Origin of the sequence: Pseudomonas sp. WS 5411, from assembly GCF_012985595.1 — a bacterium.
Taxonomy (GTDB): domain Bacteria; phylum Pseudomonadota; class Gammaproteobacteria; order Pseudomonadales; family Pseudomonadaceae; genus Aquipseudomonas; species Aquipseudomonas shahriarae.
Genome location: NZ_JAARMC010000008.1, coordinates 1 through 55,575, shown reverse-complemented (window position 1 = coordinate 55,575; position 55,575 = coordinate 1). Strand labels below are relative to the sequence as shown.

56 protein-coding genes (1 of these 56 only partly in view) are annotated in these 55,575 nt (G+C 59.5%); 23 read left to right on the top strand and 33 right to left on the bottom strand.

The genetic code is table 11. From position 1 onward, the window contains the following. The 6 genes from fadB to HBR93_RS13870 all read left to right on the top strand — a co-directional run. Nucleotides 1–1,240, top strand: the 3' portion of a protein-coding gene (gene fadB, locus HBR93_RS13895; protein WP_057438519.1) for a fatty acid oxidation complex subunit alpha FadB. Its footprint begins 908 nt before the window's first position; 1,240 of the gene's 2,148 nt are visible here — the last part of the coding sequence; its start codon lies off the left edge, out of view; the stop codon is at nt 1,238–1,240. 29 nt (nt 1,241–1,269) lie between these two features. After that, nucleotides 1,270–2,445: an acetyl-CoA C-acyltransferase FadA gene (gene fadA / locus HBR93_RS13890; RefSeq protein ID WP_169960505.1), complete on the top strand. Its 1,176-nt coding sequence runs from the start codon at nt 1,270–1,272 to the stop codon at nt 2,443–2,445. A gap of 95 nt (nt 2,446–2,540) precedes the next feature. After that, nucleotides 2,541–2,777: a DUF1653 domain-containing protein gene (locus HBR93_RS13885; protein ID WP_029300088.1), complete on the top strand. Its 237-nt coding sequence runs from the start codon at nt 2,541–2,543 to the stop codon at nt 2,775–2,777. 114 nt (nt 2,778–2,891) lie between these two features. Next, nucleotides 2,892–5,513, top strand: coding sequence for a type I DNA topoisomerase (gene topA / locus HBR93_RS13880; RefSeq protein ID WP_057438521.1), 2,622 nt, complete (start codon nt 2,892–2,894; stop codon nt 5,511–5,513). 129 nt (nt 5,514–5,642) lie between these two features. Further along, nucleotides 5,643–6,164, top strand: a complete 522-nt coding sequence (locus HBR93_RS13875; RefSeq protein ID WP_057438522.1) for a DUF6586 family protein — start codon at nt 5,643–5,645, stop codon at nt 6,162–6,164. Between the two features lie 122 nt (nt 6,165–6,286). Next, on the top strand, nt 6,287–6,520 hold the full coding sequence (locus HBR93_RS13870) for a hypothetical protein (protein WP_026136850.1): 234 nt from the start codon (nt 6,287–6,289) through the stop codon (nt 6,518–6,520). A 150-nt stretch (nt 6,521–6,670) separates the two neighbouring features. Here the strand turns inward: HBR93_RS13870 and sulA are convergent, their stop codons facing one another. Together sulA and lexA are read right to left on the bottom strand one after the other, a co-directional pair. Then, nucleotides 6,671–7,150 (bottom strand): SOS-induced cell division inhibitor SulA, encoded by a 480-nt coding sequence (sulA, locus tag HBR93_RS13865; RefSeq protein WP_057438523.1) that lies wholly within the window; start codon nt 7,148–7,150, stop codon nt 6,671–6,673. A 10-nt stretch (nt 7,151–7,160) separates the two neighbouring features. Continuing rightward, nucleotides 7,161–7,769: a transcriptional repressor LexA gene (lexA, locus tag HBR93_RS13860; protein WP_029300096.1), complete on the bottom strand. Its 609-nt coding sequence runs from the start codon at nt 7,767–7,769 to the stop codon at nt 7,161–7,163. Between the two features lie 263 nt (nt 7,770–8,032). Here lexA and HBR93_RS13855 point away from each other — a divergent pair, with 263 nt between their 5' ends. Continuing rightward, nucleotides 8,033–8,740, top strand: coding sequence for a TetR/AcrR family transcriptional regulator (locus HBR93_RS13855; RefSeq protein WP_057438524.1), 708 nt, complete (start codon nt 8,033–8,035; stop codon nt 8,738–8,740). 140 nt (nt 8,741–8,880) lie between these two features. Continuing rightward, complete coding sequence (gene nagZ, locus HBR93_RS13850) at nt 8,881–9,891, top strand: beta-N-acetylhexosaminidase (protein ID WP_057438525.1); 1,011 nt, start codon at nt 8,881–8,883, stop codon at nt 9,889–9,891. Between the two features lie 261 nt (nt 9,892–10,152). On the opposite strand, the gene HBR93_RS13845 is transcribed toward nagZ, so the two are convergent. Genes HBR93_RS13845 through mfd form a run of 3 tightly spaced genes read right to left on the bottom strand, consistent with a single transcriptional unit; the run spans nt 10,153 to nt 16,885 of the window. Then, nucleotides 10,153–12,846 carry a DEAD/DEAH box helicase gene (locus HBR93_RS13845; RefSeq protein WP_169960504.1) on the bottom strand — a complete coding sequence of 898 codons (2,694 nt, stop codon included), beginning with the start codon at nt 12,844–12,846 and terminating at the stop codon, nt 10,153–10,155. A 9-nt stretch (nt 12,847–12,855) separates the two neighbouring features. Next, entirely contained in the window at nt 12,856–13,425 is a 570-nt protein-coding gene (locus HBR93_RS13840) for a CsiV family protein (protein WP_169960503.1), read from the bottom strand. A 10-nt stretch (nt 13,426–13,435) separates the two neighbouring features. Next, a complete protein-coding gene (mfd, locus tag HBR93_RS13835; protein ID WP_169960502.1) occupies nt 13,436–16,885 on the bottom strand; it encodes a transcription-repair coupling factor in 3,450 nt (1,149 codons plus the stop codon). Nucleotides 16,886–17,223: 338 nt separating this feature from the next. On the opposite strand from mfd, the gene HBR93_RS13830 reads away from it, so the two are divergent. Beyond that, nucleotides 17,224–18,687 carry a glyceraldehyde-3-phosphate dehydrogenase gene (locus HBR93_RS13830; RefSeq protein WP_115128680.1) on the top strand — a complete coding sequence of 488 codons (1,464 nt, stop codon included), beginning with the start codon at nt 17,224–17,226 and terminating at the stop codon, nt 18,685–18,687. Nucleotides 18,688–18,863: 176 nt separating this feature from the next. Here HBR93_RS13830 and HBR93_RS13825 read toward each other — a convergent pair whose 3' ends face one another. Beyond that, a complete protein-coding gene (locus HBR93_RS13825) occupies nt 18,864–20,162 on the bottom strand; it encodes an MFS transporter (RefSeq protein WP_169960501.1) in 1,299 nt (432 codons plus the stop codon). 263 nt (nt 20,163–20,425) lie between these two features. On the opposite strand from HBR93_RS13825, the gene HBR93_RS13820 reads away from it, so the two are divergent. Together HBR93_RS13820 and sthA are read left to right on the top strand one after the other, a co-directional pair. Continuing rightward, nucleotides 20,426–21,439 (top strand): FAD:protein FMN transferase, encoded by a 1,014-nt coding sequence (locus HBR93_RS13820; protein ID WP_169960500.1) that lies wholly within the window; start codon nt 20,426–20,428, stop codon nt 21,437–21,439. Nucleotides 21,440–21,629: 190 nt separating this feature from the next. Continuing rightward, nucleotides 21,630–23,024, top strand: coding sequence for a Si-specific NAD(P)(+) transhydrogenase (gene sthA, locus HBR93_RS13815; RefSeq protein ID WP_057438530.1), 1,395 nt, complete (start codon nt 21,630–21,632; stop codon nt 23,022–23,024). 42 nt (nt 23,025–23,066) lie between these two features. Here sthA and HBR93_RS13810 read toward each other — a convergent pair whose 3' ends face one another. After that, complete coding sequence (locus HBR93_RS13810; RefSeq protein WP_057438531.1) at nt 23,067–23,789, bottom strand: glycerophosphodiester phosphodiesterase; 723 nt, start codon at nt 23,787–23,789, stop codon at nt 23,067–23,069. Between the two features lie 43 nt (nt 23,790–23,832). Then, a complete protein-coding gene (locus HBR93_RS13805; RefSeq protein ID WP_169960499.1) occupies nt 23,833–24,417 on the bottom strand; it encodes a PilZ domain-containing protein in 585 nt (194 codons plus the stop codon). 94 nt (nt 24,418–24,511) lie between these two features. Between HBR93_RS13805 and HBR93_RS13800 the strand changes: the two genes are divergently transcribed. Genes HBR93_RS13800 through HBR93_RS13790 form a run of 3 tightly spaced genes read left to right on the top strand, consistent with a single transcriptional unit; the run spans nt 24,512 to nt 27,756 of the window. Next, nucleotides 24,512–25,762 carry a lipoprotein-releasing ABC transporter permease subunit gene (locus HBR93_RS13800; protein WP_057438533.1) on the top strand — a complete coding sequence of 417 codons (1,251 nt, stop codon included), beginning with the start codon at nt 24,512–24,514 and terminating at the stop codon, nt 25,760–25,762. A gap of 7 nt (nt 25,763–25,769) precedes the next feature. Continuing rightward, nucleotides 25,770–26,453, top strand: coding sequence for a lipoprotein-releasing ABC transporter ATP-binding protein LolD (lolD, locus tag HBR93_RS13795; protein ID WP_019818240.1), 684 nt, complete (start codon nt 25,770–25,772; stop codon nt 26,451–26,453). Nucleotides 26,454–26,511: 58 nt separating this feature from the next. Beyond that, complete coding sequence (locus tag HBR93_RS13790) at nt 26,512–27,756, top strand: lipoprotein-releasing ABC transporter permease subunit (protein WP_057438534.1); 1,245 nt, start codon at nt 26,512–26,514, stop codon at nt 27,754–27,756. Between the two features lie 105 nt (nt 27,757–27,861). Here HBR93_RS13790 and HBR93_RS13785 read toward each other — a convergent pair whose 3' ends face one another. Beyond that, nucleotides 27,862–29,226 (bottom strand): heavy metal sensor histidine kinase, encoded by a 1,365-nt coding sequence (locus HBR93_RS13785; protein WP_169960498.1) that lies wholly within the window; start codon nt 29,224–29,226, stop codon nt 27,862–27,864. Further along, on the bottom strand, nt 29,223–29,903 hold the full coding sequence (locus HBR93_RS13780; RefSeq protein WP_169960497.1) for a heavy metal response regulator transcription factor: 681 nt from the start codon (nt 29,901–29,903) through the stop codon (nt 29,223–29,225). The genes HBR93_RS13785 and HBR93_RS13780 overlap by 4 nt, the downstream gene beginning before the upstream one ends. A gap of 156 nt (nt 29,904–30,059) precedes the next feature. Between HBR93_RS13780 and HBR93_RS13775 the strand changes: the two genes are divergently transcribed. Continuing rightward, nucleotides 30,060–30,584: a cupredoxin family protein gene (locus tag HBR93_RS13775; RefSeq protein ID WP_115128675.1), complete on the top strand. Its 525-nt coding sequence runs from the start codon at nt 30,060–30,062 to the stop codon at nt 30,582–30,584. Nucleotides 30,585–30,651: 67 nt separating this feature from the next. Next, the gene (gene queF, locus HBR93_RS13770; RefSeq protein WP_057438537.1) at nt 30,652–31,482 is read left to right on the top strand and encodes an NADPH-dependent 7-cyano-7-deazaguanine reductase QueF; all 831 of its coding nucleotides are present in this window, start codon (nt 30,652–30,654) and stop codon (nt 31,480–31,482) included. A 136-nt stretch (nt 31,483–31,618) separates the two neighbouring features. Here the strand turns inward: queF and HBR93_RS13765 are convergent, their stop codons facing one another. Both HBR93_RS13765 and HBR93_RS13760 read right to left on the bottom strand, forming a co-directional pair. Next, on the bottom strand, nt 31,619–31,885 hold the full coding sequence (locus HBR93_RS13765; RefSeq protein ID WP_057438538.1) for a DUF4404 family protein: 267 nt from the start codon (nt 31,883–31,885) through the stop codon (nt 31,619–31,621). A 110-nt stretch (nt 31,886–31,995) separates the two neighbouring features. Then, nucleotides 31,996–32,607 carry an HAD family phosphatase gene (locus HBR93_RS13760; protein WP_169960496.1) on the bottom strand — a complete coding sequence of 204 codons (612 nt, stop codon included), beginning with the start codon at nt 32,605–32,607 and terminating at the stop codon, nt 31,996–31,998. Nucleotides 32,608–32,803: 196 nt separating this feature from the next. Between HBR93_RS13760 and HBR93_RS13755 the strand changes: the two genes are divergently transcribed. Further along, entirely contained in the window at nt 32,804–33,490 is a 687-nt protein-coding gene (locus tag HBR93_RS13755; RefSeq protein ID WP_057438540.1) for a VacJ family lipoprotein, read from the top strand. A gap of 59 nt (nt 33,491–33,549) precedes the next feature. Here HBR93_RS13755 and HBR93_RS13750 read toward each other — a convergent pair whose 3' ends face one another. Further along, on the bottom strand, nt 33,550–33,846 hold the full coding sequence (locus HBR93_RS13750; RefSeq protein ID WP_032863288.1) for a PilZ domain-containing protein: 297 nt from the start codon (nt 33,844–33,846) through the stop codon (nt 33,550–33,552). Between the two features lie 277 nt (nt 33,847–34,123). On the opposite strand from HBR93_RS13750, the gene rssB reads away from it, so the two are divergent. Beyond that, nucleotides 34,124–35,305, top strand: a complete 1,182-nt coding sequence (rssB, locus tag HBR93_RS13745) for a two-component system response regulator RssB (protein ID WP_032863287.1) — start codon at nt 34,124–34,126, stop codon at nt 35,303–35,305. Then, nucleotides 35,305–35,787, top strand: a complete 483-nt coding sequence (gene rssC / locus HBR93_RS13740) for an anti-sigma factor antagonist RssC (RefSeq protein ID WP_029293846.1) — start codon at nt 35,305–35,307, stop codon at nt 35,785–35,787. Before rssB ends, rssC begins: the two co-directional genes overlap by 1 nt. Before the next feature lie 130 nt (nt 35,788–35,917). Here the strand turns inward: rssC and tal are convergent, their stop codons facing one another. Together tal and dusA are read right to left on the bottom strand one after the other, a co-directional pair. Then, nucleotides 35,918–36,844: a transaldolase gene (tal, locus tag HBR93_RS13735; RefSeq protein WP_057438541.1), complete on the bottom strand. Its 927-nt coding sequence runs from the start codon at nt 36,842–36,844 to the stop codon at nt 35,918–35,920. Nucleotides 36,845–37,073: 229 nt separating this feature from the next. Beyond that, nucleotides 37,074–38,084 (bottom strand): tRNA dihydrouridine(20/20a) synthase DusA, encoded by a 1,011-nt coding sequence (gene dusA / locus HBR93_RS13730; protein WP_169960495.1) that lies wholly within the window; start codon nt 38,082–38,084, stop codon nt 37,074–37,076. Nucleotides 38,085–38,187: 103 nt separating this feature from the next. Between dusA and HBR93_RS13725 the strand changes: the two genes are divergently transcribed. Continuing rightward, nucleotides 38,188–39,339 carry a site-specific integrase gene (locus tag HBR93_RS13725; protein WP_169960494.1) on the top strand — a complete coding sequence of 384 codons (1,152 nt, stop codon included), beginning with the start codon at nt 38,188–38,190 and terminating at the stop codon, nt 39,337–39,339. On the opposite strand, the gene HBR93_RS13720 is transcribed toward HBR93_RS13725, so the two are convergent. From HBR93_RS13720 to HBR93_RS13680, 10 genes are all read right to left on the bottom strand, one after another. Further along, nucleotides 39,314–39,589 carry a pyocin activator PrtN family protein gene (locus HBR93_RS13720; protein WP_169960493.1) on the bottom strand — a complete coding sequence of 92 codons (276 nt, stop codon included), beginning with the start codon at nt 39,587–39,589 and terminating at the stop codon, nt 39,314–39,316. The genes HBR93_RS13725 and HBR93_RS13720 overlap by 26 nt on opposite strands. 258 nt (nt 39,590–39,847) lie before the next feature. Beyond that, on the bottom strand, nt 39,848–40,039 hold the full coding sequence (locus HBR93_RS26985; protein WP_262377297.1) for a hypothetical protein: 192 nt from the start codon (nt 40,037–40,039) through the stop codon (nt 39,848–39,850). A 58-nt stretch (nt 40,040–40,097) separates the two neighbouring features. Next, nucleotides 40,098–40,409, bottom strand: a complete 312-nt coding sequence (locus HBR93_RS13715) for a hypothetical protein (RefSeq protein ID WP_169960492.1) — start codon at nt 40,407–40,409, stop codon at nt 40,098–40,100. A gap of 38 nt (nt 40,410–40,447) precedes the next feature. After that, nucleotides 40,448–41,266 (bottom strand): hypothetical protein, encoded by an 819-nt coding sequence (locus HBR93_RS13710; protein ID WP_169960491.1) that lies wholly within the window; start codon nt 41,264–41,266, stop codon nt 40,448–40,450. 25 nt (nt 41,267–41,291) lie between these two features. After that, a complete protein-coding gene (locus HBR93_RS13705) occupies nt 41,292–44,009 on the bottom strand; it encodes a toprim domain-containing protein (protein WP_169960553.1) in 2,718 nt (905 codons plus the stop codon). Nucleotides 44,010–44,021: 12 nt separating this feature from the next. Next, on the bottom strand, nt 44,022–44,255 hold the full coding sequence (locus HBR93_RS13700; protein ID WP_057439570.1) for a hypothetical protein: 234 nt from the start codon (nt 44,253–44,255) through the stop codon (nt 44,022–44,024). A gap of 75 nt (nt 44,256–44,330) precedes the next feature. Then, the gene (locus HBR93_RS13695; protein WP_169960490.1) at nt 44,331–44,702 is read right to left on the bottom strand and encodes a hypothetical protein; all 372 of its coding nucleotides are present in this window, start codon (nt 44,700–44,702) and stop codon (nt 44,331–44,333) included. Continuing rightward, the gene (locus HBR93_RS13690) at nt 44,702–44,989 is read right to left on the bottom strand and encodes an ogr/Delta-like zinc finger family protein (protein WP_057439568.1); all 288 of its coding nucleotides are present in this window, start codon (nt 44,987–44,989) and stop codon (nt 44,702–44,704) included. The genes HBR93_RS13695 and HBR93_RS13690 overlap by 1 nt, the downstream gene beginning before the upstream one ends. Beyond that, entirely contained in the window at nt 44,986–45,459 is a 474-nt protein-coding gene (locus HBR93_RS13685) for a YmfL family putative regulatory protein (protein WP_169960489.1), read from the bottom strand. Before HBR93_RS13685 ends, HBR93_RS13690 begins: the two co-directional genes overlap by 4 nt. 40 nt (nt 45,460–45,499) lie before the next feature. Next, nucleotides 45,500–45,748, bottom strand: a complete 249-nt coding sequence (locus tag HBR93_RS13680; RefSeq protein WP_169960552.1) for a hypothetical protein — start codon at nt 45,746–45,748, stop codon at nt 45,500–45,502. 38 nt (nt 45,749–45,786) lie between these two features. Between HBR93_RS13680 and HBR93_RS13675 the strand changes: the two genes are divergently transcribed. The 3 genes from HBR93_RS13675 to HBR93_RS13665 all read left to right on the top strand — a co-directional run bounded on the left by HBR93_RS13675 (nt 45,787) and on the right by HBR93_RS13665 (nt 48,327). Then, on the top strand, nt 45,787–46,257 hold the full coding sequence (locus HBR93_RS13675; protein WP_262377296.1) for a helix-turn-helix transcriptional regulator: 471 nt from the start codon (nt 45,787–45,789) through the stop codon (nt 46,255–46,257). 604 nt (nt 46,258–46,861) lie between these two features. Then, entirely contained in the window at nt 46,862–47,791 is a 930-nt protein-coding gene (locus HBR93_RS13670) for a hypothetical protein (RefSeq protein WP_169960488.1), read from the top strand. Beyond that, a complete protein-coding gene (locus HBR93_RS13665) occupies nt 47,788–48,327 on the top strand; it encodes a hypothetical protein (RefSeq protein WP_169960487.1) in 540 nt (179 codons plus the stop codon). The genes HBR93_RS13670 and HBR93_RS13665 overlap by 4 nt, the downstream gene beginning before the upstream one ends. Before the next feature lie 8 nt (nt 48,328–48,335). On the opposite strand, the gene HBR93_RS13660 is transcribed toward HBR93_RS13665, so the two are convergent. From HBR93_RS13660 to HBR93_RS13625, 8 genes are all read right to left on the bottom strand, one after another. Next, the gene (locus HBR93_RS13660; protein ID WP_169960486.1) at nt 48,336–49,607 is read right to left on the bottom strand and encodes a phage late control D family protein; all 1,272 of its coding nucleotides are present in this window, start codon (nt 49,605–49,607) and stop codon (nt 48,336–48,338) included. After that, nucleotides 49,604–50,044 (bottom strand): phage tail protein, encoded by a 441-nt coding sequence (locus HBR93_RS13655; protein WP_169960485.1) that lies wholly within the window; start codon nt 50,042–50,044, stop codon nt 49,604–49,606. The genes HBR93_RS13660 and HBR93_RS13655 overlap by 4 nt, the downstream gene beginning before the upstream one ends. 5 nt (nt 50,045–50,049) lie before the next feature. Next, the gene (locus HBR93_RS13650) at nt 50,050–52,725 is read right to left on the bottom strand and encodes a phage tail tape measure protein (RefSeq protein WP_169960484.1); all 2,676 of its coding nucleotides are present in this window, start codon (nt 52,723–52,725) and stop codon (nt 50,050–50,052) included. Further along, nucleotides 52,715–52,834, bottom strand: a complete 120-nt coding sequence (locus HBR93_RS13645) for a GpE family phage tail protein (protein ID WP_029293885.1) — start codon at nt 52,832–52,834, stop codon at nt 52,715–52,717. The genes HBR93_RS13650 and HBR93_RS13645 overlap by 11 nt, the downstream gene beginning before the upstream one ends. Before the next feature lie 8 nt (nt 52,835–52,842). Next, a complete protein-coding gene (locus tag HBR93_RS13640) occupies nt 52,843–53,178 on the bottom strand; it encodes a phage tail assembly protein (RefSeq protein ID WP_169960483.1) in 336 nt (111 codons plus the stop codon). A gap of 51 nt (nt 53,179–53,229) precedes the next feature. Then, on the bottom strand, nt 53,230–53,745 hold the full coding sequence (locus HBR93_RS13635) for a phage major tail tube protein (RefSeq protein ID WP_029293889.1): 516 nt from the start codon (nt 53,743–53,745) through the stop codon (nt 53,230–53,232). Nucleotides 53,746–53,802: 57 nt separating this feature from the next. After that, on the bottom strand, nt 53,803–54,978 hold the full coding sequence (locus HBR93_RS13630; RefSeq protein WP_169960482.1) for a phage tail sheath protein: 1,176 nt from the start codon (nt 54,976–54,978) through the stop codon (nt 53,803–53,805). Between the two features lie 109 nt (nt 54,979–55,087). Further along, nucleotides 55,088–55,513 (bottom strand): phage tail assembly chaperone, encoded by a 426-nt coding sequence (locus HBR93_RS13625; RefSeq protein ID WP_169960481.1) that lies wholly within the window; start codon nt 55,511–55,513, stop codon nt 55,088–55,090. Nucleotides 55,514–55,575: the final 62 nt, after the last annotated feature.

Here is a 55,575-nt window from a genome sequence, read left to right as displayed (position 1 = left end):
AGCCAAGGCCTACGACGAAATCGCCAAAGACGTGAAACAGGCTGCCGTACTCGGCGCCGGGATCATGGGCGGTGGTATTGCCTATCAGTCGGCGTCCAAAGGCACGCCGATCCTGATGAAAGACATCAACGAGCACGGTATCGAGCAAGGCCTGGCGGAAGCTGCCAAGCTGCTGGTCGGCCGCGTTGATAAAGGTCGCATGACCGCTGCGAAAATGGCTGAAGTGCTTAACGGCATTCGTCCTACGCTGTCCTACGGTGATTTCGGCCACGTCGACCTGGTGGTCGAAGCGGTTGTCGAGAACCCGAAGGTCAAGCAGGCGGTACTGGCTGAAGTCGAAGCCCAGGTCAAAGAAGACACGATCCTGGCGTCCAACACCTCGACCATTTCCATCACCTTGCTGGCCAAGGCCCTCAAGCGTCCGGAAAACTTCGTCGGCATGCACTTCTTCAACCCGGTGCACATGATGCCGCTGGTAGAAGTGATCCGTGGCGAGAAGTCCAGCGAGCTGGCTGTTGCCACCACCGTTGCCTACGCCAAGAAAATGGGCAAGAACCCGATCGTGGTCAACGACTGCCCGGGCTTCTTGGTCAACCGCGTGCTGTTCCCGTACTTCGGCGGTTTCGCCAAGCTGGTCAGCGCTGGCGTGGACTTTGTGCGTATCGACAAGGTCATGGAAAAATTCGGCTGGCCCATGGGCCCGGCGTACCTGATGGACGTGGTCGGCATCGACACCGGCCACCACGGTCGCGACGTCATGGCTGAAGGCTTCCCGGACCGCATGAAGGACGACCGTCGTTCGGCTGTCGATGCGCTCTACGAAGCCAAGCGCCTGGGCCAGAAGAATGGCAAGGGCTTCTACGCCTACGAGACCGACAAGAAGGGCAAGCAGAAGAAAGTTGCCGACCCATCGGTCCACGAAGTGCTGGCACCCATCGTCTACGAGCAGCGTGAAGTGTCTGACGAAGACATCATCAACTGGATGATGATCGCCCTGTGCCTGGAAACCGTACGTTGCCTGGAAGACGGCATCGTCGAAACCGCCGCCGAAGCCGATATGGGCCTGGTGTACGGTATTGGTTTCCCTCCATTCCGTGGCGGTGCGCTGCGTTACATCGACTCGATCGGTGTGGCCGAGTTCGTTGCCCTGGCTGATCAGTACGCTGATCTGGGCCCGCTGTACCACCCGACTGCGAAGCTGCGCGAGATGGCCAAGAATGGCCAGAGCTTCTTCGGTTAAGTGCCCAGACGACTAGAGCGAGAATATTTATGAGCTTGAATCCAAGAGACGTCGTGATTGTCGACTTCGGTCGTACTCCGATGGGCCGCTCCAAGGGCGGCATGCACCGCAACACCCGTGCCGAAGATATGTCGGCGCACCTGATCAGCAAGTTGCTGGAGCGTAACGTCAAGGTCGACCCGAACGAGGTCGAGGACGTGATCTGGGGCTGCGTCAACCAGACCCTGGAGCAGGGCTGGAACATCGCGCGCATGGCTTCCTTGATGACGCAGATCCCGCACACCGCGGCCGGCCAGACCGTCAGCCGCCTGTGTGGCTCGTCGATGAGCGCGCTGCACACGGCCGCCCAGGCGATCATGACCGGCAACGGTGATGTATTCGTGGTCGGTGGCGTGGAGCACATGGGTCACGTCAGCATGATGCACGGTGTCGATCCTAACCCGCAAATGTCGCTGTACGCGGCGAAAGCCTCGGGCATGATGGGCCTGACTGCGGAAATGCTCGGCAAGATGCATGGCATCACCCGTGAAGCCCAGGACGCCTTTGGCTTGCGCTCCCACCAGTTGGCCCACAAGGCGACTGTGGAAGGCAAGTTCAAGGATGAAATCATCCCGATGAACGGCTACGACGAGAACGGTTTCCTGAAACTGTTCGACTACGACGAAACCATTCGTCCGGACACCACCCTGGAAAGCCTGGCGGCCTTGAAGCCGGCGTTCAATCCAAAGGGCGGCACCGTGACAGCCGGTACGTCGTCGCAGATCACCGATGGTGCTTCGTGCATGATCGTGATGTCGGCCCAGCGTGCCCAGGACCTGGGGATCCAGCCTCTGGCGGTGATCCGTTCCATGGCCGTAGCGGGTGTGGACCCGGCGATCATGGGCTATGGTCCAGTACCGGCCACACAAAAAGCCTTGAAGCGCGCAGGTCTGAGCATCTCCGACATCGACTTCTTCGAGCTCAACGAAGCTTTCGCCGCACAGGCCCTGCCAGTGCTGAAAGATTTGAAAGTACTCGACAAGATGAACGAGAAGGTTAACCTGCACGGCGGTGCGATTGCCCTGGGCCACCCATTCGGTTGCTCCGGTGCACGTATCTCCGGCACCTTGCTTAACGTGATGAAGCAAAATGGCGGCAACCTGGGGGTTGCAACCATGTGCATTGGTCTCGGCCAAGGCATTTCCACCGTCTTCGAACGCGTCTAAGCGTTGGGTTGACGGAAGCCGGGGCCCAGTGCCCCGGTTTTTGTTTTTTGGAATTTTTAATTTTTTTTTAATAAATTTTGTAAGAGGGTCAGAGCATGAAAGTCGAACCAGGGCTCTACCAGCATTATAAAGGTCCCAAGTACCGCGTTTTTAATGTGGCACGGCACTCCGAGACCGAGGAAGAAGTGGTGTTCTACCAAGCACTGTATGGCGATTACGGCTTTTGGGTGCGTCCCTTGAGCATGTTCCTGGAGACCGTCGAGGTTGACGGCAAGCAGGTCCCGCGCTTTGCTTTGGTGCAGGTCGAACCCAGTCTTTTTTCAGGGCAATAACGGCAGGTTGCGCGCAATGCTGCGCTTGACCTCACTGTGTTGCCACTATATATAGCGTTGCCGCGTCAGGCGCCAACCGCCTTTCTCTTCTCGAATTCAGGAATTTTCCGATCCATGGGCAAATCGCTGGTCATTGTGGAATCCCCGGCTAAGGCCAAGACCATCAACAAGTACTTGGGTAACGAGTACGTGGTGAAGTCGAGTATCGGCCATATCCGAGACCTGCCCACCAGCGGTTCGGCTAGCGCCAGCAAGGAGCCTGCTGCCAAGCGCGGCAAGGCGGCTGCGGGCGAAGGTCCGGTGCTCTCGCCTAAAGAGAAGGCGCGCAAGCAGCTGGTCTCGCGCATGGGTGTGGACCCGGATCATGGCTGGAAGGCCAAGTACGAAATCCTTCCGGGCAAGGAAAAGGTGATCGAGGAGCTGCGCCGGCTCGCCAAGGATGCTGACACCATCTATCTCGCGACGGACTTGGACCGCGAAGGGGAAGCCATTGCCTGGCACCTGCGCGAAGCCATCGGTGGGGATGACAGCCGCTATAAACGCGTGGTGTTCAACGAAATTACCAAGAAGGCGATCCAGGAAGCCTTCTCCAAGCCGGGCGAGCTGGACATTGACCGCGTCAATGCCCAACAGGCGCGGCGCTTCCTCGACCGCGTCGTCGGCTACATGGTCTCGCCACTGCTGTGGGCGAAGATCGCCCGCGGCCTGTCCGCTGGCCGTGTGCAATCGGTAGCGGTCAAGCTGGTGGTGGAGCGTGAGCGCGAGATTCGTGCGTTCAACCCTGAAGAGTACTGGGAAGTCCACGCGGACCTCGGTACCGCCAAGGGCAATAACGTGCGCTTTGAAGTGGCCCGCGAGAAAGGCGAGGCCTTCAAGCCGCTCAACGAAGCCCAGGCCATGGCCGCGCTGGACAAGCTCAAGGCTTCCAGCTACAGCATCGTCAAGCGTGAAGACAAGCCCACCAGCAGCAAGCCGTCGGCGCCGTTCATCACCTCCACCCTGCAACAGGCCGCGAGCAACCGCCTGGGCTTTGGCGTGAAGAAGACGATGATGATGGCCCAGCGTCTGTACGAAGCGGGCTACATCACTTATATGCGTACTGACTCCACCAACCTGTCGGTGGACGCGGTGGCAATGGCGCGTACTTATATTGAAAGCGAGTTCGGCAAGAAGTACCTGCCGGAGAAGCCAAACGTCTACAGCAGCAAGGAAGGCGCACAAGAGGCTCACGAAGCGATTCGTCCGTCTGACGCCAATACCGAGCCAAGCAAGCTGACCGGCATGGAGCGCGACGCTGAGCGCCTCTACGAGCTGATCTGGCGCCAGTTCCTGGCGTGCCAGATGCTGCCGGCGCAATACCTGTCCACCACTGTCACAGTGGGTGCCGGGGACTTCGAGCTGCGTGCCAAGGGCCGGATCCTCAAGTTCGACGGCTATACCCGCGTGATGCCGCAAATCGCCAAGCCGGGTGATGACGACGTGCTGCCAGACATGGCCCAGGGCGATGCGCTGAAGCTGATCAAACTCGATCCGAGCCAGCACTTCACCAAGCCACCACCCCGTTATTCGGAAGCCAGCCTGGTCAAGGAAATGGAAAAACGCGGTATCGGTCGTCCTTCGACCTATGCGGCGATCATTTCCACGATCCAGGACCGTGGCTACGTTGCCTTGCACAACCGCCGTTTCTATTCGGAAAAGATGGGCGATATCGTCACCGAGCGTCTGTCCGAGAGCTTCTCCAACCTGATGGACTACGGCTTCACTGCCGGTATGGAAGAGAATCTCGATGACGTGGCCCAGGGCGAGCGCGACTGGAAAAACGTACTCGACGAGTTCTATGGCGACTTCAAGAAAAAACTCGAAGTAGCCGAGAGCCCGGAAAACGGCATGCGTGCCAACCAGCCGGTGATGACGGATATTCCGTGCACCACCTGCGGTCGTCCAATGCAGATCCGTACCGCGTCGACCGGTGTGTTCCTGGGTTGCTCGGGCTACAGCCTGCCGCCCAAAGAGCGCTGCAAGGCCACCGTCAACCTGGTGCCAGGTGATGAAATCGCTGCCGATGACGAGGGTGAATCCGAGTCGCTGGTGCTGCGTGGCAAGCACCGTTGCCCGATCTGCAGCACGGCCATGGATGCCTACCTGCTGGACGAGAAGCACAAGCTGCACATCTGTGGTAACAACCCTGATTGCAACGGCTACGAGATCGAAGAGGGCACCTATCGTATCAAGGGCTATGAAGGCCCGAGCCTGGAATGCGATAAGTGCGGCAGCGAGATGCAGCTCAAGACCGGTCGTTTCGGCAAGTTCTTCGGTTGCACCAACCCGACCTGCAAGAACACCCGCAAACTGCTGAAAAGCGGTGATGCGGCGCCGCCGAAGATGGACCCTGTGAAGATGCCCGAGCTCAAGTGCGAGAAGGTCAACGACACCTATATCCTGCGTGACGGCGCTTCGGGCTTGTTCCTGGCTGCCAGCCAGTTCCCGAAAAACCGCGAGACCCGTGCGCCGCTGGTGCTGGAGATCGTGCCGCACAAGGATGAAATCGATCCGAAGTACCACTTCCTGTGCGAAGCGCCGAAGAAGGATCCCGACGGTCGCCCGGCCGTGATCCGCTACAGCCGCAAGACCAAGGAGCAGTACGTGCAGACCGAAGTGGACGGCAAGCCTACGGGCTGGAAAGCCTTCTACGATGGTGGCAAGTGGAAGGTCGAGGATAAGCGCCAGGGCGCTTGATCCAGCACCTGCGTTGAAGTAAAGGCCGCCTTCACAGGCGGCCTTTTGTTTTGCGCTTGCAGTGGACTTGTCTCATCCTTGACACTGTTCAGCCAGCATCACATCTATGTCGTTGTGGAGACTGCCGTCATGGCCAACGAACTCTATACCCGTACCAACCAGAAAATTTACTTCGCGGGTTTGTCCCTGGAAGCCCTTGGCCGCGCCGAGGAAGGAAAGGAGATGAACGCTATTGCGCTGGTCCAGGCGGGGCGAGAGTCGGCGTTGTTTCACCTGTATGGGGCCTTGCTGGGCCTGTGTCATGAAATTGCCGGCTTCTATCGTTTGCCTCAGGCGAATGCGCCGCGGGCCGAGGATATCCTGACCCGTGAGGTGCAGGAGTCGCTGGCTATTCCTGAGTTGGCTGAATTGGTGGAAATGGCCCGCAGCCCCGACAGTTGGCTGGCACGCCTGTTGGCTGCCCATTCGGCGATGTTCCAGCCGCCGCGGGTGCCGCACAAGCCCAAGGGCGATGTGACCCAGCCACTTATCGTTGCGGTCAGCCTGGAAGAAGAAGGGCCGGAGCCACTGAGCCGGGCCGAACTGGAGAGTTGGCGCCAGGAGCTGAAGAAGCTGGCGATCCGCTTTCGGGATGGATTGAACGAGTGCTGAGTCAGGTGTACTCGGCAGGCCTTTGACCATTCATCAAGCCGCACGGCAAGCTGCCTCAGATACCGAGCGATGCAGCCCTCATGCCTGATATAATGCCGGGCTATCCTGGAGAACAGATTTTTATGCCAACGTCCTTTCTGGAAATTGTTGAATTGCCCGACGGCCGAATTGAGCTGCGCAGGGCTGAGGACGAGGGTTCTCTGGTGACTTTGGATTTTTCCGAGGACGCCAAGGCGTTCCTGCAAGGCCAGCATGTGGAAGTGGCAAAAGCCATGTTGAGCGTGGGTGTGCAGATGGCGGGGCGCCTGGCTGAAGGCGAACCTGAAAAAGACGACGGTCCACGGGTTCTTCACTGAGTCCGTTTGGCGTTTTTTAAGATTCAAATGTTCAATCGGCTTCTCAATTCTGTAGAAGCCTTGCGTCCATCGCAGGCACTGACCTGACGTCAGGCTGCAATCGGACGACCTGTGCCACTCCCGAGAACGCGTTGCGCGCCAGTCTCGGGTTTATCCCAATCGAATATTCAAACTTTGTGCATCGCCTGTGCGCGCTGCGCTGATCAACTGCTGCTTGGCCGAAGCGCCCAGCGGGTTCAGCCAGCTGACGACGGTGTGGCTACGCCCCAGGCGCAATGCCTCGCAGGTCAGTTGCTGGGCGCTCTGGGCACCGCGTGGTTGCAGCAGCAGGATGCGCTCGCGGTTCAGGCCTGCATCCCGCAGCCAGGCTTGGGTCAGGCTGGAGGGTGGGGCGATCAGGGTCAGCCAGCGGGCGTCCTGTTCCTCGCTCAGTTCACGCAGGATCGGCGCCAGCAAGCTCAGGCAGTTCCCGGCAGCGCCGCGCAACGACAATTCACTGAAGACCTCCGGTTCGGCGGGGGCGGTCCATGGGGACTCCACCGCCTCGCTGAGGATAGGTGCAAGTGGCTGGGCCAGAAAGGCCTCAAACAGCGGCAGTTGTGTATGTTGTTGCGCGTGTGGGAACTGCATGATGCCTCCGTTAGCGGCGAATTACGCCGACACTCAAGCCTTCGATCACCAGGTCCTGATCCTTCAGGTTGACTTCAATCGGCGAAAACTCAGGGTTTTCTGCCAGCAGCCAGACTTTGCTGCCTTCGCGCTTGAAGCGCTTGACCGTTACTTCATCGCCAATGCGGGCCACGACGATCTGGCCGTTACGCGCTTCGCGGGTGGTGTGCACGGCCAGCAGGTCGCCGTCGAAGATGCCCACGTCCTTCATGCTCATGCCATGGACCCGCAACAGATAGTCGGCGCGAGGATGGAAGAAGGTCGGGTTGATGTTGCAGGACTCTTCGACGTGCTGTTGTGCCAGAATCGGCGCACCGGCAGCGACCCGGCCGATGATCGGCAGTGTCGATTCGTCAGCCTTGGCTTCGAAGCCAGGGATACGAATACCGCGGGACGCACCCGGGGTCATTTCGATCGCACCCTTGCGGGCAAGGGCCTTCAGGTGTTCTTCGGCAGCATTGGGGGATTTGAACCCCAGCTCCAGGGCGATTTCTGCCCGGGTCGGCGGATAGCCGTTGTCGTCGAGGCAGCGCTTGATAAAAGCGAGAATCTCAGCTTGGCGTGGCGTCAGTTTTAGCATGTTGATCGCTCTGTCTTTTTATACAGTGACTGGGATTATATACAGTGAACTGCGCTTGGCAATCATCGTTTTTGCCGACTCCGCCGGACGGTCATCCGTCGGGCCCCGCAAAGCCTGGAGACAGTGCTCCCTACAGGCGATGGAAGATGTGATTAAATAGGTGCGAATCGGGTGACTGACCGGCCGGAAAACGGACCTGCAGGCTTGACATTGCACAAGGTGAAACGTATGTTTCAAACAAGTGTTTGTCAGGCGGAGTAGCCATGGCCCAGTCGGAAACCGTTGAACGCATTCTCGATGCTGCCGAGCAGTTGTTCGCGGAAAAAGGATTTGCTGAAACTTCATTGCGGCTTATCACCAGCAAGGCCGGGGTCAACCTGGCAGCAGTGAACTATCATTTCGGCTCGAAAAAAGCCCTGATTCAGGCGGTGTTCTCGCGCTTCCTGGGGCCATTCTGCATCAGCCTCGACCGTGAGTTGGAGCGGCGCCAGGCCAAGCCTGAGAATAAGCCGAGCCTGGAAGACCTGCTGGAAATCCTCGTCGAGCAAGCCCTGGTGGTACAGCCGCGCAGCGGCAACGATCTGTCGATCTTCATGCGCCTGCTGGGCCTGGCGTTCAGTCAGAGCCAGGGCCACTTGCGACGTTACCTCGAAGACATGTACGGCAAAGTATTCCGTCGCTACATGTTGCTGGTGAACGAGGCGGCCCCGCGTATTCCCCCTATCGAATTGTTCTGGCGCGTGCACTTCATGCTCGGTGCTGCTGCGTTCAGCATGTCCGGGATCAAAGCCTTGCGCGCCATCGCCGAGACCGATTTCGGCGTCAACACCTCCATCGAGCAGGTGATGCGCCTGATGGTGCCGTTCCTGGCCGCCGGTATGCGCGCGGAAAGCGGCGTCACCGACCCGGCCATGGCCGCCGCTCAACTGCGCCCGCGCAGCAAGTCCGTCCCGGTCGCGGCCAAGGTTTAGCCACTGGCGTCTGGGCGCAACCGCTTGCATCCGCTAAGCTAGCCGCCCATGCCGATTTCAACTATTTATCCGCACTTCACCGCCTTGCCTGGCTTGACCTGGCTAGGCGGTGAAGTGCGCGCGTCATTCAAGGAAAATTTATGACTGCTGCCCTGCAAGGCTCTTTGATGGTGGACGTCGCCGGCACCTGGCTGACGGCTGAAGATCGCCACTTGTTGCGCCAGCCTGAAGTGGGCGGCCTGATCATTTTTGCGCGCAACATCGAGCATCCGCGCCAGGTGCGGGAATTGAGCGCCGCCATTCGCGCAGTGCGCCCGGACCTGTTGCTGGCTGTGGATCAGGAAGGCGGTCGGGTCCAGCGCCTGCGCCAAGGGTTTGTGCGCCTGCCGGCCATGCGGGCGTTGGCGGACAATGCCAATGCCGAATACCTGGCCGAGCAGTGCGGTTGGGTCATGGCCACGGAAGTACTGGCCGTCGGCCTGGACCTGAGCTTCGCCCCCGTGCTGGACCTCGACTACCAGCGCAGCGCCGTTGTAGGCACGCGCTCGTTCGAAGGTGATCCCGAGCGTGCCGCGTTGCTGGCCGGCGCCTTTATCCGGGGCATGAACAGCGCTGGCATGGCCGCCACCGGCAAGCACTTCCCGGGTCATGGCTGGGCCGAGGCAGATTCCCACGTGGCCATTCCCGTTGATGAGCGCAGCCTGGAACAACTGCGCACCCATGACCTGGTGCCGTTCGCGCGCCTGAGCAAGCAATTGGCCGCGGTCATGCCGGCCCACGTTATTTACCCTCAGGTGGATAACCAGCCGGCCGGCTTCTCGCGTCGCTGGTTGCAGGACATCCTGCGCGGCGAATTGCAGTTCGATGGGGTGATTTTCAGTGATGACCTGTCCATGGCCGGTGCCCACGTGGTGGGGGATGCGGCGAGCCGGATCGAGGCTGCTTTAAGTGCTGGCTGCGACATGGGCCTGGTGTGCAATGACCGCGCAGCGGCCGAACTGGCCCTGAGTGCCGCCCAGCGCATGAAGGTCACGCCATCGGCACGTATTGCCCGTATGCGTGGGCAGGCGATTGCGTCGACTGACTATAAGCAGGATCCGCGTTGGTTGGCGGCGCTTGGCGCGCTTCGGGATGCACAGTTGATCGAATGAGATTGAGGTGCGCCCATCGCAGGCAAGCCAGCTCCCACATTTGATTTGTGGCGGTACCAAAAATCTCTGCCCCAGTGAGACCCCCTGTGGGAGCGGGCTTGCCCGCGATCGCGGCAACCCAGTCACTGTTTCTGGCGGTTGACCCACCGCTATCGCAGGCAAGCCAGCTCCCACATTTGATTTGTGGCGGTAGCAAAAATCTCTGCCCCAGTGAGCCCCCCCCCTGTGGGAGCGGGCTTGCCCGCGATAGCTATCTAACTATCAACGCTTCTCTAGCTTTTGGGGCAACGGCGCAAACAGCGCCTCGATATCCTCGTTGCCCAGCTTCCAGTCGCCCGTGGTGCGGCCATCCAGCACCCCCGCTGCCAGGTCTGACTTTTCTTGCTGCAGCGCCTGGATCTTCTCTTCCACGGTGCCCCGGGCAATCATCTTGTACACAAACACTGGCTTTTCCTGGCCGATGCGATACGCACGGTCAGTCGCCTGGTTTTCCGTGGCCGGGTTCCACCAGGGGTCGTAGTGGATCACGGTATCGGCTTCGGTCAGGTTAAGTCCCACGCCGCCCGCCTTGAGGCTGATCAGGAAGATCTGCAGCTTGCCACTCTGGAAGTCCTTGACCGGCGTGCGCCGGTCGCGGGTCTGGCCGGTCAGCAAGGCGTAGGCGACCCCGCGTTTTTTCAGCTCGAGCTCAATCAGGCTGAGCATCGAGGTGAACTGCGAGAACAGCAGGATCCTGCGCCCTTCGGCAAACAGCTCCTCGAGCATCTCCATCAGGCTGTCGAGCTTGCCGGAACTGCTGCCGCGTGCGGGCAGGGTGGCGTCGTTTACCAGGCGCAGATCGCAACAGACCTGGCGCAGCTTGAGCAGCGCTTCCAGAATGATGATCTGGCTGCGGGCCACGCCCTTGCGGGTGATCTCGTCGCGCACCTTCTTGTCCATGGCCAGGCGCATGGTTTCGTATACATCGCGCTGGGCTTCATTGAGATCGACCCAGTGAATGATCTCGGTCTTGGGCGGCAATTCAGTAGCCACCTGTTCCTTGGTACGGCGCAACAGGAACGGCTTGATCCGACCGTTGAGGTGTTGCAATCGCACGTCGCTGCCGCGTTTTTCGATGGGCACGCGGTAGTCACGGTTGAAGCTTTTTACATCTCCCAACCAACCCGGCAGCAGGAAGTGGAACAGCGACCACAGCTCGCCCAGGTGGTTTTCCAGGGGCGTGCCGCTCAGGCACAGGCGCTGGCGTGCATTCAGCTCGCGGGCGGCCTGGGCGGCCTTGCTGGTGGGGTTCTTGATGTACTGGGCTTCGTCGAGGATCAGCACATGCAGTGGCTGCACGGCCAGTTGTTCGATGTCTTTGGGCAGCAGGGCGTAGGTGGTCAGCAGCAGGTCGTAATCCTGCAACTGGGCGAAGTGTTTCTTGCGCCCGGCACCGTACAGTGCCAGCACCTTGAGCTGCGGGGTGAAGTGCGCCGCTTCGTCGAGCCAGTTGGGGATCAGGCTGGTAGGCATCACCACCATGCACGGCCGGTCCAGGCGCCCGGCGATTTTTTCGCTGAGAATATGCGCCAGGGTCTGCAGGGTTTTGCCCAGGCCCATGTCATCCGCGAGAATCCCGCCCACTTCCAGTTGGCGCAGGGACTGCATCCAGCTCAGGCCTTCGAGCTGGTAGGGGCGCAACGTGGCGTTGAGGCCCTCGGGGGCGGCGCAGGTGAAGTCCTTGATGTCGCGCAGGCGCTGGGCAAAGTTGCGGATCTGCTCGCCACCTTCCCATTGCAGCGGCAGGTCTTCCAGCGGGTTGAGGCGAATCGCGTCGGCCTTGGCCAGGCGCAAGGCGGTGGTACCAGGCTCCTGCAGGTAGAACTCACCGAGGGTCGCCAGCACCGGTTTGAGCCGGCCGTAGGGCAGGGCGACTTGCAGCGGGCCGTGGCCACCGTTGGGCAGGCCGGGGATGTTCACCAGGATCAGTTCGTCGTCGCGGCGGCGCGCGAGCTTTTCCGGGTTGAGGATTTCGGTGTGGGAGCGCATCAGGTTCAGCAGGATCGGCAGCAGGCTCAGCCGTTCGCCATTGACGATAATCCCCAACTCCAGGTCGAACCAGTCGCGCTCCGGCACTTCATCGACGCTGGCGTACCAGTCCTCGACCGGGCTCAGGTCGAAGCCGAAATCCTCGTCGATCTGCAGTTCCCAACCAGCAGCACGCAGGCTAGGGGAGGCGTTGAGGGTGAAGTTCAGCCAGGCGCTGTCATTGACCATCTCAAACAGCTCGCCGGCGCTTTCCGGCAGGGCCTTGCTCTGGCGGGTGGCGATCTTGAAGCCCAGCAGGCGCAGGTGCTCGCGAAAGCCTTGCTCCACCTCGGGATGGCGCTTGATCCGCAGGCTCTGGGTTTCCTGGCGGACAATGATGTCGGCGTTTTTCTGGCCGCTGACATAGTTGCCCTGGTAATTGAATGACAGCGCCGCCCGGTGCTGGATATAGCGCTGCATCTTGCCGTTGCGTGGCTCAAAGGCGCTGAACTCGATGCTGGCCAGCCACAGCCGGGGAATCGGCTGCACATCCTCGAGCACCACTTGCGGCAGGACCACGCGGTTATCCAGCACGGCCTGCAGTTTCTCCAGCAGCTCGGCATCCTTGGCCGCCGCCGGGTAGGCCAGGGTTTCCTGGACCTGCAGCAGCACGGCCGCGATGTGTTTGCAATTGGTGTGCACGGGGCAGGTGCAACGGCTGTCCACCAGGATCAGGGTGCCTTTGGCCGATTCGCGCAGGGAGATGGTCTGGCGATACACATTGCCGCCCGAGCCTTCGCAACTGGCGATGATGGTGCTGTCGCCGGACTCGACAATCCTTACGCGGTTTTCCAGGGCGTAGCGCCGGCCGCGCTCCAGGCTTTGTTCCTTGAAGCGGTTGGCCCAGGACGGAGCCAGGGGTTTGGTCAGCGACGACGTCAGGGGCATGGCGCTGGATCAGTCCGCCAGGCCGGGCGGCGGTGCGCTCGGTGGCTTGGCGGTAAGGGAGGTGATCTTGATCAGCAGGGCCAGGTGGCCGGCGTCCAGGTAATTGAGCTGGTTGTTCTTGGTGCGCACGTCCGTCTGGCTCAAGTGTTCGCTGGCAATCACGCTGCCGTTGTTGTCGAACTGGTTGAGCCAGAAGCTGGCGTCAATACGGGTAAAGCGCCCCAATTGCAGATCCAGGGTGCCCTGGATGGGGTATTGGCCAAACTGTTCCTGGCCGTCGGTGATTTTCACCTTTACCGGCTGCTCGCCCAGGTTCTGCTCCCAGGCTTTGTGCAGCAGCACGGTGTAGTCGCCATTGGCCTGGAGTTTCTCGACGATATTGTTCAGGCGCGGCGGGCTGATTTTCTCGATCCCTTGGCGTGGCGCCCCGGCGGCCCAGTCTTCCGGGGCTGGCCGGCTATTGATCAGCGGCTCTGCATTCTGGCGGATCAGGATCATTTCCACCTGGTAGAGGCTGTCGGCAAACGCCGAAGGTGCGACTACCACCAACAACAGGCTCAGGATACGAAGCAGGCGCATGGGGCGTCCTTCAAGCAGGTTTCGGGATGAGGCGCTCAAACAGCGCCTCCAATGTATTAAAGCGCTCTTCTGCACGTTCCATCGGCACCATGAACTTGAACAGCGTAGCGCCTTCGAATTTGTAGCGGTTGGGCTGGCCCTGGATCAACTTGATCAGTACCAGCGGGTCTACCGGCGTCTGCGCTTCGAACTCGATACGCCCGCCCTGCGGCCCGGCGTCGACCTTCTTGATCCCCAGTTGCTCGGCCTGCAATTTGAGCAGGGTCAGGCGCACCAGGTTCTTGGTCGGCTCCGGCAACAGGCCGAAGCGGTCGATCATCTCCACTTGCAGGTCCTTGAGACCTTCTTCGTCAGTGGCCGAGGCGATGCGCTTGTACAGGATCAGGCGTGCATGCACATCCGGCAGGTAGTCTTCGGGAATCAATGCCGGCAGACGCAGGTTGATTTCCGGCCCGCCGCCCAGGGGTTGGTCGAGGTTCGGTTGTTCGCCTTTGCGGATGGCCTTCACCGCGCGCTCCAGCATTTCCATATAGAGGGTAAAGCCCACGGCCTGGATCTGCCCGCTCTGGCCGTCGCCCAGCAGTTCGCCGGCGCCACGGATTTCCAGGTCGTTGGTGGCCAGCACAAAGCCCGCGCCCAGGTCCTGGGTGTTGGCGATGGCTTCCAGGCGCTTTTCCGCATCGCCGGTAATTTGCTGGCGCGGTGGCGTCAGCAGGTAGGCGTAGGCCTGGTGGTGACTGCGGCCGACCCGGCCACGCAACTGGTGCAGCTGCGCCAGGCCGAACTTGTCGGCGCGCTCGATGATAATGGTGTTGGCGCTCGGCACGTCGATGCCGGTCTCGATAATGGTCGAGGCGATCAGCACGTTGAAGCGCTTGTGGTAGAAGTCGCTCATCACCTGTTCGAGTTCGCGTTCGCGCATCTGCCCGTGGCCGATGCCGATCCGCGCTTCCGGCACCAGTTCGGCGAGGTCGGCGGCGCATTTCTCGATGGTTTTCACATCGTTGTGCAGGTAGTAGACCTGGCCGCCGCGCAGCAACTCGCGCAGCAGGGCTTCCTTGATCGTGCTGTTGTTCTCCTCCATGACGAAGGTGCGCACCGACAGGCGTCGTGCCGGCGGCGTGGCGATGATCGACAGGTCGCGCATGCCCGACACCGCCATGTTCAGCGTGCGCGGGATCGGTGTGGCGGTCAGGGTCAGGATATCGACCTCGCTGCGCAGGGCCTTGAGCTGCTCCTTCTGGCGTACGCCAAAGCGGTGCTCTTCGTCGATGATCACCAGGCCCAGGTTCTTGATCTTCACATCGTCCGACAGCAGCTTGTGCGTACCGATCACGATGTCGATCTTGCCTTCGGCCAGGTCGGCCACGGCTGCGTTGACTTCCTTGGCGGACTTGAAGCGGCTCATCACCTCTACGGTCACCGGCCAATCGGCAAAGCGGTCGCGAAAACTGTTGTAGTGCTGCTGGGCGAGCAGGGTGGTCGGCACCAGGATTGCCACCTGGCGGCCGCCATGCACCGCGATAAACGCGGCGCGCATCGCCACTTCGGTCTTGCCAAAGCCCACGTCACCGCAGACCAGGCGGTCCATGGGCTTGGGCGCGAGCATATCGGCGCGCACGGCGTCGATGGTGGTTTGCTGGTCCGGGGTTTCTTCGAAGGCGAAGCCGGCGCTGAACGTGGCGTAGTCGGCCTTCGGGTCGGCGAACGCATAGCCTTCGCGGGCCGCGCGGCGAGCATAGATGTCCAGCAGTTCGGCGGCTACGTCGCGCACCTGCTCGGCGGCCTTGCGCTTGGCCTTCTGCCAGGTCTCGGAACCCAGGCGGTGCAACGGCGCCAGGGCGTCGTCGCTGCCGGTGTAGCGCGCGATCAGGTGCAAGTTGGCCACCGGCACATAGAGCTTGGCGCCCTCGGCGTATTCCATGGTGAGGAATTCGGCGGCCTGGTTGTCGATCTCCAGGGTCTGCAGGCCCAGGTAGCGCCCCACGCCGTGGTCGATATGCACCACCGGCGCGCCTTCGCGCAGTTCGGTGAGGTTCTTGATCACCGCGTCGTTGTTGGCGTCGGCACGTTTTTCCCGGCGCCGGCGCTGCATCACGCGTTGGCCGAACAGCGGGCTCTCGGCAATCAGCGCCAGGGCCGGATCATCCAGTTGCAGGCCTTCGTTCAGCGGCGCAATGGTGATCGCCAGGCGGTCCTTGCCGGCGACAAAGTCCGGCCAGCTGTCGACGGTTTTTGGTCGCAGCTTCAGACGTTCGAGCAACTCCAGCAGCACTTCGCGGCGCCCGGCGGATTCGGCGGTAAACAGCACGCGGCCGGGGAAATCGCCGAGGAAGTCGGACAACGCTTGCAGCGGCTGGCTGGCCTTGGCCTCGATGGCCAGGTTGGGCAGGGTTTGGGCCGGGAAGCGTTCGCGGCCGACGCCGGCTTCCACATCCTGTTGGCTGGCGACCACCCGTGGCCAGTTCTTCAGGCGGGCGAAGCAGTCCTCTACCGGCAGGAACAGCTCGGCAGGCGGCAATAAAGGCCGGGATGGATCGACGCGGCGTTCTTCATAACGGTTGCGTACGTCGTTCCAGAAGTTTTCCGCCGCCTGTTCGATGCCCGGCAGCGAGAACACCTGAGTGTCCTGGGGCAGGTAATCGAACAGGGTCGAGGTTTCGTCGAAGAACAGCGGTAGGTAGTACTCGATACCGGCGGGGGTAATCCCGCTGCTCAAGTCCTGGAAGATCGGGCAACGGCGGAAATCCACGTCAAAGCGTTCGCGAAAGCGCGCCTTGAAGCGCGTGACGGCGTCTTTTTGCAGGGGGAATTCCCTGGCCGGCAGCAGCTTGATCGACTGTACTTTGTCGATGGAGCGCTGGTTTTCCGGGTCGAAGGTGCGCAGGGTCTCGATTTCGTCGTCGAACAGGTCGATGCGGTAGGGCAGTTTGCTGCCCATCGGGAACAGGTCGATCAGCGCGCCACGCACGGCGAACTCGCCATGCTCGTACACCGTATCGACGCAGCGGTAGCCGCTGGCTTCCAGGCGCGTGCGCATCTGCTCCACGTCGAGTTTCTGGCCGATATCCAGCACCAGGCTGCTGCCCAGCAGGAACTTGGTCGGCGCCAGGCGGTGCAGGGCCGTGGTGATCGGCACCACCAGTACGCCGTGGGCCAGTTCCGGCAAGCGGTACAGGCTGGCGATGCGCTGGGAGATGATGTCCTGGTGCGGCGAGAACAAGTCGTAGGGCAGGGTTTCCCAGTCCGGGAAATGCAGCACCGGCAAATCGGGGGCAAAGAAACTCAGCTCCTGCTCCAACCGTTCGGCGCTTTGGCTGTCGGCGGTCAATAGCAGGGTAAAGCGCTTGGCTGCACTGGCAGCCTCGGCAATGGCCAGGCTCAGGGCGGCACCGGGCAGATTGCCCCAATGCTGTTTACCTGCCTCGGCAGGGAGTAGCGGTAGACGCAGGACGGGCACGGACGTTTGAGCTCCAGCGTTGCGACAAAGTCGGTAATTGTAACGGCCCGGAGTGCCGCCTGTCAGTTGCTGACTGTGCCTATTACGGTTTGTAGGAAATGTAGTGGCTAAGACAAACAATGCGCGGTTTTGACTCAAAATGTAGTGCCAAAATGCACGTATGTTTCGGAGGGTTACGGACAAGTGGCCCGAGGCTTTCACCAGGGGGTGCGCTGGAAGCCGCGTATTTACTGGCCTGTAGCGCGGCGAAAATTATGTGCAAGGGCTTTTGTTGCGTGGCGCGCATTGCTCCGGGGGCGGTCGGGCGGCATAATGTAGCCCCTTTTTTCAGCCCCTACATGTGGAAGGTTCCCGTGACTCAGAAGCCCGACCAGTGTCTTGGTGAATGGATCGACCGTGAAGCACTCGCAGAAGCGATGATCCCGCTTATCGGTCAGCTGTACCGCAATAACAATGTGGTGAGCTCGATCTATGGCCGCAGCCTGATCAACCAATCAGTCATCGCGATTCTCAAGGCTCATCGCTTTGCTCGCCATCGTTCTTCGGACGATAGCGAACTCTCCGTCCACGAAACATTCCCTCTGCTTAAAGCCATGAGCGAGCTCAAGCTCGGCGCGGCTTCGGTGGACCTGGGCAAGTTGGCGTTCAAATTCCGCGCTCAAGGCAATGGCCGCAGCGCCGAGCAGTTCGTGCGTGAAGAACTGGCCGACGTGGTTGGCCAGCAAAACGCCGCATCCCGTAAAGGCACCGACGTGGTGCTGTACGGCTTCGGTCGTATCGGCCGTCTGCTGGCACGCATCCTGATCGAAAAAACCGGCGGTGGCGACGGCCTGCGCCTGCGGGCCATTGTCGTGCGCAAAGGCGCCGAAAATGACCTGACCAAGCGCGCCAGCCTCTTGCGTCGCGACTCGGTACACGGCTCGTTCAATGGCACCATCACCATCGACGAAGAAAACAACACCATCACCGCCAACGGTAACCTGATCCAGGTGATCTACGCGAAGAACCCGACCGAGGTGGATTACACCCAGTACGGCATCCAGAACGCCTTGCTGGTGGACAACACCGGCGTATGGCGTGATGCCGACGGCCTGGGCCAGCACCTGGCCTGCCCGGGTATCGACCGCGTTGTGCTGACTGCGCCTGGCAAGGGCAAGCTGAAGAACATCGTTCACGGCATCAACCACAACGAAATCACCGCTGACGACAAGATCGTGTCCGCCGCTTCCTGCACCACCAACGCCATCGTGCCGGTGCTCAAGGCTGTGAATGACAAGTTCGGCATCATCAACGGTCACGTCGAAACCGTTCACTCGTACACCAACGACCAGAACCTGATCGACAACTTCCACAAGGGTGATCGCCGTGGCCGTAGCGCCGCGCTGAACATGGTGATCACCGAGACCGGTGCTGCCACCGCTGCTGCCAAGGCCCTGCCTGAGCTGGCCGGCAAGCTGACCGGTAACGCGATCCGTGTACCCACGCCGAACGTGTCGATGGCCATTCTCAACCTCAACCTTGAGAAAGCCGCCACCCGTGAAGAGATGAACGAGTACCTGCGCTACATGGCGCTGCACTCCGATCTGCATAAGCAAATCGACTTCGTCAATTCCCAGGAAGTGGTGTCCACCGACTTCGTTGGCTCGCGCCACGCCGGTGTGGTCGATGCTGAAGCGACCATCACCCAGGATAACCGCGTTGTACTGTACGTCTGGTACGACAACGAGTTCGGTTACAGCTGCCAGGTGGTGCGCGTGATGGAAGACATGGCTGGGGTCAACCCGCCAGCGTTTCCGCGCTAAGCGTTAGCGGTAAATGAAAAAGCCCCGACTGGTTCGGGGCTTTTTTGTGGCTGGGGGTTTGTGTGGGGTTTGAAGGCCTCATCGCGGGCAAGCCCGCTCCCACAGTTTGATTTGCGAATACATTCAAATGTGTGGGCGGGCTTGTCGGGCCGCCGCATCGCCGCGATAGCGATCTATCAGGCCCCACCGACTACCGAAGCCTGCGCAGTGCGCAGTTCGTGCCGATTCCCCTTGAACAGCACAAGGGTCGCCAGCAGCCCCAGCACCGCCGCCCCACTGAGCCAGATCCCCGGTGCAGCCTTGTTATCCAGTACATGGATCAGGTAAGTACAGGCGGCCGGGGTAAAGCCGCCAAAGGTTGCGGTCGCCAGGCTGTAGGCCAATGAGAAGCCTGTGGTGCGTACTTCCACTAGCATGATTTCGGTCAGCGCGACGACCATGGCGCCGTTGTACGAGCCATACAGGAACGACAGCCATAACTCGACGAGCAGCAGGTGGCTGAAGCTCGGATTGGCCACCAGCCATGACAGGGCCGGGTATGCCGTGAGGATTGCCAGAATAGTCGCCCCCAGCAGCAAGGGCTTGCGACCCACCTTGTCAGACACCGCGCCCATCACGGGTAACCAAAAGAAGTTCGACAGGCCGATGCACACGGTGACCAGCAACGCATCCAGGTCCGACAGGTGCAGTTCGGCCTTGCCGAAGGTCGGTGTGTAGGCGGTGATCAGGTAGAACGACACGGTCGTCATCACCACCAGCGCCATGCCTGCCAGGACGATGCCGAAATTCTGGCCGATGGAGCGGATGATTTCCTGCAGGGTAGGGCGATGTTTACGTGCCTGGAATTCCGGGGTCTCCTCCAGGGAGCGGCGAATCACGAAGATCACCGGCACGATCAGGCAGCCGATCAGGAACGGCACGCGCCAGCCCCATTCACCCATTTCCTCGGGGCTCAGCCAGTGGTTCAGGCCCACGCCCAGCAGGCCGGCGAAGACCACGGCGGCTTGTTGGCTGGCGGACTGCCAACTGACGAAGAAACCTTTACGCCCCGGTGTGGCGATCTCCGCCAGGTACACCGAGACCCCGCCCAGTTCGACACCTGCGGAGAAGCCTTGCAGCAATCGGCCAAACAGCACGATCAGCGGCGCGGCCACCCCGAGGGTGGCGTAGCCGGGCACGCAGGCGATCAGCACGGTACCGGCGGCCATCATGGCCAGGGTGATCACCAGGCCTTTTTTACGGCCATGGCGGTCGATGTAGGCACCGAGGAAAATTGCCCCCAACGGACGCATCAGGAACCCGGCACCGAAGGTCGCCAGGGACAGCATCAGGGACGCAAAGGCGCTGTCGGCAGGGAAGAAGGTCTTGGCAATGGCCGTGGCGTAGAAGCCGTAGACCATGAAGTCGAACATTTCGAGGAAGTTACCGCTGACAACGCGAAAGATCGCCTTGCCTTTGCCCGTGGTGTTGGACATGTCATTTACTCAACTGGCTATCTTGTTGGAAATCCCTGGTCGTCGTTCTTCCTTGCTGCAAGGTCTGGGCACTGGCTGGCGCCCAAGAGTTTTGTAACCATATGTGTATCCGTGTGGGCGAGCAACAAAAACCGTTAGCAAGCTGGCTATTTGTCATGAAGCAACCCGCGTCAGGCGACGACATGCCGCATAATGGCCAGCCCCGGAAATGTGCTTGAGTGCGGCTTCATTGGGTTTTCAGCAGCGATAAGGTTGTGTGGCTTATGGGCGGTTTGCGATGCGCGATGGTGGGCGCTGTGTTGGCGATCTTGACGGGCTGCGGCGGCGATGAGCCCCTGGAGGCGTTTGGCGGCCCGACCATGGGCAGCACTTATTCAATCAAATATGTCCGTACCCCCGGTACGCCGGCGGCCAATGATGTGCAGCCGCAAGTCGAGCGCATCCTTGCCGAGGTCGACCGACAGCTGTCGACCTATCGCAGCGATTCCGATATCGAGGGCTTCAATGACTTGCCGGCCAACCGCTGCCAGCCGATGCCCGAGTCGATCCTGCAGTTGGTACGCACGGGCGAGCAGTTGTCCCAGGCCAGTGGCGGCGCTTTTGACCTGACCGTCGAGCCACTGCTCAACCTGTGGGGCTTCGGACCCCAGGCGCGACAGGTAAAAGTCCCGGATCCCATGACGCTGGCCTTGGCGCGCCAGCGCGTCGGTCATCAGCACTTGCGCATCGACGGTCACCAGTTGTGCAAGGACGCGGCGGTGCAAGTGGACTTCAACAGCATCGCCGCCGGCTACACGGTGGACCGGATCGCCGAGCGGCTAGGGCAGTTGGGCATTCAGCGGTACCTGGTCGAAGTGACTGGCGAGCTCAAGGCCGCCGGGCGCAAACCCGATGGCACGCCCTGGCGTGTGGCCCTGGAGGAGCCCCGCGATGACCAGCAGGTGGCTGAGCGCGTGATCGTGGTGGACGGCTTCGGCGTGTCTACTTCAGGTGACTATCGCAATTATTTCCAGCAGGATGGTCGCCGCTATTCCCACACCCTCGATGCCCGTAGCGGGGCGCCGATCACCCATCACCTGGCGTCGGTCACGGTACTGGAGCCTTCGGCGCTTATGGCGGACGGCTTGTCGACCTTGCTACTGGTACTGGGGCCCGACGAGGGCTGGGACTATGCAGAAAAACAGCGGATCGCGGCATTTTTTGTGATGCGTGAGGGGGATGCTTTCGTCACACGCAGCAACAAAGCGTTCGAACAACTGACGGCGGTCAAGCCGTAATCAATACTGTGTAGTAAAGGCAAAACTGGCCTACGACGCGACCAAGGGTTAATGTGCGCGGCGTTGAGCCTTATATAGACTGTGCCCCGGCTCACACACCTGAGCCTATTTGATCCTTCATGACCGCTGGCCGCGGCATGATTTAGCCAGGCGCCCAACCGTGCGTCCTGGCCTGTTCTGAGGAGTACGCATGGCTGTCTACAACTACGACGTGGTGGTACTGGGTTCCGGCCCAGCTGGAGAAGGTGCGGCGATGAACGCCGCCAAAGCAGGACGCAAGGTGGCGATGGTCGATAGCCGTCGTCAGGTCGGCGGTAACTGCACCCACCTGGGCACCATCCCGTCCAAGGCCTTGCGTCACTCGGTGCGCCAGATCATGCAGTTCAACACCAACCCGATGTTCCGGGCCATTGGTGAGCCGCGCTGGTTCTCGTTCCCGGATGTACTGAAAAGCGCCGAGAAAGTCATTTCCAAACAAGTCGCCTCGCGTACCGGCTACTACGCCCGTAACCGCGTCGACCTGTTCTTCGGCACCGGCAGCTTCGCCGACGAGCAAACCGTCGAAGTGGTCTGCGCCAATGGCGTGGTCGAGAAGCTGGTGGCCAAGCACATCATCATCGCCACCGGTTCGCGTCCGTATCGCCCGGCCGATATCGACTTCCACCACCCGCGTATCTACGATAGCGACACGATCCTCAGCCTGGGCCACACCCCGCGCAAACTGATCATCTACGGCGCCGGCGTGATCGGCTGTGAATACGCCTCGATCTTCAGCGGCCTGGGTGTGCTGGTGGAGCTGGTGGACAACCGCGACCAGTTGCTGAGCTTCCTCGACTCGGAAATTTCCCAGGCGTTGAGCTATCACTTCAGCAACAACAACATCACCGTGCGCCACAACGAGGAATACGACCGCGTTGAAGGCCTGGACAACGGTGTGATCCTGCACCTCAAGTCCGGCAAGAAGATCAAGGCCGATGCCTTGCTCTGGTGCAACGGCCGTACGGGCAACACCGACAAGCTGGGCATGGAAAACATCGGGGTCAAGGTCAACAGCCGTGGCCAGATCGAGGTGGATGAGAACTACCGCACTTGCGTCACCAATATCTATGGTGCCGGCGATGTGATCGGCTGGCCGAGCCTGGCCAGTGCCGCCCACGACCAGGGCCGTTCGGCGGCTGGCAGCATTGTCGACAATGGCAGCTGGCGCTATGTCAACGATGTGCCTACCGGGATCTACACCATTCCCGAGATCAGCTCCATCGGCAAGAACGAGCACGAGCTGACCAAGGCCAAGGTGCCTTACGAAGTGGGCAAGGCGTTCTTCAAGAGCATGGCGCGTGCGCAGATCGCCGGCGAGCCGCAAGGCATGCTGAAGATCCTGTTCCACCGCGAGACCCTGGAAGTGCTCGGCGTGCATTGCTTCGGCTACCAGGCCTCGGAGATCGTGCACATCGGCCAGGCGATCATGAGCCAGCCGGGTGATCTCAATACCCTTAAGTATTTTGTGAACACCACGTTCAACTACCCGACCATGGCTGAAGCCTATCGGGTAGCGGCCTACGACGGCCTCAACCGGCTTTTTTGAGCGGCTCCGGCCGGTGGCCTGAGCCGGCCGGGGAGACCGATTTCAGTAATTCCCGAGAGTGGCAGTGGCCAAACCGGGAAAGTCTGTAATCAGGCTATCTACGCCGAAGTCGGCGAGCCTGCGCATCAGCGCGGGTTCGTTGACTGTCCACACGGACACGTGCAAGCCCTGGCGCTGGGCTTTTTCCAGTCGCTCGGGAGTGCACAACGTCCAGTTCAACGCCAAATACTCACAGCCATAGTTCTGCGCGACCTTCAGCGGGTCGAGCCAGGCGTATTCGGCCACCAGTCCACGGGACAGGTCCGGCGTCAGCTCCAGGGCGGCTTTCAACACTTCCCGCGAGCTTGAAGTCACGGTGACCTTGTCCAGCAGGCCAAAGCGCTGGGCCATTTCCCGGATCGCCAGTACGGTGGTCGCGGCGCGGGTGCGCGAGGCGCTTTTGACTTCCAGTTGCCAGTGGTCGAAGTCGCACTGCTCAAACAGCTCTTCCAGGCGCGGGATCGGGCAAGGTGTGACCCAGCCTGGGCCGCCTTTGCGTGCGTCCATCTTCACCAGGTCGGCGGCGACGTATTCCACCACCTTGCCGCGTCGGTCTGCGGTGCGCTTCAAGGTCGGGTCGTGGATCACCATCAACTCGCCGTCCATGGACAGGTGCAAGTCCAGTTCGCAACGGCGCACGCCGTGCTTGAGGCATTGCTGGAAGCTGGTCAGGGTGTTTTCCGGTGCTTCGCCTTTAGCGCCGCGGTGGCCATAAATCAGGGTCACAGTTGCTCCTTTTCGCCAGGTGTCTGGCTGGATAAATACGAAATCAGGTGTCTTGGCCGTCGCTTTGTTCCCGGGCCAGGCGCCGTTCCTGGGCCTGTTTTTGCAAAATATAGCGAGCCAGCAACTGGCGCTGGGCGTCAGTCATGGATTCGAATTCGGTACCGATGTCAAAACTGTCGCCCTTGGGATCGCAATGGGTGACCTTGGCCCGCAGCATTAGGCCCAGCGCCTGGGGCATCAGCACCAGCTTGACCGCCAGGTGGCTGCCGGGCGTGAGCACCGTGGGGTGTTGGAAGTCGATGCCACCTTCGGAAATGATCACCGGCTGCGGCGCGCCGATCTCGCCCAGCAGGCTTTGCGCCATGACCTGGCTGAGCAAATCCATGCGTTTGTTCTGCACCTTGAGGAAGGCGGCGAGGGTGCGGTCGCGCTCGCCGAGCTGGCGCAGCAGGTGTTGGGACTCGAATTCGCTCAGGTGCAGTTCACTGAGCAGGTTGAACAGCGGGGAATCATCCAGCAACACTTCCTTGCTCGCCGCTTGCGGGGCCGACAGGCTTTTGATTTGGAGTGCGATCATGTCGTCGATACGGTAGTATTCGCGGCGATCTTCTTCATCTAATGTCGTCATGGCGAACCCCAGGTAACGGTAATGGTCTGAGTGTAAAGCTGCTTACCAGACCCCGCCACCGGGACGTCTTCTTTTCCTCCGAACAAGCCCCGACATGTTCAGACCTCTCTTCGTATTTATCGGCACGCGTTATACCCGTGCAAAGCGTCGCAATCATTTTGTGTCGTTCATTTCCCTGACCTCCATGATCGGACTCGCCCTGGGCGTCGTCGTAATGATCGTGGTGCTATCGGTGATGAATGGCTTCGATCATGAGATGCGCACCCGCGTGCTGGGCATGGTGCCCCACGCGACCATCGAGTCCGGCGAGCCCCTGGGCGACTGGCAAGGCCTGGCCGACAAGGTCAAGCAGAACCCCAAGGTGCTGGCCGTCGCGCCATTTACCCAGATGCAGGGGCTGTTGACCAACAATGGCAAGGTGCAGAAAGTCCTGCTCAATGCCATCGACCCGGCACAGGAGCGCAAGGTCTCGATCATTGATCAGTTCATGCAGCAGGGCCAGCTCGATGCCCTGTCGCCTGGCAGCTTCGGCATCGTGATCGGCGACCGTGCGGCGGCGAAGCTCGGCGTGGCCATTGGCGACAAGCTGACCTTCGTCGCCCCGGAAGTCACCGTGACCCCGGCGGGCATGTTCCCGCGCATGAAGCGCTTTACCGTGGTTGGCATCTTTCATGTCGGCGCCGGCGAAATCGACGGCTTCCTCGGCCTGACCAACCTTACCGACCTGGCCCGCCTGCATCGCTGGAAGCCGGACCAGGTGCAGGGCCTGCGCCTGAAGTTCAACGACCTGTTCGAGGCGCCGCGCGGGGCCTGGGAAATCGCCCAGCACCTGGGTGAAAGCCAGTACTACGCCCGTGACTGGACCCGTACCCACGGCAACCTGTACCAGGCGATCCGCATGGAAAAGGCGATGATTGGCCTGTTGCTGTTGCTGATTGTCGCGGTGGCCGCCTTCAACATCATCTCCACCCTGGTGATGGTGGTGAACGACAAGAAGGGCGACATCGCCATCCTGCGCACCCTGGGCGCCACGCCGGGGCAGATCATGGCGATCTTTATGGTCCAGGGCACGGTGATCGGCGTGGTCGGTACCTTGATCGGTACGGCCGTGGGGATCTTCGCCGCGCTGAACGTCAGTGCTGCCATCGCCGGCGTCGAAACCCTGATCGGCCACAAGTTTCTCAACGCCGACGTTTACTTCATCGACTATTTGCCGTCCCAGGTGCAGAGCCAGGATGTGTTGATGGTCGGCGGCGCCGCGTTGGTCCTGAGTTTCCTTGCCACCCTATATCCAGCCTGGCGCGCGGCACGTACCCAGCCGGCGCAGGCTTTACGCTATGAGTGAATCGGGCATGAGTGAAAAAGCAATCCTGAGCTGCCGCAACCTGGGCAAATCCTACGAGGAAGGCCCGGAATCGGTAGTGGTGCTGTCCAACCTGCAACTGGAACTGCATCCGGGCGAGCGCGTGGCGATCGTTGGCAGTTCCGGCTCCGGCAAAAGTACCTTGCTCAACCTGTTGGGCGGCCTTGATACGCCGTCCCAGGGCAGCGTGTGGCTGGCCGGTGAAGAACTCTCGGCGTTGAACGAGAAGGCCCGTGGCCAGTTGCGCAACCGCTCCCTGGGCTTTGTGTACCAGTTCCACCACTTGCTGCCAGAGTTCACGGCCCTGGAAAACGTGTGCATGCCGCTGTTGATCGGCAAGACCGCGATCCCGGAAGCGCGTCAGCGTGCTACGGCGCTGCTGGAGCGCGTCGGCCTGGGGCATCGCCTGGAGCACAAGCCGGCAGAGCTGTCTGGCGGCGAGCGCCAGCGTGTGGCGATTGCCCGTGCCCTGGTGAACAACCCAGGCCTGGTGATGCTCGATGAGCCGACGGGCAACCTCGATTCCCACACTGCCCAGGGCATCAAGGACTTGATGCTGGAGCTGAGCACCCAGATGCGCACCGCGTTCCTGGTGGTGACCCATGACATGAGCATGGCCCGGCAGATGGACCGAGTGTTGCACCTGCAGGAAGGTCATCTGGTCGCCATCTGACCTGTTTCAGCCCGGGCATTCGTGCCTGGGTTTTCTATTTTTTCAACGGTGCCCGCGAATGTTCAGACCGTTATCGATTTTTATCGGCACGCGCTATACCCGCGCCAAGCGCCGCAACCGTTTTGTCTCGTTTATCTCGATGACCTCGATGATCGGCCTCGCCCTGGGCGTGCTGGCGATGATCGTGGTGTTGTCGGTGATGAATGGCTTCCAGCGGGAAATGAGCTCGCGCATTCTGGGCATGGTGCCGCATGCCACCATCGTCGGCGTCAACCCGATCAGCGACTGGCAGCCCGTGGCCGCCGCCGCTCTGAAAAACCCCGAAGTGACCGCCGCCGTGCCGTTTACCGAGATGGAAGGCATGCTGTCCTATAAGGGCTCGATGCAGCCGATCCAGATCAGCGGGATCGACCCGGCCCAGGAAGGCAAGGTGTCGATCGTCACCCAGCATATCGTCCAGGGCAATCTGGAAAACCTGCAGCCGGGTGAGTTCGGCGTGGTGATCGGTGAAATCACCGCGCGCCGTTTCCGCTTGAATGTGGGGGACAAGCTGACCTTGATCGTCCCGGAAATCAGCACTGCGCCCGGCGGCATCACCCCGCGTATGCAGCGTTTGAACGTGGTGGGGGTGTTCAAGGTGGGTGCCGAGCTGGATGGCTCGATGGCGCTGATCCACGTCGCCGATGCCGCGCAAATGCTGCATTGGCAGCCGAACCAGGTGCAAAGCGTGCGCCTGGCGGTCAAAGATCTGTACGCGGCGCCGAAAGTGTCGGCGGACATTGCCGGCAGTCTGGGCGCCGCCTACAAGGCCGATGACTGGACCCACACCCAGGGCAGCCTGTTCAGTGCAATGAAGATGGAAAAGACCATGATCGGCCTGCTGTTGCTGATGATCGTCGCCGTCGCCGCGTTCAATATCATCGCCACGCTGATCATGGTGGTGAACGACAAGGGCGCGGACATCGCGATCCTGCGCACCATCGGCGCCACGCCACGACAGATCATGGCGATCTTCATGGTCCAGGGCACGGTGATCGGTATCGTCGGCACCCTGATTGGCGGCGTGCTGGGAGTGATTGCCGCGCTCAACGTCAGTGAGCTGGTGGGCTGGATGGAGCGCGTGACCGGGCAGCATATCTTCAGTTCGGACGTGTACTTTGTCAGCAACCTGCCTTCGGAGCTGCAAGGTGGCGATGTGTTGCTGATTTGCAGCGCGGGGTTTGTGTTGAGCTTTCTGGCGACGATCTACCCGGCGTATCGGGCGGCGAAGATTGAGCCGGCGCATGCCCTGAGATATTCGTAGGTCTTGAGATCGCTATCGCAGGCAAGCCAGCTCCCACATTTGACGGTGTTCGCAAATCAACATGTGGGAGCGGGCTTGCCCGCGATGAGGCCCGCCCAGCTTGCCTCAAACCCCCTGCGGCAGCTCAATCACAAACCGCGTCCATCCCGGTTGTGACTCACAGAAAATCCTCCCCCCGTGTGCCTGCACAATCGACTGGGTAATCGCCAGCCCCAGCCCTGCATGCTCACTGCTGCCTTCATGGCGTGCCGGATCCACGCGGTAGAACCGGTCAAACAGCTTGGGCAGTAATCCCTGGGGAATCCCGGTGCCTGTGTTTTCCACGCTCAGCGTCACGGCCTGGGCGTTTTCGCTGATCCTCACCCGTACTTCGCCGCCCGGCGGGGTAAAGCGCACAGCGTTGTCCAATAGATTGGAACAAGCACGGCGCAGCATGCTGCGGTCACCGACGGTACTGGCGCTGCCGTCGCGCAGCAGGTTGACCAGGGCGTCCTCGGCCAACGGCGCGAAGAACTCCAGCAAGGCATCCACCTCGTCGGCCAGGGCCAGGGGCTCGCGCCTGGGGTTCAGCAAGCCATGATCGGCCTTGGCCAGGTACAGCATGTCATTGACCAGTTGGGCCATCCATTGCAGCTCTTCCAGATTGCTGTGCAGCGCTTCGCGGTAGTCCTCCAGCGGCCGGGGCTGGGTGAGGATCACCTGGGTCTGGGTCAGCAGGTTGGATAGCGGCGTGCGCAGCTCGTGGGCGATATCGGCAGAGAACGCCGACAGCCGCTGGAACGCGTCGTCGAGGCGGCTGAACATGGCGTTGAAGGCCTGGGCCAGTTCCGCCAGTTCGGCGGGCATCTGTTCTTCGGGCAGGCGCTGGGTCAGGGAGTGGGCGCGCACGCGGCTGGCCACTTCAGTCATTCGCCGCAACGGACGCAAGCCGCTGCGTGCGGCCCAGGCGCCGAGAAGCGCGGTGGCCAGGGCGGACAGGCCGACCGTCAGCCAGATCAGGTGCTGCATGCGCTGCAGGAAGTGTTGGTGATGGGTGATGTCCAGCATCAGGACCAACTGCGCGGAGCCGGGCTGCTCGGGATTCAACGGCGCGTTGTACACCCGGTAGCTGGTGCCGGCGCTTTGCAGGCTGTGCAGGCCGGGCGCAGTGGGCAGGTCATTGGGGATGCGCAGCGCGCTGTCAAACCAGCGCTGGCCGTCGGCGGCATTGATGCGTACCGACAGGTCGGGTTGATGACTCAGCTCGTCTTTCAATGCGGCGATGCGTGGGGCGAACAGCGCCGGGGTGTCGGCGCCTTGCAGGGCGCTGCGCAGGGTCATCAGCTTGCTGTCGAGCAATTGCTGGTCCAGCTCGATGAAGTGTTTCTCGCTGGCCTGGTTGAACAACACGCCCGCCAGCAGCGAGACCACGGCGGTGCAGCCGGCAAACAACAGGGCCAGGCGGCTGGCCAGGGACAGGCGCTTGATCAACTGAACCGCTCCTCCAGCACATAGCCCATGCCGCGCACGGTGTGGATCAGCTTGTTGGGAAAGCTGTCATCTATCTTCAGGCGCAGGCGGCGGATAGCCACTTCGATGATATTGGTGTCGCTGTCGAAGTTCATGTCCCAGACCTGGGAGGCTATCAGCGACTTGGGCAGCACTTCGCCCTGGCGGCGCAGGAGCAGCTCCAGCAGGGCGAACTCCTTGGCGGTCAGGTCGATGCGCTGGCCGCTGCGATCTACGCGGCGGCGGATCAGGTCCAGGCGCAGGTCGGCCAGGTGCAGGCCGGTTTCCTGGGGGGTGCTGCTGCCTCGGCGCAACAGGCTGCGCACCCGGGCCAACAGCTCGGAGAACGCGAATGGCTTGACCAGATAGTCGTCGGCCCCCAGCTCGAGGCCGTGGACCCGATCTTCGACCGCATCCCGCGCAGTCAGGAATAACACCGGAATCTCCAGGCCGGCGCTGCGCACCGCCTGCAGGATCTGCCAGCCGGTGCGGCCAGGGAGCATCACGTCGAGGATCAGCAAATCGTAGTCGCCCGTCAGCGCCAGGTGCTGGCCGGTGGTGCCGTCGGCCACCAGTTCGGTATTGAACCCGGCTTCGGCCAGGCCCTGGCGCAGGTAGTGGCCGGTTTTGGGTTGGTCTTCGACGATCAGCAGTTTCATAGGCAACTCATGGCAACGGGTAGCAGCAGGCTTTATACCGTGTGCGCCGTGGTGCTGGCGCAACCTGACAAAGTTGTAATCTAACAGTCAGCTGGCTGGCAGCGACGCATTATTAGAGTGTCCCACAAGCGGATCCCGTACCTTTGGAGAATGAACATGTTATCGCGCAAAGCCTGGTGGTTGGTGGGTTGTCTGATGATGCTGAGCGCTGCGGCGCTGGCCGATGGTGCGCACACTTTCGCCTTTGGCGAGGCTGCCCCGGCGACCAAGGCCACGCGGACTGTAGAAGTGCTGCTGCAGGATATTTCCTTTGCTCCTACATCCCTGGATGTAAAAGCCGGTGAGACGGTGCGCTTTGTGCTGGTTAACAAGGGCCAGTTGCTGCATGAGTTCAACCTGGGGGACGCAGCCATGCATGCCGATCACCAGAAGGAAATGCTCAAAATGCAGGCCAACGGCATGTTGACCAGCACCGGCATGGGCCAGATGGATCACGCGGCAATGGGTCATGGTGACATGGGCAGCATGAAGCATGACGATCCCAACAGCGTGCTGGTGGAGCCAGGCAAGACCGCCGAATTGACCTGGACCTTCAGCAAGGCTGGGGCCCTGGAGTTTGCCTGCAACCTCCCCGGGCATTACCAGGCGGGGATGGTCGGCAAGCTGAACGTCAGCCAGTAAACCTCGGGCTCAAAGGCGGGTGCAAAGGCTGGTAGACTGGCGGGGTTTATTTAGCCAGGTTTCCGCCATGCATCCCGCAGCCGAACATTCGCCGCTGGGCAAGTCCAGTGAATACATCTCCACTTACACCCCTTCATTGCTGTTTCCCATTCCTCGCGCCGCCAAATGGGCCGAGCTGGGCCTCACCGCCGAGACGCTGCCCTACAAGGGCGTGGACTTCTGGAACTGCTTTGAATTGTCCTGGCTGCTGCCGTCTGGCAAGCCGGTGGTGGCCATCGGTGAGTTCAGCATCCCGGCCGACTCGCCGAACATCATCGAATCGAAATCCTTCAAGCTCTACCTCAACTCGCTGAACCAGACGCCGTTTGCCGATGGGCCAAGCCTTGAGGCGACCCTGCGTGCCGATCTGAGCGCGGCGGCCGGTAAGCCGGTGGGCGTGCGCATCCGTAGCCTGGCCGAAGTGGAAGACGAAGGCGTGGTGCGCCTGCCGGGCGTGTGCATTGATGACTTGGATATCAGTGTCAGCAACTACGAGCATCCGCGCCCGGAACTGCTGCGCTGTGATGATTCCCGTGTGGTGGAGGAGAGCGTGCACAGCCATCTGCTCAAATCCAACTGCCCGGTGACCAGTCAGCCGGACTGGGGCAGCGTCGCGGTGGAATATCGCGGCGCGGCGCTGGACCATGCGAGTCTGTTGGCCTACCTGGTGAGCTTCCGTCAGCACTCGGACTTTCATGAGCAGTGCGTGGAGCGGATCTTTCTCGACCTGCAACGGTTGCTCAAGCCTGAGAAGTTGACGGTTTATGCGCGGTATGTGCGACGGGGTGGGTTGGATATCAACCCGTATCGCAGCACTGAGGATGTACAGTTCCAGAACCTGCGCCTGGCCCGACAGTAAGCTTCACACCCGGCAAATGTGGGAGCGGGCTTGCTCGCGATAGCGGTGTTTCAGTCAATATCTTCGGTGACTGACACTCCGTTATCGCGAGCAAGCCCGCTCCCACATTGGGTTTTGTACCTGGCTCGGGTTGGGATTAAATCCCCATATTGCCCAAGGCCACCACAATATTGCGCAATGTCCCGGCAATGCCCGGATGGTCCAATTCGAAACGTTCGACTGCCAGGTTCACATCATCGGAGATGCTCGGCGGCTGGGTCGCAGGTTCCAGTTCCAGTTGCACTTCAAATTTGGCAATCAATGCTTCCAGCGCTTCGCGTTTTTCCAGCGGCAGAGGCGGCTCCTGGTTCAATTGCTCGCGCAGGATGTTGACCTGTTCTTGCAGTTTTTCGCGGGCAGGCATGGCGTTCTTCCTTTTATCAATAGGCACTGGCATAGACCACGGCACGCCGAGAAAGGTCTACGGTATGACCTGTAGATTAATCCACTGGCGGCGACTGTGCATGATCTTGATCAGGGCTTCTCGCCTTTGAGCCGGCGCAGGCTGATGTCCGCCAGGCAGGTGCCCAGCTCACCCAGATGATCAATCACCGAGTGCACGCCGAGGCCGTACAGCGCGACGGTAGCTTTGGCGCGTTTGTGTTCGCGCGCCTGTTCGCTCAGGGCTTGCCATTGGCTGGGGGGCAGCCCGCACAGTGAGCCGCAGGACGCCAGGCCAATGGTCCAGAGCCCGGCGTTGAGCCCGGCTTGCAGCAGCCGGGGCTCGCCGCTGACCAGTACGCAGCCATCCAGGCGCTGGATGTTCAGGTCCATCAAGGCTTGCCAGCAGGCATGGGGCGCCGGCCAGGGTGCGGTCGCAGGGCGGGTGCCTTGGATCCAGTCCGGCAGGGCTGCGGCCAACGGCGTGGTGACGGTGGGGGGCAGCTCATCCAGCCAGGCGCAAGGGGTGCCTTGACCGTTGAGCCATTGCAGGATGTTCAGGGCGCCAGGGGTGGCCAGGGCTTCGCCGGTGGGGATGGTGTCTGCGTGGGCCATGGAACCGAAGTCCACCAGGCAGCCACTGAGGCCAAAGAGTACGGCGGTCAAGGACGGGGCGTTGTCTGCAGCGATCTGGGGGTGGGGCATTGGGACGTCCCTGAAAATAGCTGTGACGCTATCGGAAGCCCATGACAAGCAGATGACACCTGATCTTGGATGTAGGAGTTTTGTATATTTGCTGAATGACAATTCCGTCAAGCTGCCTAATCTTACACTTCCGTCATATACTGCCGTCTTATTCAGGGCATAGCGCCCATGACAGATCATTCAAGGAGTTCAAGCTATGCGCTGGAGCCAGTGTCTTGCTCAACTATCGGTATGTGCCAGTGTGTTGCTGGTGCCTTTCGCCGCCCAGGCTGCGGAAGACGATCCATGGGAAAGCATCAACCGCCCGATTTTCACCTTCAACGACACCGTTGATACCTACGCCCTCAAGCCATTGGCGCAAGGCTATCAGTTCATTACCCCGCAATTTGTCGAAGACGGTATCCACAACTTCTTCCGCAACATTGGTGATGTGGGCAACCTGGCCAACAATGTGCTGCAACTCAAGCCATATCAGGCGGGTGTCGATACCGCGCGTTTGCTGGTCAACACCACGTTTGGCGTGCTCGGCGTCATCGACGTAGGCACCAAAATGGGGCTGCAACGCAGCGACGAAGACTTCGGCCAGACCCTCGGCTACTGGGGCGTGGGCAGCGGTCCGTACGTGATGCTGCCGCTGTTGGGCCCAAGCACCTTGCGTGATGCGCCGTCCAAGTACGTCGACAGCTACACCGAACCGTACCGCTACATGAGCGATATCCCTACACGCAACAGCGCCATGGGCCTGGATATCGTCGATACCCGTGCGAGTCTGCTGTCGGCTGAGAAGCTGATCAATGGCGACAAATACACCTTTATCCGCAATGCCTACCTGCAGAACCGTGAGTTCAAGGTCAAAGATGGCAAGGTAGTGGATGACTTTTAAGGTTAACCCTTGAATGGAAAAGGCGGCCTTCGAGGCCGCCTTTTTTGTGTGCATTAATTTCAGTACATCTTGAGGATTTTCAGGCCCAGGTGTTGGTCGTCACCTTCTTTTCTGGCCCAGACCACCTCGGTGTCCGCCTCCAGGCCTTTAAGCGCAGCGTGCTCTGAGTCAATACGCACCTTCAGTTGGTCGCCCACGTTGAACGGGTGCTGGGCCTGGACCTGCATGCCAGAGCTGGAGAGGTCCAGGCAGACGCCCGCAATCTCTTGCCCGGCATGGATCAACGACACGCCGGCATCCACACGCATGCGGATGAAATCGCGCTTTTCTGCATAGTCACGTTCATTTGCGCTCATAGCTTTCATCCTTCCATTGCGTTGTGGTTTTGCCTGTTCTTATAACTCTCGGTGATTTGCGATGTAAAGACGTCCAGCGACCATCGGCATGAGCTTGAAACCCCTGGCGGATGGGAGTACCGTCTGCGCCTTAGAAGGGCACCTCTGCTTTACCTTTGTGCGTGAGCCAAAAGCTCACCTTTTGTAGGACAGAGAGGCTAGAAAGCGAATCCAGTAGTGCGAGCCGGGCCATTGCCTGACTGCCTACGCCAACCTAATTCTGGCGCCGTTTGCCCACATGCAAAAAACCAGTGCCACGCTGCTGATAATCGATGACGACGAAGTAGTGCGCGCGAGCCTCGCGGCCTATTTGGAAGACAGTGGCTTCAGCGTCCTGCAGGCCGGCAATGGTCTTCAGGGTCTCCAGGTGTTCGAGCGCGACCAGCCCGACCTGGTGATCTGCGACCTGCGTATGCCCCAGATGGGCGGCCTTGAGCTGATCCGCCAGGTAACCGAGCTTGCTCCGCAGACGCCGGTGATTGTCGTGTCCGGTGCCGGGGTGATGAACGACGCCGTGGAAGCCTTGCGCCTGGGCGCTGCCGATTACCTGATCAAGCCTCTGGAAGATCTGGCCGTACTGGAGCACTCGGTGCGCCGGGCGCTGGATCGTGCCCGCCTGCTGCTGGAAAACCAGCGCTACCGCGAGAAGCTCGAAACCGCCAACCGTGAACTCGAAGCCAGCCTCAACCTGCTCCAGGAAGACCAGAACGCCGGTCGCCAGGTGCAGATGAACATGCTGCCGGTGAGCCCCTGGAGCATCGACGAGTTCCAGTTCGCCCACCAGATCATCCCGTCGCTGTACCTGTCGGGGGATTTTGTCGACTACTTCCGCGTGGATGAGCGCCGGGTCGCGTTCTACCTGGCCGATGTCTCCGGGCACGGCGCATCCTCTGCATTCGTGACCGTGTTGTTGAAGTTCATGACCACACGGCTGTTGTTCGAATCCAAGCGCAACGGCACCTTGCCGGAGTTCACTCCCTCGCAAGTGCTGGGCCACATCAACCGGGGCCTGATCAGCTGCAAGCTGGGCAAACACGTGACGATGGTGGGCGGCGTGATTGATGAAGAAACCGGTCTGTTGACCTACAGCATTGGCGGTCACCTGCCATTGCCGGTTTTATACACTCCAGACAGTGTGCGTTATCTGGAAGGGCGCGGTCTGCCGGTTGGCTTGTTCAATGAAGCCACCTATGAAGACCACATCCTGGAGCTGCCACCGGCCTTCAGCCTGACGCTGATGTCCGATGGCATCCTGGATCTTCTTCCAGAGCCTACACTCAAAGAGAAAGAAGCCGCCTTGCCCCAACGGGTCAGGTCGGCGGGCGGCAGCCTGGATGGCCTGCGGCAGGTTTTTGGATTGGCCACGCTAGGGGAGATGCCGGATGATATCGCCCTATTGGTGTTGAGCAGGAATCTTTGATGAGTACCGGAAGAATCCAATTCGCCGAGCAAGACGGGACCTTCGTCCTGAAGTTTGTCGGTGAAGTGCGCCTGACCCTGTGTTCGGCGCTGGATGCAACGATTGAGCGGATTTTCACAGCCTTGAATTTCTCGGCGATCGTGATCGATCTGACCGAAACCCGCAGCATCGATAGCACCACCCTTGGGCTGTTGGCCAAGTTGTCCATTCTGTCGCGGCAGAAGGTCGGACTGCTGCCGACCGTGGTCACCACCCACGAAGACATCACCCGGCTCTTGCAGTCGATGGGGTTCGACCAGGTGTTCAACATCGTTGACCGCCCGATCCCCTGCCCGGAATGCCTGACCGACTTGCCTTCCCAGGACCAGTCCGAGGAAGTGGTGCGGCTCAAGGTGCTGGAGGCGCACAAGATCCTGATGGGCCTGAACGAGTCCAACCGCGAAGCGTTTCACGACCTGGTCAACGCCCTGGAGCGTCACTGACCTCGCTGTGAGCACGGTCAACATGTGGGAGCTGGCTAGCCTGCGATAGCGCCAGCCCAACCAACACAAATTGAGCTACAAAAAAGGGCGGCATCCCAACGGATGTCGCCCTTTTTGCCGCGCTCGCTTTTTACAGCTTGGCGCTCAACAACGCTTCCAGCTTCTCCTGGTCCCGAGCAAACTGACGAATGCCCTCTGCCAGCTTCTCAGTGGCCATCGCGTCCTCGTTGGACTCCCAGCGGAACTGCGCCTCTGTCATATGCACACGGGGTTCACCGGCATGGCCTGGCGCCAACTTGCGCTCCAGCTTGCCATTGTCGGCCGCCAGCTTCTCCAGCAAGTCCGGGCTGATGGTCAGGCGGTCGCAACCGGCCAACTCTTCGATCTGGCTCAGGTTGCGGAAGCTCGCGCCCATCACCACCGTTTTGTAGTCATTGGCCTTGTAGTAGTTGTAGATGCGGGTTACCGACTGCACACCAGGATCATCGGCACCGGTGTAGTCGTTGCCATTGGCCTTTTTGTACCAGTCGTAGATACGACCGACAAACGGCGAAATCAGGAACACCCCGGCTTCAGCGCAGGCTACGGCCTGGGCGAAGGAGAACAACAGGGTCAGGTTGGTCTGGATGCCTTCTTTCTCCAGTTGCTCGGCGGCACGAATACCTTCCCAGGTGGACGCGATCTTGATCAGCACGCGGTCGCGGCCAATACCTGCCTTTTCGTACAGGTCGATCAGACGATGCGCACGCTTGAGTACCGCGTCCGTGTCGAACGACAGCCGCGCATCCACCTCGGTGGAGATGCGCCCTGGCACCACCTTGAGGATCTCCTGGCCCACAGCCACCGCAAAACGGTCACTGGCCAGGCCGACATCGCCGTTGCAATCCTGCACGCAGGCGTCCAGCAGCTTGGCGTAAGCCGGAATGGACGCGGCTTTGAGCAAAAGGGAAGGGTTGGTGGTGGCATCCTGCGGCTTGACGCGAGCGATAGCTTCAAAATCGCCAGTGTCGGCAACTACAGTGGTGAATTGCTTGAGTTGTTCCAGTTTGGAAGTCATGGGCGTGCTCTGTCCTATGGGTCTGATGACATTACCCGAGGGCCGATAGCCGCTCAAGGGCGCAAACGCGTTCGATCGTTTGCGAGGGCAATAACCTGAAAACAGTCGTTTGAATGACCGACCGTGCTGCTAGATAGGAGGGCAAAATCGCTATCAGGTTCAACCAGCAACGCGATCAGAATGTGGGAGCGAGCTTGCCCACGATAGCGATGGACCCGTCGCCGCTCCGTCAACGGCCTTCCAGCAACGCCCCGGCCTGATCCAACAACGCCAACGGATCCGCGGCCTTGTGAATGTCCACCGACAACAACTGCCGAAACCTGCGCGCCCCCGGAAACCCGGTGCCCAACCCCAACACATGCCGCGTAATGTGATGCATCGCGCCACCGGTGGCCAGGTGCTCGGCGATATACGGCCGCAACTGCGCCAACGCCTCGGCCCGACTGATCACCGGCGCCGTACTGCCAAACAACTGCTGATCCACCTCTGCCAGCAAATACGGATTGTGATAAGCCTCACGCCCGAGCATCACCCCATCAAACACCTGCAGATGTTCTGCGCATTGCTCCAGCGTCTTGATCCCGCCATTGAGAATAATCTCCAGCTCGGCAAAATCGCGCTTCAACTGCGCCGCCACGTCATAACGCAGCGGCGGAATGTCCCGATTCTCCTTGGGCGACAACCCCTCCAGAATCGCAATCCGCGCATGCACGGTAAAACTGGTGCAACCGGCATCCTTCACCTGCCCGACGAAATCACACAACTGGGCATAACTGTCCCGGCCATTGATCCCGATGCGATGCTTCACCGTCACCGGAATCGACACCGCATCCCGCATCGCCTTGACACAATCCGCCACCAGGGCAGGGTGCCCCATCAGGCACGCGCCGATCATATTGTTCTGCACCCGGTCGCTGGGGCAGCCGACGTTCAGGTTCACTTCGTCGTAACCGGCGGCCTCAGCCATGCGTGCGCACGCGGCCAGGTCGGCTGGAACACTGCCGCCCAGTTGGAGGGCGAGAGGATGCTCGGCTTCATTGTGACGCAGGAAGCGTTCATGGTCGCCGTGGAGAATGGCGCCGGTGGTGACCATTTCGGTGTAGAGCAGGGCGTGCTTGGAGAGCAGGCGTAGGAAGTATCTGCAATGACGGTCAGTCCAATCCATCATAGGTGCAACGCTAAAGCGCCGAGACAGTGCGGGGCTTGATTCTGCTGGGCTAAAGCTCTGTTTATCTAGCATTTTACTCAACGTGTTCTTGGCGTGTTTTAGGGCGTTTTCAGGCGTTTTTCAGGGCTCGGTGGTACGATGTACCACCTTAAAACTGACGCGTACCACTTTCGATATGGCGACTATCAGGGCAAGAAAACTGGCGGATGGGACTGTGAGCTACACGGCTCAGATCCGCATCAAGCGCGACGGAGTGCAAGTCTACCAAGAGAGCCAGACCTTCGCCCGAAAACAGGCAGCCCAGGCGTGGACGCGCAAGCGCGAATCGGAGCTGGACCAGCCTGGTGCTATCGAGCGGGCGAGTCGGCAGGGCGTCACCGTCAAAGAAATGATCGAGCAGTACCTGCGGGAAGTGGAAAAGGCCCGGCCGTTGGGCAAAACCAAGAAGGCCACGCTCGAAGCCATCGGTAAGATGGATATCGGCAAACTGAACGATACCGACGTTACCACCCAATGCCTGGTCGACTTCGCCCTCTGGCGAATGAGCCGAGAGGGTGGCGGGGTTCAGCCACAAACCGCCGGCAACGACCTGGCGCACCTCGGCGCTGTCCTGGCCATCGCCAAAGATGCCTGGGGCTACCAAGTCGATCCGCTCGCCATGGGCGGTGCCAGGCGTGTGCTGCGCAAGCTGGGCTACAACCTGAAAAGCCGGGAGCGTGACCGCCGTCCGACCTTGGGCGAGTTGGGAAAGGTGCTGACGCACTACCAGGCCATGCAGGCCAGGCGCCCGACCGCCATCAATATGTTGAAAGTCGTCGGGTTTGCCCTGTTCTCCACACGTCGTCTGGATGAAATAACCCGTATCCGCTGGGCGGACGTCGACGAGCCTGGTCAGCGGGTGCTGGTGCGCGATATGAAGAACCCCGGCCAGAAGATTGGCAACGATGTTTGGTGTTTCCTGCCGGACGAGGCATGGCAGATCCTCCAGACAATGCCAAAAGCTGGCGACGACATATTCCCCTACAGTCCTGAATCAATCTCGACGTCCTGGGCGAAAGCCTGCAAATTCCTGGAAATTGCAGATCTGCACTTTCACGACCTCCGCCATGAAGGTGTGAGCCGCCTGTTTGAAATGGACTGGGATATCCCGCGTGTGGCGAGTGTTTCCGGGCACAGGGATTGGAACTCTATGCGGCGTTACACCCACCTGCGTGGCAAAGGTGACCGATATGTGGGCTGGGAGTGGCATGAAAAGATATTAAGGGCGCCCGTCCAGCTGGGCGCCGCATCAATGAAGTGGCTCAAACGGCGGGTTTTAACCCGTTGAGTTGGTTGTGCTCTTTAACCGCGGCGGCGCGCTGTAGGTCGAGGTAGACGGCCAGATCGGTGAGGTGGACGCCCTTGGCAGACTTCTGGCTCGGCTCTAGGCGGGTAATTGGCAGCTTGATCTGACCACTCATCACCTTGCGCTGGAACATGTCCGGTGTCAGGTGTGTGAAATAGTCTCTGCAAACAAGTTCTAGTGAGATAACTGCCTGGCCATCATATTGAGCCATCAGGATGAAGGCTGTTTTCATGGATATTCCCTCACATCCGAAACGTTCGATGAATGAATGTCGGCTTAGCGTGATGCCCGGCGTTTTGCTCGCCATCTGTTTGAATCTCACACACAAATCGGTGCCGCTCGCGGTTTGGAGCGGTCAGGGCTTGTGTGAGGCCAGGCACAGTAGCAATGCATAGCTCGTATGCATCAGGTCCCTGCCAGGGTTGAGCGGGAAGTACCTGGCAATCTGTGCGGGTTGCGTCTGCGCACAGGTATAGTAGGAGAAGGACGGTCATAGGGCGACCTCCTGCGCAGCACGCAAGGTGGCAACATTTCCAACAATCCCTACGATTACGCCTATCCGTGCGCTGAGACGGTATTCCCAGCCTCCACCGCTCATTGCGACGTAACTGACCTTGGCTCCGACAGCGAGTGGAGCTGTGGTAGCCTCTACAGTGCCGCCTTGGGGTTGATTCACTTGCATGGTGCTTCTCCTTTGGGTGGTCGGTGTCGAGGGGTTACAGCCCCTCGACACCACCTTCTTACTGGCTTTCGCCGATTGGGTTTTGCTTGCGCACCAGGTGCAGCAGCAGGTTTTCAAACTCGACAACTTCATCTGTCGCGGATTGCCATTCCAGGACTGCCTGGATCTGTTCCCGGCTGCACTCCAGCACCAGTATTTCTTTATCGCCTACGGCACGAACCTCCAGGATTGCGACCAGCCCGGCAGGGTCGTAGGCTTCAGCGTGAACAATTTTCCCGGACTCGTTAAACCAGGCTTTCAGCTCTTTCAAATGCCGAAGGCGGTTGGTTTCCCCCTCCTGGCCGTCACCGGTGATTACTTGTATGTGCATGGTGCTTCTCCTTTGGGTGGTAGGCGTTGCAGCGCCAGTCAGTAAGGAATGGTGTCGAGGATGGCGATGTCGTGAATGAAGTGTCCGGCTTCAATGCGTAGGTCATCTGGGATCGAGAGGAGGGTGCTAAGCAGGTCCAGCAGCACGAACATTTGCGCGCAATTCAGGGCCGTCCGGCGATTAAGGTTCTCGCCATACTTGCTGATCAACTGGCCCTGATATGCAGGAACCTGGACCAAAAGTGTGCTGGCGATCCAGTCCTCAGACTGGGCAACCTTGACACCGAATGCGCTTGCCTCGCCTGCGTTGAGGTCGCCGATAGCTTCCGGCCGAACTCTTGGCGTATTGGCATTGGCAGCTGAGAGATCGATCCAAACCATACGGCTGCTGACGGCCTCACTGCACTCCAACGGCTGGTTTGCCGTGATCACGAGAGCACCCTTGAAGGTTGCTCCCTCGGTCCGATCTGCCCCTGCAAGGGAGATGAAAGTGCCGGAGCTGTAGAGCGGCTTCAGTTCATCCCAATCAAAAGGTTGATCAGGTTCGCCGTGCTGTTCGCAAATGACGATTGGCCGTTCCGCATTGGCATAGATACGAGCCCGCGCAGCCTGGGTCGCGTGAGCCAGCGAATGCGAACAAGGGCTTTGGCCGTTCAACTTTTGCAGGTAGTCCACAAGCAGCGACTTACCGCTGCCGGCCGCGCCAACGATCTGAAGGAACGGGAAGCTATTCTGGTCCTCGCGGATACGGGCGGCATGTGCGGCCCCCAGCCACCAGGCCATAACAACCACCCCCCGAGCGCCAAAGTAGGCGACAAAGTCGTTGAAGCGAATGGCCGATTTGAGTTCGTTTTGCATGGTGCTGCTCCTGTTATTGCGGTGGTTACACGCCCTGGAATACCCAGCAGCGAATGGTTTTTGGTTTATCGAAAGCGTCTAGCGCCCGCGCCGAGTTGACGGCCTTGTTGGATTCCAGAAACTTGGGTGATTTGCTGGTTTTGAGTAGGCGTTTCAGGTCACTGAGTGCGGGCACCTGCTGGCGCTTGTTTGCCGCCATTTCCACGAATTCGTTGAGGTTCACCGCGATCAGCCCATCCCGGCGGGCGTGGTTGAGCGCCCCTGTTTCGTCCATACCGTTGAGGAAGTCGTACAGATCCCAAAACTCGGTAACGGTCGGGTGGTCGGCGTTGATTGCCTGCTGGCGCTCCAAGGCCATGCGACTGACCTCGGCGTGTGCAAGGGCTTTACGGTGCTCGCCAAGCGGCACGACGTCGGCCAGGGCATCCACTAGGCTGCGCAACTGGGCGTGGTTCTTAGCGATACGCACTGTGCGGATGCCGGGTTGTGCCAGCAGCTCCTGCTCGTAGCCGGAGGTGTTTTCTTCCATCAGGCGCATGGTGTTTGCTTCTCGCTGCAGCGCCTTGACCAGGAAGCCGCTGATCTTTTCCATCGGCATGCGCTCCAGCTGCTCGGCGAACTGCTTGGTTTCCGGGGTGTGGTGCTCACGGGTCAGGTGGACGTGGCAAAGACGCTGGAGGATTGGTTCGGAGGCGTTCACCGCGTTGTTCTGCGCAATCAGCAGGGCGGCGCGGAAGGGCGGTTCGTGGGTGTCGTTGCCGTTGTTTTTCACGCCAGTGGACCGAACGCTGCGGCCGTTGTAGGCGGTTTTCAGTTCGTCCCAGTCGAAGTGCTTTACCGGCTGGCCTTCCTTCTGTTCGCGCTCGGACTCGATCAGCACCACCGGCAGGTTGCTGACCTGCGAGAAGTTGCGCGCACGGCTGGCGGCGGTCGCTTTGGAGGGGTCGAAACCTTCATAGTCAGTGCGTCCAACCAGTTTCCACAGCAGCTCAACTAGGGTGGTTTTGCCTGAGCCGGCTTCGCCTACCAGTTCCAGGAACATCAGCGATTTGTGGATCTGGCGGATCTGCTCGGCATGCAAAGCGCCCAACCACCAGGCCAGTACCACAAGGCCCTGGACGCCAAAGCAGCGCCAGTAAATGTCGAACCACCCTTCGTTGTAGGCGTTCAGGTCGGTATTGATGTGCAGCACGGGCGACTGGCTTTGGGACTTGATACTCAGCTTACCCAGGTCAAAAAAGTCTTCTTTGTTACGCACATGCACCGCCCCGTCGAAAAAGGCCAGGTCGTTGAAAACATAAGCACCGTGTTCGCGGCTGTAGCCGATCCATTCGATTGTGTTGACGGCTTTCAGGCAATCCAATTGAGGTGCAAGAATCCGTTTCAGTTGTTGGGCGCTGCCCTCAAACATCGCGCCATTGGAGACGTTGAGCAGGCGATTCGCGAACTCAGGTGCCGACGTGAGCTGTTTTGCCGTGAACGTGCTTTTGATGGCAGGCCCTTGCGGGCGCTCGATACGGAAGTAGTACCAGGCCTCATCGGTCAGGTCGTTGCGCATGTAATACAGCGCTTGGAAATTGCAGTTTGCGATGCAGGTCACTGAGCCGGATTGGCGTAGTGCCTTGTAGCGCCGCTGTTCCTCAGTGAGCAACTGATCTTCATGCCGGTCAGAGCTTTCCAGGTCGCCGATGGCGCGGTCGTACTTATCAAGGTCCAGCCGAAACCAGTACAGGCGCTTGCGGAATGTGAAGTTGAATTCCTTGCGCTCGTCGCGCAGGTAGATAAGAAAACCTTTTTCTTCCGCCGAGTCAGCCAGCAGCAGGTCACCCTGGTGGCGAGCGTCATTGAGGTCGTGCTCGATGCGCTCAGTACGTTTCTCGTCGCCCTCGATCGACTTCCAGCGGTGGTGCAGATCGTTCCAGTCGACCTTTTTACCGTTGGGCTGTGGGATCACCGCCGCTTTGCAGGTGAAGCCCAGGTCGCGGGCCTCTTTGACCCAGCGGCGTGTATTGGCTTTAGCCACCGGTTCGTTATCCAGTGCCCACACCAGAGTCGGCAGGCGCTTGTCAGCGTCATGGCGCAGCTTGACCAGGGCCTTGAGTGAGTCAATCGGGCAGGGAGCACTGGACATCATCGACACGGCCGACACGTCGTTGTGCAGCAGCGCTATAGCGTCGAAGATCCCTTCGACGATAAACAGCTCGTCGACCTCCAACAGGTCTACGCTCGGCGGGCACCACCAAACGCCTTTGTAGCCTGTCGCACCTTCGCCGGTAGGGCGAAAGCGCGCTTTCATCTTGCCGAAGCGGTCAGGCCGATCTATCAGGCGTTCCCAATAGCCGCCTTTCTCCAGGGCAAAACGTACCGTAGCGCTGCCGATGTTGAGGCGACTATCCCAATAGTTTTCCTGGGTGAACCAACCGGTAATCAGCTCAAATTTGAAGCCCCGCGCAAACTCCAGGTAGGCGCGTGCGGTAGCAAGGGGATTGTCCGGTGTCGACGGGGCGGTCTTGCTCCAGTCGTTGAACAGGTCGTCATACACGTCCTTTATATAGACGCGGTGGTCGCACTTTTCCGGCCGTCCACAGATCAACGTCCAGGGCGAATCATAGAAGGTGTACAGAGTCTTCTGGCCGCAGGCAGGGCAAACACCCTTGCGCATGTAGTCGGTGCCGCGCATGTGCTTGAGCTGGTAATCCCGCTCAATGCGTTGGATGACGTCGGCGCGCAGCCTTTCTTTCATTTCCATCGGGGCTTACTTCGCTTCGTCGAGACTGTGTTTAAGGGCGCCGATCAGGCGTTTCTGTGCAGCCATCACCGGGAAGGCGACGAGCAGCGAGCCATGCCGCAAACCCTCGGGGATCATGCGAAAGCGGTCGTCGTACCAATGCTCGTTGAACTGCTGTGCGTACTGAGCACGTAGCACCTGAAGCAGGGCCTCGGCCTGGTCGCGGGGCAGTTTTGCGGTGATGGCGACGTCGATTTCCATGGTCCACCTCGGATTTCGGGCAAAGCTCACCCAAACCCACGGCAACCGGGGAAGGGCGGGATGTTTAAAAGGGGTTTACTGAGGGTGAGGCTTGAGCGCGGTATCGCGCTGGTCGAGCAATTTCTGCGGGAGCAGTCGTGCCGGTACCGGATATCGCAAGTGGGCGCGGGTATCGATCAGATGCACGACCGTTCTGTCATCACCGGCACCCCAGTCCACACCCAGACATTGCCGTTGTTTGATGACCTGCAGTTCAGTCCAGGCGTTGTGCACCAGCTTGGGCGCCATTAACACTGGCACTTCCAGCGCCAGGGTCAGGTGATGTATGCAACGGTCGAACAGCAGATCGGAGTCCACCAGGTGTTCGGCGTCATGGCGTTGCAGGTAAGCGAAAGCAGCGTGTTGCATGCTGCTGCGGTAGTCATGAGTCAATTGCTCGGGCTTCATCACGCACGCTCCATTTCCAGTTGGTCCAGCAGATCGGGTTGATCGTTGGCGGTTTTCATTGCCTGTCGACGAATGACCACGTCTGCAACTGGCAGCTTTACAGCTGGGTTGGGCATGCCGCTGGGGCTCAGCTCGTGGGTCATTTGAAACAAAGCACGCACCGACCAGCCACAGGCTTCGTTGGTGCATTGCATGTAGGTGATACGCAAGAAAATGTGCTGTCCTTCGCTGGTGCGGATACGCATGCGGCCTTGGCAGTGGGGGCAAACCAGCTTGTAAGTGCTCAATGTTGGGGCCCCTTGCTGTGCAACTGGATGGTCGCAAGTACTTCTGAATGACGAGCCGACATATAGCGGTTGTGCGCGGCAAGGATCGCTTCCGCCTCGTCACGTTCGATGCGACCGTCGTCCAAGGCTTTGGCAATGATCTGGTCGACGACTCCGCGCTTGGCAGCAGCGTTGACCGACCGGCTGTAGAGGTCGACGTTGTCCAGGGTTTTGGGATTTGCCAGTGGGACGAACATACCGCCGTACAAGGCTGCGATGTATTCCGGCAGATGTGTGGTGCCAGCGTCCTGCTCCAACACATGAATCTGCTCATCGCTTAAAGGTCGGCTGCCGGCATTTTCATAGATGTGGTTATCGAACTTCTTGAGCTCGTAACCAAGGCGAGCTGAAGCGCATTCGCGTCCGCCTGGGTAGTCGCAAATAACTGCACTCATTACTTGCCGCTTGGTCGCTAGAACTGGGCGTTTCATCTTCTGGTATCCCCCTGGAGTCATCGCCCCTACAGTTGTTTCATACAGCCTGTGCTGCGGTCTGCTCGGTGCTTTCCGCCAGGATCCCTGGCAATACCTCTTTGCCAATCACCCGAGACAAATCCCGCAGGATCTGGAATGTCAGCCGCCCGCGTGGAAGAGTTTTGTGGCCGGCCCAGCGCTGAACCACCTGGGTGACCGTCCTCACCTCGTAGCCATGGCTGAGGGCGAACTGACGGAAGTTACTGCCGCGTTCGATCAGTCGTGCCTGGATCTGGCGCTTCTCCATCGCTTGGCTCATGGTTCGAGTGTTCCTAGTTGGTTAAGATGTACCTGTTTGTTCGCAGTATACGCACCAAAACGGGTGCGTCAATCGGAATTTATGAAAAAATGAGTATATCCACGCGCCTGCGCAGCGTAATAGACAGCAGAGGAATGTCTATAAAGGAGGCCTCAGAGGTAGTGGGGATCCCTTATAGGACGCTACAGAACTACCTTCTAGGTGAGCGTGAGCCCAATGCAAAGGCGATGGCTGCCATTCGCACTCATTTGGGTATAAGTCTGGATTGGCTGCTGACAGGAGAGGGTTCTATGTTTCTGGGTGTGTCAGCTGGGACATCTGATGTGCAGGCCGAAAACCAGCAGGAGGAGGCCATCCTTGAGCTGTTCCGCTCGCTTGGAGAGGCCGGTAAGCGGGAGATACAGAGCGCTGCTGAAGAAAAGAAACGCTTAATGGATGTCGAGCAGCGCCTCAAGGATTTGACTGAAGCCCTTGCCGATACCAAACGGCCAGCATAATCTGTACCCATTAAGAACGGATCATGCAGGGACGCGTACGATCCATCAGTTAACGCTCGGCTGAGGTGCCAAATGGCCCGGCCTGAGTGAAACAGACTTTCCGTACCATAGGGATATGATCAGTGCTCAAAACAAGCTCATTTATAGCTCTGCTGCTTATTGCATTTGTGCCTAACACTTATGCGGATATAAGCGGTGTAATAGCTACTGATATTGTTAAGGCGGTTGGCTCGCCCGTGATCGAAAAGACGCAGGAGGAGGATTCTCCTGATTGTAGCACTACTCGATATATTTTCGCCCATCCGGTAACTAGCGTTAAGTTAGTATTCAAGTGCGATCAGATTAACGTCTCTTGGTTTCAATCTAAAGAGCCACAAAATCTTGAGGCTAGCAGAGTCGCGACTGAATTGGCCCTGAGGGCAGTTATCGCATTGTCTGATGGTAATGGAATAGAGGTTGAAAAGGTCCTGGCAGGTGGGAGATATAAAGGCAGATCTTATAGTACTGGATCAGCGGGTTCTGTATTGGGACACAATGCTTGTTAATTTTTAGGTAGTCCTTGCCGCGTTGGCAGGGCTTAACTCTGTGCTCAAGAGTATTAAATATGCACTCAATTGCTCCATATTCGATTCGTTGTTTTAATCCGTATAGCGCTGCAAGAAATATTGATGAGCGTTATTCAGTTTTGGACAAGGTTGGGCAATTCGATGCCTATAAAGTATTTCAGGATTTTCTTGTTGCTCAGGATGATAAATTTAAAATTGTAGAGGATACTAAGCAAGTATACCGTTTCTACGGTATGAAATTTTATGAAGAGAAAAGAGAGATCGCTGGTTGGTTTGAGGCCGGTTACTATGGTGTGAAGAATGACATTATTGATATTGAAACCGGTAATGTTGATTATGAGAAAACTCAAAAGAATGCCGAAATAATTAAGCACTATGTGCGATTTTATATGCCTGTTGGATTTGATGAGGGGATTGCGCTCTTACAAAGTTACAAGGGTAATGGTATAAAAACTTTGCTTTATGATCTTTTGCGGGTGAACTTTAATGAGGTAACCAAGAAGACTCTGCAAATGAATCCTTTGGCTTACAAAAAAGCGTTTAAGGTTTGGGAGGAAGCTCTGGCTAAGGAGATTAAGCTGACAAAGTTCGTAGGTATGCCAGATATTACCGATCAGCTTAAGCGGCTTGGTCATAAGGAACAGCAGTTAATTATAAAGCCACCAAGCAGAGGTTCTTTGGGTAAGCTTAAGGATTATTTTGATACTAATAGCGAACAGTATCAGGTTGTAGAGTTTCTTAGTCCAATGTGTTCGGATGTTAAAGCGGTTGCAGAGTTGAATGGTAAGAAAAGAACCTTTACTATTGGTCGGCCTGCTGAAGAGCAAGTGTGTGAGATATTAATAGACGAGGATGAAGTGGATATGGTTGCTGGAAATCCTGAGCCGGTATCATTGCATAAGTGGTGTTCAACGGTACTACAGGACTACGTAAATTCTTTGTATCCAGGGCTTAAGGTAGAGATATGAGCAGTAAAATAAATGTTGCTGACATAGTTTTAGGACACATTGCGACACTCGCTGATCCAGCGGGCAAACGTTCAATTATGGATTATGTGACATTTTTTGCTGTTCCAGGGTTGGTAGCTGCGCTAGGGTGTATGGCTGGTTATAACTTGAATAAAGACGTTTCTTCGATGCTTGTGAATTTTGGGGCAATATTCACAGCGTTGCTACTGTCAGTCCTTGTGCTCGTATATGATCAGGAAAGCAAACTCAACTTAGCTAAGGGAGCGGATCCTCTCTATAATCCCAAAAAGCAGCTGTTAAAACAGCTTTATTATAATATTTGTTTTTCTATCATAAGCTCGATCGTATTGGTTGGCCTTTGCTTCACTCATTCAGTTCTGACCGGGCTCGTAAATTGTATTGATGTTATGGGTGGAACTGTATGCATCAATTACGCAAAGTATATTTTTACACCGTTGGTTATTTTTGTAACTGCTAATCTGATGCTTACGATAATAATGATCGTGAAGCGCATGCATGCGATGCTCACCATCTGAATATGTGATTATGCGGGGACGGTGGCCTGGACTCTTTTCCACTCCCGAGAGATGGCTCGTTTCGCTGTCTGTTCACTGGCATACAGCCAACGCAGACGCCTTGGCTTCGCTTGATCTCCCGCAGTTATGGTTTTTTCCTTCCCGCTTTTCTCATCCCGATAGTACGCAATAATCCCCGTGTAATCCCCCGCGTTTTCCTCTGCCAGATCCTCCACATTATCCTCGGGCAACTTGCTCTCCAGCTCCAGACTCACGGTATAACCACCGTCAGCAGTCAGGCTGTGCTGCACATTCCCGCCGTACCAGATGATCTCGTCGATTTCCGCTTTCACGCCCTGGAGCGTATAGGTCAGTTCGGGAATCAGATCCGGCCGGCCCATGGCGAGGGTATAGCTGAGCGTGGCGCTGCCACGTTGCAGGCGCCTGAATTCGGCCCGGGCAGCGCGCAGGGCTGACTGCTGGTCACTGTAGGTATGGCGCAGGTCTTTGAGGTTGTCGCCGCCGCCGGCAATGGCTTCCTGTTTCTTGGCACTGTTGACGTCGTAGTAATAGGCGCGCACGCCGTCGTAGCTGTCGCGGTCGGCTTGCAGGTACCGGTGCTGGTCACCGTCGATGCGGGTCAGGGTGATATGGGGCAGATCCAGGCCGCTGGCGGTCTTGCCGCCACCGGCCGGGAGGCATAGCAGGCAGCCGGCTTTGACGCTGGCCACCGCGTCGAACTCTTCGCCCAGGCGGCTGATCAGGTTGGCGTCGGATTCGTTGGCCTGGTCGAGCTGCAGGATGGGCAACCCGTCCAGGGCACCGGCAATGGTGGAGGTGAGGTTGTTGCCCATGGCGATATCGCCCAGGACTTCGCCGAGGGTGGTGTTGCTCCAGCTGCGTTCGCGTTTGGTCTTGAGCCCCTTGCGCAGGTCCGCCGAGCGGGCGCGAATGCTCAGCACGTCCGGCGCGCCGCTGTGTTCGGTTTCGTCGACGGTGTAGGTGCCTTTTTCTACCAGGCCTGTATCACTCCAACCCAGCCATAGCCGCAGCACTGCGCCCTTGGGCGGGATGGTCAGCAGGCCGTCGTGGTCGCTGAGGGTGATGGTGAGTTGATCGGCCTCGACGCCGCGGTTGTCGGTCAGCTCCAGGCTCATCAGCCGCGGGCTTATCTTCTGGGCGATATCGAGGCCGTCCACGGACAGGCGGAACGCCGGCACCGGGTAGGCCGCGTCGCGGATGAAGCGTTGGGCGGTGTCCTTGAGGTAGCCGGTGACCTTGGATAGCACGGCGTCAATCACAGCAGCCCCCGCAGGATGTTGACGCCGATGTTGGTGGCAGCGCCGAGCAGATCGATACGGTCATCGTCGGTGCGCTTGAGGTTCAGGGTGAACTCAATGCGCCGGGGCGTGCCGTTGCTGAAGAATATGGTTTTGGTTTCGCTGAGGCTCTCGATCACCCACAGGCCGTAGATTCGACCGCTGCCTTCTACCATGGGCCAGGCCTTGCCGGTGTTTGCCATCAGGCGCAGGGCGTCCAGGCTGAGGGCACTGCCGGCCAGCTCCGGGAAGATGATGCCGGGGAGGGTGATGGAGTCGTCGCCACGGCCCACGAACTGCCGCGCGGGAGCGGCGCCGACGCGGTTGTTGCTGGCGTGGCGCCAATCGGTTTGGCGTTGCAGCTCTTGGTAAGCGGCGGTGGAGAGGCTGAATACGAACATGCCGAGGGCACACATCATAGTGATTATTCCAAGTCTCTTAACTGGCTGCGTTGACGTACCTCTTTAGCTCTCAGTAGCCGATCAACCTGTTTTGCTACTTCCCGAGCGATGGTGCCTTCATCCATGCCTGGAGCCGCGTGAACATGGATGGTCACTTCTGCCGGGGCGGACATTGTGGTTGCCGCAGTCGAGGCAGCAAGGGGCGGTCGGTCATCTACGGCCAACGCCGGCATAGCGGTGGCGCTCAGGGCCAGGGTGCCGGCCGCTGTGAGTTGTTTGCCCATGCTACTCAGGGCGTCGAGGGGGCCTTTCTGTCCGCCTTCCAGACCTTTGGTCAGACCCGCCATGGTGAACCCACCCAACTCGGCGAACACCCGCGATGGGCTGTGGATGCCGAGCTTTTCCTTGAACCAACCGATGCTGGCGTCGCCGATTGAACTGATGGCGGTTTTGACGCTGCCCAGCCCGGCCAGCAGCCCGTTGACCAGGCCGTTGACGATCATGTTGCCGAACTCGGTAAAGCGGCTGGGCAGATCCACGCCCAGGTAACTCAGCACCCCGGCGAAGGCCTGGTAAATCAGGCCGATGGGGCTGAAGTTGGCCAGGGTGTTGATGATGCCGACGATCCCACCGCTGAAGCCGGCTTTGATCTCCGTCCAGGCGTTGGCGAAGTAGTTCTTCACCGCGTCCCAGTTGGTGTAGATCAGGTAGGCGCCTGCGGCCAGGGCGGCGACTACGGCGGCGATGACCAGGACAATCGGGTTTGCTGCCAGCCCCCACAGCGCAATCCCTACAGTACGAAGGGCAGTTAAAAGCGCACCGCCCATGGTTGTGGCGAGCAGGCGTATGCCCTGGGTGAACATTGGAAAGACGTTGCGAGCAAGTCCAGTCAGCGTGGGGAACAGCCCCTTCACCATTTTGGAGACACCACCGCCCTGTATGCCAAACATGGTCATGCCATAGCGCAGCATGGCAAATGGTCCCAACAGACTCGCCATGGTCAATGCCAGGCCCCCGAAGCTGAACGCCAGGACCGCCACAAGGCCCACTACCTTAACCAGACCACCAGCCAACTTCGGGTTTTCTCGTGCCCAAGTCCCGACGCTGTTGGCGATGTCGCCCAGCGTTTTAATCAGGTCCTTCAAGTCGGGCGCGACGGCCGCGCCGAATTCGGCCAAGGCGTTGGTAAAACTGCCCTCTGCGGCTTCCATCACGTTGGTCAGGGTACCCAACTGTTCATTGACGCGGGTGCGCAGATCCGCCTGGGTTTGTAGTTGCTGCTGCACCTGCTGATACCCGGCCAGCCCTTTGTTCATCATGACGTTGAGGGTCGTGATGGTTTCCGCGTCGTCGCCAAACAGCTTTCCGATAACCGCTGTTCTGTCGACCTGATTCAGATCCTTGATCTTGTCGATTTGGGCGTAGAGGTTCTCAACGCCAGAGAAATTCCCTTCCTCATTGGTAAAGCTGAAGCTGATTTTCTGCCCTTTGTCGGCGAGCATTTTGTTAATGCTGTCGACGTTGCTTTTCTTCAGCGATGCCTGAAATATTTTTCGGAAGGCATTACCTGCTTTGCTCCCCTCGATACTGGCCTGATCCATCATGATCAGCAGTGGTGCCAGGTTTTTGGTTGCCTCCAGACCTGACTTGTTGATGATATCCATCACGGGCGAAATGCTGCTGAAGCCAGCAAGCATGTTGGTCGGATCAACACCCGCGTAGAACCCTCGCTGGATGGTATCCATCAGGCTCATCATGTCTTTTTCAGTGGTGCGCGTAGCGTCCTGCATCTTGGCAGCGAACTCAGCGGCTTGAGTCGCTTCCATTTTCAGCAGGACGCCGAGGTAGGCAGCGGCTTCACCAGTCCCGCCTAAGATATTTCTCGAACTCAGGCCCTGACGACGAAGCATGGTCATCATGTTTTGAAAGTCGGCCGTGGTACCGGGCAAAAGGTCGCCGAGTTTGGTGGCCTGCTTGGTGATTTTCTGGAAGTCCTCCGACACCTTGCCGGTGTCGCCCATCATGGACACTTTGAGCTGGGTGGCTGAGTCTTCATTGGGTGCAAAGGCCCTGACTGCCGCCATGATAGGCCGACTTGCCGCGTATCCCACGCCTAATCCAGCAGCCCCATTGACTGCCAGGTTGCCGGCTGCTCTCTGGTTTTTCTCCATCTGGATACGGGCCGTCGCTGCGCGCTTGTGCTGGGCGGTCAGCTCGGCCATTCGCTTACCCTGCGCGCTGATGCTGGCGTTGGTGGCGCTGATTTGCTCGCGCAGCTGGCGTTCGTGTGTGCCCAGGTTCTTGGTGCTGATCCCCGCGTCATACAGTCGTGAGCGCAGCCCCTGGAGCTGCTCGCTCTGCTGTTGGTGCTGCTGTTTCAGCCGCTGGGCCTCGCGCACGGCCGTTCGAAAATCCTTCGCCATTGCCCTGGTCGGCACGCCGGTCGCGGCAAACTGCTGGCTGAGGGTTTTGACTTTGGCCTGCGCAGCATTCAACGCCTCGTTGGTCTGCTCGACAGCTGCACGCTGCGACCGCCAGGCGGTGACGTCTTTCTGCTGGGTGTTGAGTTCCTTCAGGCGGTCGCGGGCAGCCTTGAGCGCGCGAGCGGTCTCCAGGCTGCCGTTGTTGATTTGCTTCAGCGGGCGGGTGGCTTTGTCGATGGCACTGAGCAGCACCTGAAGTTTCAGATCATTTGCCATCGGTGGAACTCCGCACCCTGGCACGCTCGCGCCAGTCCATCAGGTCTTGCAGGCCCAACTGATCCATATCAGCCGGTGCCCAGTGAAAAACCACGGCCAGATCGGCCATGGCGTCCTCTACGCAACGAGGGATGCATCCGTCTTCGCCGACTTCTGCAACAAAAAACCGCTGATCTTGCTGCTGAGGGCGAGCAAATCGGCCGGGTCCATGCCAGAGACCTCAATCGCGGTGAGGGTTGGGCTGCTGATGCGCGGAACGACTTTGATCAGGCTGGCGACGTCCATTTGCAGTAGGTCTACCAGGCTCACACCGCGCAGCTCGCCTGAGCTGGGTTTGCGCAGGGTGATGCGGTCGATGGTGGTGACGCCACGACGTATCGGGGAGTCGAGGACGACGGTGTTTTCGTCGGCCAGTGGCTGGACGTCGGATTGTTCGGTGGCTGCTGGTTTCATTGGAAAAGCTCCTGGTGATGAACGTGTGAGGTTGTCGATCGAGGGCGGGTTTTAGAGCCCGATGGCCTTGCGCTGTTTCTCCAGCATGTCCTTGCCACCGACCTTCTCAATGAAGTTGAGCAGGTCGATTTCGATGATTTCTTCGTTATCGACCGTCAGCTTGTAGTAGGTGCAGGTGGTGGTGATGGAATGCTCGGTGTCCTCGCCTGGCTGCGCGTCACCCATTTCGATGGTTTCGTGACGGCCGCGCACCACGATTTCCACGGCGCTGACTTCGCCAGTGTCGTCCTGCTCATAGGCGCCGGAAAAACGCAGGGCCACACCCGAGGCGTTGACTGCGCCGAACTGTTTGAGGCTGATCAGATCGAGGCCACCGGTTTTCCATTCCAACTGGATGCCGTCATCGGAAAAGCCCAGATCTGCCTTGACCGGGCCGTTCATGCCGCCGCCGCGATAGGCTTCCATTTTGCGGCCGAGGGCGGGCAGGGTGACGGACTTAACCAAGCCACGGTAGATGTTGGCGTCGTTGAACAACATTAGGTTTTTGAGCTTGTGGGGCAGGGCCATGGCGGTGTTCTCCGGGGGTATGGCACAGGGTTAACTCCCCTCGCGGGGAGGCCCGGTTTAGCTGTTGATCTGGCTGGCGAACTGCATCAGGTAACGGTCGGTGATGCGCTGGCGAAGCGTGAGGTCTTCCAGGGGCGGCACTGGGGTGTAGTCGTAGTCCAGGGTCAGCTTGCCGGCCTTGAGGGTGTCCTTGTCGTTGATGTCTTCGGCGTACCAGCAACTGCCGCCGATCAGGTAGCCCTGGGCAATCAACTCGCGGAACTTGGCATTGATGCCTTCGATGATGTCCCGCACCAGGGAGGCGTGCATGGGCTTGTCGACCGCCCACATGTGCGCCTCGGCCATGGTGTCGGCCAGGATCTGCGCGGTGCGGGTGTAGTTTTCGAAGGCGAACAGCGGGTCGTCGCTGCACGTACGGCTGCCCCAGAAGCGGAAGCCGCCCTCGTTGATCAGCGTGGTGACTTCGTTGCTGTTGAGGTAGTTGGCATCGGTGGCCGGGTTTTGCAGATCCCAGAACACGTCGGCGCTGATCCCGGTCACGCCATTGACGGCGACGTTGGACAGGGTCTTGTGCCAGCCGATTTCCTGATCGATCTTGGCCCGCAGGCCCAGGGCGCGTGCCACGGCCGAGGCGGTAACGGTCGCATTGGTGACGGTGCTCCAGTTCTGGAACTCCGGCCAGATGACCATCAGTTCACGGGCGCCGAAGTTTTCGCGGTAGGCGACCACCTCTTCCTTGGTTTTGCAGCCCCAGGCGCTGACGTAGGCGAAGGCGCGCAGGTCCTTGGCAATCGATACCAAGGCGGTGGCCACCGGCTGGCTGTCGACGCCTGGCACGCCGAGAATGCGCGGCGTCATACCCACGCGGGCCTTGGCGGCGAGCAGGGCTTTCATGCCGGTGTACTTGCCATCGGCGGTGGTGGTGCCGATCAGGGCGCTGGTGGTGGCGGCTTCGTCGGCGCCTTCCTTGACCCGCACCACGATGGTGTAGGGCTTGGTCTGGTCGGCGATGGCTTGCAGGCTGGATGCCAGGGTGCCTTTGACGCCTGATTTGGCAATGGCGCTTTGCACATTGGTCAGCAGGACCGGGGTGTCCAGCGGAAACATCAGGGGGTCTGCATCCTCAGCCGTGCAAACCAGGCCGATGACTGCGGTGGAGATGGTGCGAATGGGGCGGGTGCCATCGTTGAGTTCGATGACCCGCACGCCGTGGAGATAGTCTGAACCGGCCATGGGTGGTTGCCTGCGCTGTGATGGAATGACAGTGCACAGGCTGCCGCGCGCGCGCCGGTTGAGCGAGCGCGCAGAGTTGTAGCGGGCGAGGTTACAAGTGAACCGAAGGCTATTGAGTCAGATCGGCGAGCCAGGCTGGAGGCTTGGGCCTTTGCCCGTTCTCTGGGAATGCGTTGGCTGACGGCCAATCGCGCAGTGCTTGGCGGTATTGCAGAAGCTCAGCGAACTGCTGCGCCGTCAATGCTGTGGTCCCTCCCATGTCCTGCTCGTCGCGGTGACGGGTAGCCACCCATTCATAACGGGAAAGCTCAGCAGAGCGCCAAATCCGCTCACGATCTTGCAGTTCTTCCAAGGATGACGGGGCAGTATCCGAAACCAACGGCTCGCCCTCTTTGCCTGGACGTAAAACTTTCCCGGTCGAGCATGCATCCAGCAACTGGCGATGCTGCTCCCGGGTGATTTCGTATCCGCCATTGTCGGCGAGCCCGAAGGCAAAACGCTGGTCTTCTTCGACCCACTTAGCCCAAATGTTCATAACCCGCCCTCAATAGCCGATAGCAATCCAGCGGATGTACGCTGTGCCGGTGAAAGATGAAG

Bases quoted from the DNA above. Each gene is read 5' to 3' on its own strand.
- fadA (WP_169960505.1), top strand. From the start codon at position 1,270: ATGAGCTTGAATCCAAGAGACGTCGTGATTGTCGACTTCGGTCGTACT.
- HBR93_RS13885 (WP_029300088.1), top strand. From the start codon at position 2,541: ATGAAAGTCGAACCAGGGCTCTACCAGCATTATAAAGGTCCCAAGTAC.
- topA (WP_057438521.1), top strand. From the start codon at position 2,892: ATGGGCAAATCGCTGGTCATTGTGGAATCCCCGGCTAAGGCCAAGACC.
- HBR93_RS13875 (WP_057438522.1), top strand. From the start codon at position 5,643: ATGGCCAACGAACTCTATACCCGTACCAACCAGAAAATTTACTTCGCG.
- HBR93_RS13870 (WP_026136850.1), top strand. From the start codon at position 6,287: ATGCCAACGTCCTTTCTGGAAATTGTTGAATTGCCCGACGGCCGAATT.
- sulA (WP_057438523.1), bottom strand. From the start codon at position 7,150: ATGCAGTTCCCACACGCGCAACAACATACACAACTGCCGCTGTTTGAG.
- lexA (WP_029300096.1), bottom strand. From the start codon at position 7,769: ATGCTAAAACTGACGCCACGCCAAGCTGAGATTCTCGCTTTTATCAAG.
- HBR93_RS13855 (WP_057438524.1), top strand. From the start codon at position 8,033: ATGGCCCAGTCGGAAACCGTTGAACGCATTCTCGATGCTGCCGAGCAG.
- nagZ (WP_057438525.1), top strand. From the start codon at position 8,881: ATGACTGCTGCCCTGCAAGGCTCTTTGATGGTGGACGTCGCCGGCACC.
- HBR93_RS13845 (WP_169960504.1), bottom strand. From the start codon at position 12,846: ATGCCCCTGACGTCGTCGCTGACCAAACCCCTGGCTCCGTCCTGGGCC.
- HBR93_RS13840 (WP_169960503.1), bottom strand. From the start codon at position 13,425: ATGCGCCTGCTTCGTATCCTGAGCCTGTTGTTGGTGGTAGTCGCACCT.
- HBR93_RS13830 (WP_115128680.1), top strand. From the start codon at position 17,224: ATGTGGAAGGTTCCCGTGACTCAGAAGCCCGACCAGTGTCTTGGTGAA.
- HBR93_RS13825 (WP_169960501.1), bottom strand. From the start codon at position 20,162: ATGTCCAACACCACGGGCAAAGGCAAGGCGATCTTTCGCGTTGTCAGC.
- HBR93_RS13820 (WP_169960500.1), top strand. From the start codon at position 20,426: ATGGGCGGTTTGCGATGCGCGATGGTGGGCGCTGTGTTGGCGATCTTG.
- sthA (WP_057438530.1), top strand. From the start codon at position 21,630: ATGGCTGTCTACAACTACGACGTGGTGGTACTGGGTTCCGGCCCAGCT.
- HBR93_RS13805 (WP_169960499.1), bottom strand. From the start codon at position 24,417: ATGACGACATTAGATGAAGAAGATCGCCGCGAATACTACCGTATCGAC.
- HBR93_RS13800 (WP_057438533.1), top strand. From the start codon at position 24,512: ATGTTCAGACCTCTCTTCGTATTTATCGGCACGCGTTATACCCGTGCA.
- lolD (WP_019818240.1), top strand. From the start codon at position 25,770: ATGAGTGAAAAAGCAATCCTGAGCTGCCGCAACCTGGGCAAATCCTAC.
- HBR93_RS13790 (WP_057438534.1), top strand. From the start codon at position 26,512: ATGTTCAGACCGTTATCGATTTTTATCGGCACGCGCTATACCCGCGCC.
- HBR93_RS13780 (WP_169960497.1), bottom strand. From the start codon at position 29,903: ATGAAACTGCTGATCGTCGAAGACCAACCCAAAACCGGCCACTACCTG.
- HBR93_RS13775 (WP_115128675.1), top strand. From the start codon at position 30,060: ATGTTATCGCGCAAAGCCTGGTGGTTGGTGGGTTGTCTGATGATGCTG.
- queF (WP_057438537.1), top strand. From the start codon at position 30,652: ATGCATCCCGCAGCCGAACATTCGCCGCTGGGCAAGTCCAGTGAATAC.
- HBR93_RS13765 (WP_057438538.1), bottom strand. From the start codon at position 31,885: ATGCCTGCCCGCGAAAAACTGCAAGAACAGGTCAACATCCTGCGCGAG.
- HBR93_RS13760 (WP_169960496.1), bottom strand. From the start codon at position 32,607: ATGCCCCACCCCCAGATCGCTGCAGACAACGCCCCGTCCTTGACCGCC.
- HBR93_RS13755 (WP_057438540.1), top strand. From the start codon at position 32,804: ATGCGCTGGAGCCAGTGTCTTGCTCAACTATCGGTATGTGCCAGTGTG.
- HBR93_RS13750 (WP_032863288.1), bottom strand. From the start codon at position 33,846: ATGAGCGCAAATGAACGTGACTATGCAGAAAAGCGCGATTTCATCCGC.
- rssB (WP_032863287.1), top strand. From the start codon at position 34,124: ATGCAAAAAACCAGTGCCACGCTGCTGATAATCGATGACGACGAAGTA.
- rssC (WP_029293846.1), top strand. From the start codon at position 35,305: ATGAGTACCGGAAGAATCCAATTCGCCGAGCAAGACGGGACCTTCGTC.
- tal (WP_057438541.1), bottom strand. From the start codon at position 36,844: ATGACTTCCAAACTGGAACAACTCAAGCAATTCACCACTGTAGTTGCC.
- dusA (WP_169960495.1), bottom strand. From the start codon at position 38,084: ATGCTAGATAAACAGAGCTTTAGCCCAGCAGAATCAAGCCCCGCACTG.
- HBR93_RS13725 (WP_169960494.1), top strand. From the start codon at position 38,188: ATGGCGACTATCAGGGCAAGAAAACTGGCGGATGGGACTGTGAGCTAC.
- HBR93_RS13720 (WP_169960493.1), bottom strand. From the start codon at position 39,589: ATGAAAACAGCCTTCATCCTGATGGCTCAATATGATGGCCAGGCAGTT.
- HBR93_RS26985 (WP_262377297.1), bottom strand. From the start codon at position 40,039: ATGCAAGTGAATCAACCCCAAGGCGGCACTGTAGAGGCTACCACAGCT.
- HBR93_RS13715 (WP_169960492.1), bottom strand. From the start codon at position 40,409: ATGCACATACAAGTAATCACCGGTGACGGCCAGGAGGGGGAAACCAAC.
- HBR93_RS13710 (WP_169960491.1), bottom strand. From the start codon at position 41,266: ATGCAAAACGAACTCAAATCGGCCATTCGCTTCAACGACTTTGTCGCC.
- HBR93_RS13705 (WP_169960553.1), bottom strand. From the start codon at position 44,009: ATGAAAGAAAGGCTGCGCGCCGACGTCATCCAACGCATTGAGCGGGAT.
- HBR93_RS13700 (WP_057439570.1), bottom strand. From the start codon at position 44,255: ATGGAAATCGACGTCGCCATCACCGCAAAACTGCCCCGCGACCAGGCC.
- HBR93_RS13695 (WP_169960490.1), bottom strand. From the start codon at position 44,702: ATGAAGCCCGAGCAATTGACTCATGACTACCGCAGCAGCATGCAACAC.
- HBR93_RS13685 (WP_169960489.1), bottom strand. From the start codon at position 45,459: ATGAAACGCCCAGTTCTAGCGACCAAGCGGCAAGTAATGAGTGCAGTT.
- HBR93_RS13680 (WP_169960552.1), bottom strand. From the start codon at position 45,748: ATGGAGAAGCGCCAGATCCAGGCACGACTGATCGAACGCGGCAGTAAC.
- HBR93_RS13675 (WP_262377296.1), top strand. From the start codon at position 45,787: ATGTACCTGTTTGTTCGCAGTATACGCACCAAAACGGGTGCGTCAATC.
- HBR93_RS13670 (WP_169960488.1), top strand. From the start codon at position 46,862: ATGCACTCAATTGCTCCATATTCGATTCGTTGTTTTAATCCGTATAGC.
- HBR93_RS13665 (WP_169960487.1), top strand. From the start codon at position 47,788: ATGAGCAGTAAAATAAATGTTGCTGACATAGTTTTAGGACACATTGCG.
- HBR93_RS13655 (WP_169960485.1), bottom strand. From the start codon at position 50,044: ATGATGTGTGCCCTCGGCATGTTCGTATTCAGCCTCTCCACCGCCGCT.
- HBR93_RS13650 (WP_169960484.1), bottom strand. From the start codon at position 52,725: ATGGCAAATGATCTGAAACTTCAGGTGCTGCTCAGTGCCATCGACAAA.
- HBR93_RS13645 (WP_029293885.1), bottom strand. From the start codon at position 52,834: ATGGCCGATCTGGCCGTGGTTTTTCACTGGGCACCGGCTGATATGGAT.
- HBR93_RS13640 (WP_169960483.1), bottom strand. From the start codon at position 53,178: ATGAAACCAGCAGCCACCGAACAATCCGACGTCCAGCCACTGGCCGAC.
- HBR93_RS13635 (WP_029293889.1), bottom strand. From the start codon at position 53,745: ATGGCCCTGCCCCACAAGCTCAAAAACCTAATGTTGTTCAACGACGCC.
- HBR93_RS13630 (WP_169960482.1), bottom strand. From the start codon at position 54,978: ATGGCCGGTTCAGACTATCTCCACGGCGTGCGGGTCATCGAACTCAAC.
- HBR93_RS13625 (WP_169960481.1), bottom strand. From the start codon at position 55,513: ATGAACATTTGGGCTAAGTGGGTCGAAGAAGACCAGCGTTTTGCCTTC.